Below are 48,047 nucleotides of genomic sequence, written 5' to 3'. Positions count from 1 at the left end.
GCGATAAGTAAGAGTGCTTATGACTTGAGCGAGTTTAAAGACTACGTGTTGTATATAGCTCCCAAAGTTGAAGTCACAAAGCAGGGGTTGTAGCCTGTTCCTATTGACAATAGGGTGTTCACATCAGGAGCCGTGTGCTGGGAAACTCGCATGCACGGTTTTGAATTGGAGTTGGGGAAGGTGACTTCCCTTTCGACCATAACAGGATTGGCAAAGAGGAGCTGCGGACAAACGGTCATGGATACGAGTCCATATGGGGTAGCGCCAATTACCCCATATAACCCACGCCAATTGGCGGTATTCCAAGCTGATGAGGCGCACAAAGCGGCAATAAAATCAGGGGGAGATGCTGTAGGGGCGGGTTCCGCAGTCAGCCATAATTCCCACAAGTCAGCTTTAAAAACCCGCCCCCGATTTCCAAAAGATAATTGGAAAAAGGGGACATTTTATCCGACACAGACCCAGGGATTAAGGTTCAAGGCAAGTGAGCCAATTATCGACAAGATGCACTCGCGACACCTTGGTACTAGATAGAGGGCGCTGGTTTATCTGTTACGTCATAGATGCGCCTATGCGCCAACCACTTTACACGCACGCAGAGCATCGCCCTTGACCCAGGGGTAAGGACATTTATAACTGGGTTTTACGGGCAAGAAATTTGGGAAATTGGCAAGTCGGACCTATGACGTATTTATCGACTGGCTACCCACCTCGATAGGTTAATGTCTCGAATCGGTCTATCCAAGGGACGCCAATTGAAGTGGCTACGGCACTGTCTGCGAAAAGCTGCACAAAAGATTCGGGTGAAAATTCGTGACCTGGTTTCGGAGCTGCACAAGAAAGCAGCTAACTATCTATGCAGCAAGTACAAAGTCATATTTTTGCCTACATTTGAGGTCAAAAATATGGTCAAACGAGGCAAGCGACGGCTGTCAACTAAGACAGCACGGAAAATGGTTACATGGTCTCATTACCGTTTTAAGCAAACATTGAAGCATCAAGCGGCTAAATATGGCTGTGTGTAGGGGCGGGTTCTGCGATCAGCCCCCACTAAGAAGAATCAGCTTTGTAAACCCGCCCCCGGATGTGACGGAAGAGTACACCAGTAAAACCTGCTCCAAGTGTGGCCACATTCACACAAAGCTAAGAGGCAACAAACAATTTGTTTGTCCCGACTGCAGTCACGCTATTGGGCGTGATGTCAATGGCGCTTTCAACATTTTGCCCTTGGCTTTGAGAGATACCTCCGCCAATGGCGCGATAACTTCATTCCAGATTGTGCCATACTCAGAAACTTCCAGCAATTGCTAGATTTTTCCGGGTTAAATGTATCTGTTTCAAGATAGTTGATATGATAAAACTTGTCCTACGGTGGCAGCTTCTGACTAACTTCGGAACTTTAATTTAATGTTTAACATCGAAAACCTGCGAGTAGCTTATCCCAGTCAGAATAAATCACCCTCTTGGGTCGTAGATGATGTTTCCCTAACCCTCAAACCGGGGGAACGTCTGGGACTTGTCGGTGAGTCTGGCTGTGGTAAGTCTACTTTGGGACGCGCTGCTATGCGTCTACTTCCAGAGTCTAGTCTTATTCAAGGTCGAGTCACATTTGGCGGAAAATCGGTTTTTGACCTTAACGAGAAGGAATTGCGACAGTTTCGGGGGGAGGCGATCGCCTTAGTGTTTCAAGACCCCATGACCCGCCTTGATCCACTGATGACTATTGGGGAACATTGCATTGAAACCCTAAAAGCTCATGAGCCACAATTGTCCAGGTCTCAGGCGAAAGAAAGGGCGATCGCTACTTTAGCAGCCGTCCAAATTCAACCGGAACGCTGGTCTCAATACCCTCACGAGTTTAGTGGTGGAATGCGTCAACGGGTGGCGATCGCATTAGCCCTATTGTTAAACCCAAAGTTAATTGTAGCTGATGAACCTACCACCAGTTTAGATGTGACAGTATCAGCGCAAATTTTGCAGGAACTCACCCGGCTATGTCGTGAACGCGGAACTGCTATCCTATTAATTTCCCATGATTTAGCCATGGTGGGAGAGTATTGCGATCGCATTGCGGTTATGTATCAAGGTAAAATTGTCGAACTCGGAGATAGCCGCACCGTTCTACAATACCCCCAACATCAATATACGCGATCGCTCCTAGAATCTGCTCTCCACGTTCATGGAACTTCCCAACAGCCACCAGAACCCAATACTCCCCAAGAACAGACACAGACTAACCCACCACCACCACTTCTCCAAATTGAAAATCTCCAACAGCATTATAGTTTAGAATCCGGCATAATTCAGCAAATATTCACCAAACAAAAGCAATTAATCAAAGCCGTTGATGGCGTGAGTTTCGAGTTATCTCCTGGTGAAATTTTCGGGTTGGTAGGAGAGTCTGGCTGCGGTAAAAGTACCCTTTCCCGCACCATTTTACAGTTAGTTCGCGCCACCGCTGGTACAGTGAAATTTGAGGGTCAAGATTTAACGGCTATGTCAGTGCGACAAGTGCGCTCACAGCGTCGCGATATCCAAATGATATTTCAAGATCCTAACGCTTGTTTAAATCCCATGATGACCATTGGTCGAGCTATTGCTGACCCCCTATTAATTCATAAAATGGCAAAACTACCCCAGGCGAAACGTTGGGTATTAGAAATGCTCGATCGCGTGGGTTTGACTCCGGTAGAGGACTATTATAACCGCTATCCCAAACAACTCTCAGGAGGACAACAGCAACGGGTAGCCATTGCTCGTGCTTTAATTACTCGCCCTAAATTGGTAATCTGTGATGAGCCTGTTAGTATGCTTGATGCTAGTGTTCAGGCTCAAGTATTACAGTTAATGTTAGACCTCAAGCGAGACTTTAATCTTACCTATTTATTTATTACCCACGATTTATGGGTGGCTAGATTTTTGTGCGATCGCATTGCGGTTATGAACGCTGGTAAAATTGTGGAAATAGGAAACACTGAGCAGATTTTTAAACATCCTCAGCATCCCTACACCCAAACCCTTCTCAGCGCCGCCCCTTTGCTCACCAAAATGGTAATTTAGCTACAATACTAAACATCTACTTGACTATCTTTTCCGCTGCGTCTAACTCTTCCGAAATTAGCTTTAATGCTGTCATGGGGTTATTCGCTTCAGTAATAGGTCGTCCAATTACTAAATAATTAGCACCCGCTTTCAATGCTTCCGAAGGAGTGAGCGATCGCTTTTGATCACCTTTAGATGCCCAACTCGGACGCACCCCAGGACACACCAACAGAAAATCATCCCCGCAAGTCCGCCGTAGTTGTGCCACTTCCTGCGGCGAACACACCGCCCCCGCTAAACCGCACTCTTGCCCTAATAATGCCATCTGTAAGGCATACTCTGGCAGTTCCAGGGGAATTTTGAGGTCAAAGGCTAATTCCCTGGCGTTAAGGCTCGTTAACAGGCTAATGGCGATTAATTTAGGTACGGGTACACCCGCCTCATTCGCTCCCATTTCCGCCGCCGACTGAGCAGCTTTTAGGGCGACTTTTCCAGCGGTGGCGTGAATAGTAATTAAGTCTACACCATAGCGAGCGGCGGCGCGACAGGCTCCGGCTACGGTATTGGGTATATCATGGAATTTCAGATCCAAAAATATCCGCTTATTGCGCTGTTTTAGTTGTTTTAAAATTTGCGGACCACAACTGACAAACAGTTCTAAACCCACTTTCCAAAATGTGACTTGTGGCAGGGTTTCAATCAATGCGATCGCATCAGCTTGACTGGAAACATCTAGGGGAACAATAACTTTATCTATGGTCATGGTTGGTATATTTTCCAATTTTTACAGTCAATATAAGCCGGGTAAAACCGGAAATTTATTGATGATAAATTATCCCGATTACACCCCAAGTTAATCAATGATAGGCAACCCATTTACACTAGCCGGATAAATTTCTTTTTCCCAACTTGTAAAACTCGCCCTTTCAGTTCTTCAGCAGAAGCCACAACTAAATTAGGATCCTCAATGCGATCGCCATCTATTTTCACAGCACCTCCCGCAATTTGTCGCCTCGCCTCGCTGCCACTTTTACACAGTCCACTAGCCGAAAGAATATAGAATAACTTAGCCGGAAACTCCACCTCTGACAGAGAAAATTCCGGTACAGCCTCAGCCCTAGTTGCATCTCCTTGCACCAAATTTACAGCCGCTTTTTGCGCCGCCAAAGCCGCCGCTTCTCCGTGGTATTGAGTGACTATATCCAAGGCGAGTAACTTTTGGCGATCGCGAGGATTTTCCGGCAATTCTGCCAATGGGTAATCAGTGAGCAACTCAAAATATTGTGCAATCAAACCATCAGGAACCTTCTCCAATTTGGAGTACATAGTCAAAGGGTCTTCCGACAGTCCCACATAATTACCCAGGGACTTAGACATTTTCTGCACCCCATCAGTACCAATCAAAATAGGCATTAGTAAACCGAACTGTGGTGTTTGTCCAAAATAGCGCTGTAAATCTCTTCCCACAGCCAGATTAAACTTTTGATCCGTTCCTCCCAACTCCACATCAGCCTCAACTGCCACCGAATCATAACCCTGCATTAACGGATAGAGAAACTCATGCAAATATATTGGATTTTCCTGTTCAAACCTCAGCGAAAACCCTTCCTTAGCCAACATTTGTCCCACCGTCATCCGCGACAGCAAATCCAAAGTTTTAGCCAGATCCAACTTAGATAACCATTCCGAGTTACGACGAATTTCCAAACGTCCCGGGGTATCAAAATCTAAAATCGGGCGCAGTTGTTCGAGATAAGTTTGGGCATTTTGTTCTACTTGCTCAGGAGTTAGCTGACGACGAACCTCCGATTTGCCAGTAGGATCACCAATGCGGGCAGTAAAATCGCCAATAATGAGAACCGCCGTATGTCCTGCGTCCTGGAAAGCCCGCAACTTCCGAAAAATGATACTATGTCCTAGGTGAATATCCGAGCCAGTCGGGTCGATACCTAACTTAATCCTAAGAGGGCGGGTACTGAGAGCCAACCGCTGACCCAAATTTTCCTCTGGGTTTTCAGAATTAGGCAATTCCGGGAAAATATCAGTAACCCCCCGGCGCAGTCTCGGAAAATTTTGTAAAGAAACTCCCGCAGAAGTCTCTAGGGCTGGTTGACTCACAATCATAAAAAATCGAAACTTGAGCAAATGTTAGGTTAGGATACCTCAGATCATCCTATCATTTCCCTGTGCCGTTCAAACAAAAATCAACAATCATGTTAGGGGCAGGTTCTACTGTCAATTCTCGATTCCCAGGGATTCCCAGGGGCGATCGCACCGACGAGCCATAACCCCACCAGAAAATCAATTTCCCTCTGTTCTCAACTGCAACTGCGGTTAACCCTGTGCCACAATTAGCAACAGATATCAGCTAAGGGACACTCACCTCATGGCTCATTCAACTCAGTCACCATCTCCCGAAAATCTCCCCCCCAAGCCCACAGTTCCGGTGCGCGCGAGACAACGACAATCGACCAATGTTTCCCCCAGTAACTCCATTAAAGATATGGTTAAGGATGCCTTTGTTAAAAAAGCCTCCGATATTCATATTCGAGTCGGACATACTACCCGATATAGGATACAGGGGGAAATGGTTAGAATTAAAGACCAAGTAAAAGTCACCCCAGAAATATTTGAGCAGTATCTCAGTGAGATTCTCGCCCCACACCAAAGGCAACAATTTGCCGAAATGAAAGAACTCGACACCGCCATTTTTTATCCTGGTATAGTCCGATGTCGGGTTAATTGCTTTGAATCTCTGACCGGGGGAGCCATGGTGCTGCGACTAATTAACTTAAAAATTCCTAGTATCGATGAATTGAGATTACCAGAAGTTCTCAAAAACATTATTAGCTATCCCCATGGGTTAATTTTAGTCACAGGTCCAACGGGTTCAGGTAAATCTACCACCCTCGCTGCCATGTTACGTTATCTCAATGAAAACGCTCGCAAGCACATTGTCACCATTGAAGACCCCATTGAATTTGTCCATGCTTCCCGACAATGCTTAATCTCTCAAAGGGAAGTCGGATTACATACCCTAGAATTTCATCATGCCCTCCGTGCCGTTTTGCGGGAAGACCCAGATGTTATTCTAATTGGGGAAATGCGCGATCGCACCACAGTTAATACTGCCCTCCAAGCATCCCAAACCGGGCACCTAGTCTTGGGAACCGTCCACACTCACAACGCCATTAACTCAGTCAACCGACTGTTAAACCTCTACAACGTAGACGAACAGGCAGCCGTCAGGATTCAGATCTGTGATTCCCTAGTCGCCGTAATTGCTCAATTATTAATCCCCACAGTCGATAACAAAAGGGCTGCAGTTCACGATATCCTAGTTAATACCCCAGCCATGAAAGACTATCTACTCAAAGGCGACGAGGAAAGTGCAACTCACCTCATGGAAAATGACACCTATGAAGGAATGCAACTGATTAACCAGGCGATTTTTGAACAAGTTACCCTAGGACGCATTACCATGGAAGAAGCCGAAAAGTCCTCCCCCGATGCGGCCGATTTAGATCGCCGATTCCGTATGGCTGGGCTTGACTCTTCCGGGGTAGCCCGGGAATTCCGTAAGGGAAAAAGTTTGTTTTAACCATCAAACAGTTTAAGGTAATCTCTGGTAAGACTTCAAGATAACCATAATCTATTGTGATTGCTATATATCCAGGCAGTTTTGACCCAGTTACCTTTGGACATATTGATATAATTGAGCGAGGTTCCCATCTATTTGAATGGGTGATTGTGGCCGTCCTACGCAACCCTAGCAAGACTCCCCTGTTTACAGTCGAACAACGCCTGATTCAAATTCGGCAATCTATCTCCCATTTGGATAATGTCGAGGTTGCCAGTTTTGAGGGTCTCACCGTAGACTATGCCAAACTGAGAAAGGCACAAGTGCTATTGCGCGGCTTGCGAGTCCTGTCTGATTTTGAGATGGAACTGCAAATGGCTCACACTAATAAAACCCTGTCTGATACAATCGAGACAGTTTTCTTGGCAACCTCCAACGAATATAGCTTTTTATCAAGCAGTGTCGTTAAGGAGATCGCCAAGTTTGGCGGTTCAGTCGATCATCTTGTTCCCAACCACGTCGCTATAGATATTAATAGATGTTACGCCAGGAATTAACCCCCAGAATTGAATCTAATCCTAATGGACTTGTCACTAACGGCGAACCGACTCCTACCGCTTCGCCTAGTATAGATATTCAGCGGGAACTTAACCGACTTGAAGAAATGATTCTTGACAGTCCTCGCATTCCCCTGACTCGACGCACTCTTGTGGACGAGGAACAGTTGCTAGATCAACTAGACCTGATCCGCTTAAATCTTCCGAGTGCTTTTCAGGAGGCTGATATTATTGTTCGTCATAAAGATGAAATTCTCCAGGAAGCTGAAGAATATGCAGCCTCTATCCTACAGAATGCTGAACAAAGAGCTACTCAACTTTTTAATGAAACTGGTATTGTCCAACGAGCGACCGAAGAAGCCGATCGCCTTAGACAACAAGTCCAGATAGAGTGTGAAGCCTTACAGCAACAAACTCTCGCCGAGGTTGAACAAATTCGCTATCAGGCTCAACAGGAACTTGATGCTATGCGAAATCGGATCTTAAATGAGTGTAATGAGATCCAAACCGGAGCCGATGAGTATGCTGATCATGTTCTAGCTAAAATTGAGCATGAACTGAGCGACATGGTAAGGATTATCCGCAATGGTCGCGAACAGTTGCAAATTAACGAGTCTCAGCGTCCCCCTCTTTACTAATGAAAAAACTTAAAGAGCTTAATTTAATCGCAGATTAGTTGAACCAATTAGGGCGATGCGCTACCATACCAAGTATGGTGCGGGACCTTCGGGTATGAAATAGAGCTGAAATGAGCCAAATAACTACCCGGTGAGGACTTAAACCCCTTGGTTGATTGGGTCGCATCCCTGACCATCCCATAACACAGCCTAATTTTTGGGCTCATCTTCGAGACTTCCAACATGGCTAGCTAGGTGAAGGGAAAAATCAGGTCTAAGACTACCAAGCTAAACAGTGCTTTGGGATCATCTTTCTAAAAGCTTTGCGGGATACCGCCTCCATTACCTTAATAGGTAATGGTGCTATCGTTGCATTATCCGGAGCCGGAAAAATGTCGCGTAAATGTATCAGGCAACAAATCACACGAAAATAGCCCCTGACCCTAGAGACAAGTTATACCTTGGATAAGGCCCCACTTGTCTCTACACTCTTTTTTCCGCTTCCCTACTCCTCCCCTCATTTGCTGCTTTTTTGAAACAGAGACAGTTGAGAATGTGGCATAAACTATTCTACCAAAATCTGAACATCAAGACAAACTGAACCTATCTGACATAGGCTTTCAATCGATGATTTCAGAAAAGTTTCGTCGCCAATTGCGACAGGAAGCTCGACTATGGAAAGCAGAAGGCTTGGTTAATGATGAACTTTATCAACAATTAGCCGATCGCTATCAGTTTAATAGCCTCGAAACCGCCGCCAGCAATCGCTTTGTCATGATTCTCATGGTAGGTGGTGGCATCCTCTTGGGATTGGGTGTGATTACCTTTGTGGCAGCTAACTGGCAACAATGGCCCCGATATATGCGGGTTTTGCTACTCCTATCCGTCCTCATTGGATTTAATACAGGTGGGTTTTACCTGTGGCAACATCCTACATCAGAATCTAAACAACGCCTCGGACAGGGACTGCTAATGGCTGGCGCATTGTCTTTGGGAGCAAATATAGCACTGCTGGCCCAGATGTTTCATATAGGCGGTTCCCCATACGGATTATATGTCGTTTGGGGGCTAGGTGTCCTGATTATGGCTTATAGCTTAAAATTGCGCTCTCTATCGGTTTTAGCCATAATTCTGTTGGGCTTAGGATACTTTCAGGGCATCAATATAGCCCTATCAGCCAGGGATTTATCTGCTATTGATATTTTGCTCCAATATATGCCGATCGCATCTGCTATTTTATTTATACCCCTAGCCTATTGGTGTCAATCCCGTGTGGTTTTTATCATGGCGCTGTTGGCGATCGCTATCCCATTATTAGTCATTATGGGAAGATTGATTTCCTTCCAGCCCATAAGCGGAATTGAGGTTGTGATCAGCTTAATTTTAATCCCCACTTGGTTATGGTCCTATCGAGATAGTCAATGGCCCTATGTCCATGGTCAGCCTTTTCAAGCGATCGCTCACCGTTTAGCCATTTTGTACTTAGGATTTTTATGCTTCCTCTTTTCATTTTTTCAGGTTTGGAAAAACTTGGACTTCTGGACTTATCGCTCTAACCCAGAAAATCCCAATGTAATGCTAATTAATATCCTGGCTTTTGTGGTCATATCCCTCTGGCAATGGTTCCAGATAATTAAGCCTCATGGTAGCCAAAGATATTGGGGTGTAGATGCCTATACCACCGCTATTAGTGCCTTGATTATCATCACTGGTATAGTCACTTTTTGGCATATCTCAATAGCGGAAATTCCCACCACCGCCACTTTAATTTTCAATGTGCAAATGTTTCTGTTGGGCGCATTCACCGTTCGCTTAGGACTCTTAAAAGGCAATCGGAGTGCTTTTTGGTACGGTATGGTGCTATTAGTCCTCCAAATTATCAGCCGAATGTTTGAATACGAAACCGAACTACTCCTGAAAGCCTTAGTTTTAGTCCTGTGTGGAATTGCTGTAATTATCGCCGGTTTATGGTTTGAAAAAAACTTGTCTCGTCCGACTCTCCCTAATTCCAAGTCCTAATTCATAATTTCATCTTTCATGGTGAGGTAACAGTATGGTTAACACTAACAAAATCCCATCCGCAAAACCCTCAGTTATCCTTCCGGGTTCAGTAAATAGCCGTCAACGTCGCTTACCCAATTGGCGACTTCTGGCTCCCCTATTGTGTCAGGTAGCATTGGTAATATCAATTCCGGCTCAGGCTTTTTACACATATATTACTGGAACAACTGTTGTATTACAAACAGCCCCCGTTGACCCCTATGATTTCTTGCGGGGTTATTATCAAATTCTCAGTTATGAAATTTCTCAACCTAGTACCCTCAGAAATCTTCCCGGTTCCGGTACCATGTCACACAGAAATTCTATCCGAGATGGTGATACAGTTTATGTGATCCTAGAAAAACCCCAAGAACAACCAGAAGGCGATCGCCCCCTTCCTTGGCAACCCGTAGCAGTTAGCAACCAGCGTCCTGATAATTTACCAGAAAATCAGATCGCCATTCGAGGTACAGGTGATGGCTGGGGTCTAAAATACGGTCTGGAAACCTACTATATGCCGGAAAATAAGCGCTTAGAGGTTAACGAGAACATTAGCCGCGCTCAAAGTCGCGATCCTGAGTCTTTTGTGGTTGAAGTCAAAGTGGACTCCCAGGGGAATGCAATTCCACTACGTTTGTGGGTAAGCGATCGCAGCTATCAGTTTTAACCCGGGTGAATAGTGCCATCTGGTAAAATTGCCCCAGCCAAATTAGCCCCGGTTAGTTTCACCATTAAGCGATCGCTATATCCCACTTTCGCCCCGATTAAATTAGCCCCCCGCAAATCTGCACCACTTAAATCCGCACCAATTAGGTTAGCCTCCTGAAGGTTAGCGTAACTGAGATTAGCCTGCAAAAAATTAGCCCGGAATAAATTAGCCCGATGTAAACAAGCCCCACTCAAGTTAACTCTATGTAAAAAACAATCCGTCATATCAGCATAACTCAGATCTGCCCCACTCAAATTCCGTCCCGACAAATCTCTTTCCTTCAGGTTCGCCCCCCGAAAATCAGCGTTAGTCAAATCAGAATAGGATGGACGCTGATAAGCTGGTGGTGACTGATACTCCTGTTTGGGGGGACGGTGGGGTGGAGTGGCCGCGCGGTAAGTATAATATGAGTTGGTGTTGTGGCTGGTCTGGGTCTGACGTTTAGCCCCAGCATACTCAGGTCTGGGGGTCGGTTTCGATGGTTTCGTTTTATTAGACCTCAACAGCGATCGCAACTTATCGCGCGCCTGGTTAATTTCCTTGAGTTTATCTTCTGCTAACTGTCGCAGCCGTTGGTTATCTTCTGGAATGCGATCGGGATGCCAGATAAATGCTAAATCTTTATAAGCCCTATCTACAACCTCCAGGGATGCACCGGGTTGCAATTCAAGGACCCTATAACAGTGGTTCAACTCACTTGGTGTCATGGTCAAGGTTTACCCCCCCTAGAAGGTTGTCCCCTGGAAATGGGCGATCGCCATTTCCGGCTTAAATTATTCTAGCTCATGCGATCGCCTAACAGATATTGAGGAAAGTTGAAGGTTTTTTAGTCCCCAAACGGAAATAACCCATTTATTCTGGCGATTGGGATGAAGCCTGTTTTTTGGCTTGCAGATTCCTAAACCATCGCGATCGCTTCATATTTTGAAACACCATTGTTAACCCCGTGATCAGCATCCACAGTAAACCTAAGCCATTTAATAGCACATACACAGGTTCTAAGGTTTGCCCTAAATATTCCCCTTCATGAATCACCATTAAAAAATGTACCTGGTCTCTTGATAAACCAAACCAACTTTTCCCCAATCGGTAAGCTACCCCCGTAAATACCGTCACAAATAGTGGTAGCATCACAATCGGAGCCATCGTGCTATGCAGTTTCCTAAAGTTCCCCAGATTCACAATATTGATGACCCACTCCCTATTAATAATCTATACTAAGCCCCATTCGGCATTATTTACCCACAGATACGCACCTTACAGCCTGTTCAGAAATCATCTGATCACCTCTCAAAGTCCCTCTCCCTCTCTGGGAGCCATATTTAGGGTGAGGGCAATGTATTAAGCGACTGGTGAACAAGCTGTAATGTTACCACAATATTTCTATATCACACTCATATACATATAATATCGATTTTGTCAATACCCTGTTGGTCCTTTCTTGAAAGGCCTGTAATAATTAACTTTTCAGAGTTCCCATGAATATGTCAAACTGTTGTGGTCTAAGATTTGATCAAAAGAACTATGCCCACTCTCGGTGTAAATATTGACCACATTGCCACAATTAGACAAGCCCGGCGGACAGTGGAACCGGATCCAGTAGCAGCGGCGGCGATCGCAGAACTAGCGGGAGCAGACGGGATTACAGTACATTTGCGCGAAGATCGCCGTCATATCCAAGATAGAGATGTGCGACTGTTACGGGAAACCGTGAGAACTCACCTAAACCTGGAAATGGCCGCCACAGATGAAATGGTAGCGATCGCCCTAGATATTAAACCCGACTACATAACCTTAGTACCCGAACGCCGGGAAGAAGTCACCACCGAAGGAGGATTAGATATCCTGGGTCAACTACAGCGGATGTCAGAAGTAGTCAGCACCCTGCAAAATGCAGGAATCCCCGTAAGTTTATTTATCGATCCTAACCCCGCCCAAATCGAAGCCTCAGCCACAGTTAAAGCCCAATTCATCGAACTACATACAGGTTGTTACTGCGAAGCCAAGGGAGTCCAACAGCAAAAGGAACTCGAGATTTTAGCCCAAGGATGTAAATTAGCCCTAGAAGCCGGACTGCGAGTTAATGCGGGTCACGGCTTGACTTATTGGAATGTGCAACCTGTAGCCCGCTTAGAAGGTATGGAAGAACTCAACATTGGTCATACAATAATAAGTCGGGCAGTTCTTGTCGGTTTAGATAAAGCCGTGCGGGAAATGAAACAGGCTATCCTGGGTTAACGGGAAAGTTACAGTCAGCCCAGTTGTTCTTTAGTTAATTGTAGGTGACAAACAAATGGCAACTTATTATTATCTCCTAGCTAGTAAAGACTTTGTGATCGAGGAACCTATTGAGGAAGTGCTCAAGGAACGTCGGCGCAATTATCAAGAACAGGAGAAAGAGATCGATTTTTGGTTAGTAATTGAGCCAGGATTTTTGGAAGCGCCCGAAATGGCCGAAGTGAAAGCTAAATGTCCTAAACCAGCGGCGGCGTTGGTTTCTACTAACCCTCAGTTTATTACTTGGCTGAAATTGCGACTTGAGCACGTGATTACCGGACAATTTGAAGCGCCTTCAGCTACTATCCCTGATGCGATCGCGTCTCTGGCTACTGCTGGCTAAAAATCCTGATTACCTGTGGTCGCTCAATATACTACTATTTCAGGCTATAGGGGCGGGTTCTCAGATCATGTGGTTGAAATCAGGATTGTCTAAAGAAACCGCCCCTACGCTCAGAAAATCTCAATTCGGGTACAATAGCTGCAAAATCGATCGCAAAAGTTGTTATAGCTATGGTTAAACTTAGGTTGAGGCGATGGTTAACTAGGATTAGTTCTGTAGGGGTGGTTCTGCTTACCATAGGTTTCAGTGCTAAACCCAGCTTTGGTCAAGCCTCCTGTGTTCCCCCTCGACCCGGTGAGTATTTGCTGTTAATCACCAGCAACACCCCCGAGACACAAGCACTAGCGCGTCAAGTCCTACCTAGCAACATAGAAAGCCAGGTGTGTCGCTATCTCAATGATATTGTCACCAGAGTTGGCGGTTTTGATGACGTCCTAATTGCCGAAGACTGGGCGGCTTATTTCAAGGAAACAGCCGGTTTATCCACCCATGTGGTTAAATCTGATGCAGCAGTAACTCCTAGACCCGAACCACGTCCCCCTGTCGGTCCTTCTGGTCCTAGCAGTGATTTGGGTGGTCAACCCCTAGGCATGGGTTATGCGATCATGGTAGACTATTTCAACCAGCCAGAAATTGCGGCTAGACTTGAGGCAACTATGGGGAGAAGAATTCCCATAGTTTCCTATAATCGGCGCTTCTATTTACTGGTAGAACATACCGCCGAGCCGAATAGTGCCATGGAAGTTTTCCGCCGTCTCAATGATCAGGGATTTTGGTCGCTCATGGTTGATAGCAGTCGGGTGAAAATTGAGCGACCTAACCTAGCTACTGGCGATTAAATTCCGAATATCGTAGCTAATAGGTAAGTTCTGCTAAAGCTGCGATCGCTATTCCCAAACTCAAGCCCACAATCACCTGAAAGGGGGTATGTCCGAGTAATTCCTTGAGGCGGTCCTCATTAAATTGGGGATGCTCTTGGAATAACTCGTCCATAATCTGATTAAGAATGCGAGCCTGTTTCCCTGCTGCTTGTCGGACACCCGCCGCATCATACATAACAATAATAGCAAATACCACAGCGATCGCAAACTCCGGGCTACCCCACCCGATCACCTGACCAACACTGGCGGCTAAAGCACCCACAAAGGCTGAGTGAGAACTAGGCATTCCCCCAGTAGTCACCAGAACCCGCAGATTAATTTTTCCATGCTGTATCAATTCGATCGCCAGTTTAGACGCTTGGGCGAACAGACAAGCAAACAGTGCCACTAACAGCACCCGGTTGTCCAATATGTGACCAAATTCTTGCATGGGGTTGAACACCTCGCTTTAAAAGTTAGTGACTGCGATAGGTAATAAAATCAGCGATCGCCGCCAGAGCGCAACCACCGTTTCCAAAAGCCTGTAATTCAGCCTTAGCCTCCTCCACCAGTTGTTGAGCTTTCGCCCGTGACTTTTCCAAGCCCCATAAACTAGGATAGGTAGCCTTTTGAGCTTCCAGATCCTTGCCTGCGGTTTTACCCAACTCCGACGAGGGTACGGTAATATCGAGAATATCATCGACAATTTGAAACGCCAAGCCAATATTTTTAGCATAGCGAGAGAGTCTCTCCAGGTCAGTTTCATTAGCACCCGCCAAAATCGCACCACAGACCACACAGGCTTCTAATAAAGCCCCAGTTTTGTGGGTATGGATAAAAGTTAGAGTTTCCTCAGATATATCTGATAAACCCTCCGATGCTAAATCTACCACCTGACCGCCCACCAATCCAGTCGCCCCCACCGCACGACCCAGGCGACCGATTACCTGTAGGACTCTTTCCGGGGGTACACCTTGAGTTTGGGTAGCCACGAACTCAAAAGCATAACTTAGCAATCCATCTCCCGCTAAAATAGCAATATCCTCGCCATAGACCTTGTGGTTAGTCAATTTCCCACGCCGATAATCATCATTATCCATTGCTGGTAGATCATCGTGAATTAAAGACATCGTATGAATCATCTCTAGGGCGCAGGCTGTCGGCATTGCCATTTCCACTGTACCCCCAAGCAGTTCACAGGTAGCTAAACATAAAATAGGTCGCAGCCGTTTTCCCCCAGCCATGAGGGAATAGCGCATCGACTCATAAATTTTTTCGGGGTAGGTGACAGCAATAGCAGCATCTAGCGCCGCTTCCACTAATTCCTTTTTTTGGCTAAGATAAGTCGATAGGTCAAATGGTCTGTCTGACCCGGATAAATCCATGTTTTCTGTGACTACCATACCGTCGGTGTTGATATCTGTCATAATTAGGGGCAAACCCCACAGCCCAACCAGCCAAAGTCTGATAGCGGTTTATAGGGACAAGTAGGGCAGTAATCGGTGAACATCAGTTTTTATTGTACGGGTCTTTTGACACCATGCGCGATCGCGAATCCCGTTAATCACATCATCGAGTCGATCAGATGCGTTTTTGATAACTTTCCACCGTATTCTGTAACAGCATAGCCACAGTCATCGGACCGATACCACCCGGTACAGGGGTAATATATCCTGCTATGGGTTCAGCCGCCTGGAAGTCTACATCTCCTACTAACCGCGATTTTCCGTTAGCATCTTCTAAGCGGTTAATTCCCACATCAATCACTACCGCCCCCGGTTTGATACAATTCGCTCCCACCATCTCGGGACGACCTACCGCCGCGATCAGAATATCAGCTTCCGATGCGATCGCTTCTAGGTTTTCCGTCCGAGAGTGGGCTACAGTTACTGTACAATTAGCCTCTAGTAACATCAAAGCCATGGGTTTCCCCACTAAGATACTCCGTCCTAGCACTACCGCTCGTTTTCCCGCTAATGGGATTTGATATTCTTCTAATAGACGCATTACCCCCGCTGGAGTACAACTGCGTAACCCCTTTTCCCCTCTTACTAATCCCCCTAAGTTCATGGGGTGCAACCCGTCTGCGTCTTTGTGCGGCGCTATCTCATACAGCAAACTCACAGCGTCTAGGTGTTCTGGTAACGGCAGTTGTACTAGAATACCATCAACCCGATCATCTTCGTTTAAATTGGCGATCGCCTCTTTAAGTTCTTCCTGGCTTGTATCAGCCGGGAAATGTTGACCAAACGATGCTATTCCTACCCGTTCACAGGATTTCTCTTTGTTGCGGACATAAACGGCGCTGGCGGGGTTATCTCCTACCATTAACACTGCTAAACCTGGAGGTCGTCCCCTTTGCGGTTCTAGGGTTTTAATTTTTTCCCTCAATTGCGATTGAATTTTTTGGGCTGTTGTCTTACCGTCTAATAAATTAGCCATCACAATATATCCAACAATTCCAAGCCAGTATATCTTCCCAGAAATTTGTCCCCTTTTTATACAAAATGACTACATTCGCCATTGTCCTACCCCCACGCTTTGCTAACCGCTTCCATATTCTCTTGATTCTACTATCCCTAACACCAGGGATGATTGGCTGTCGCCAAATTATTGAGTCTACCACTCAATTTACTCGCCAAACTACTAAAATTGAGGCGATCGCACAACAGCGCAAAGTTGGGTCTAAAATCTACATAGAGGGGACTGTCGCTAACCTGGCTCCCTTTGTCGGCGCTGGTGCGTATCAGCTTCAAGACTCCACCGCCACTATCTGGGTTTTTACTACCCAACCTCTACCTTCTGTCGGTGAACAAATGTTAATCCGGGGTCAGGTTAATTATGAACAAATTACTGTCGAAGGACTCCCCGGTTTAGATATTGGTGATTTCTATATTCAAGAATTGGAAAGAATCACCGACAATCAATAATCCACCATCAAACTCCCTTATGTTAACTTTTGTAACGAACAGTTAAGAATTGTTACAAAAATCGACCTCATTGGTGAGGGTGTAGCTTTTTTGCCCGGCTCATGATATTATTTTAAATAATGGGAATATACGCATTTTTGAAATTTGTGGATATATTTCCATTATTTAGCAATATGTCAATATAATACCATCAATTCCCGGAACTTGTCAACCCCCTCGGTTGTTCTGGGGGGACATTTTTTAAAAATTGACTAAAAAATCAACTTAGTAGAAATGGAGAACCCCCCGTCAAAGGTAGGTTATAGGTTATAGGTCAACGGGGGGGAATCAGTTAAGGAACAACTAAGACAGGACAGGGAGAGAGATTAATCACACGGTTAGTGATACTGTCAGCAACACCTTCTTCTGTAAGTCCAGTGCCGCGACTACCCATCACAATCAGATCAGCATCAATCTCATCAGCCACATCACAGATAGTAAAAGCAGGTTTACCTTCACGTTCAATGAGTTTGGCATCAATCCCTAGCTTAGAGAAGATACCATGAGCCTCCTGTAAAAGTTGGCTCACCGTATCAGGGGAAGTCATCGGTTCAGAATGGGGAGGTTCCCCGTCTGGTTCTTTTGGTTCAACAACAGCGAGAAGATAGAGGTTAGACTGATAGGTTTGGACAATATTAATGACCCTTTCAGCCGCCTCGCGGGCTTCCCGACTTTGATCTATAGCAAATAAAACGGTCTTAAACATATCTCGCATCTCCAAGACGCGGACTTAGGTAGAATGTTTACAGTGAACGATTTGATGGCTGGTAGGCCAGCGGGTTGGTAACAACCTAGGGGCCATTTAACCAATAACCCTCACCGTTCCCATTTAATTTCGATTAAACCAGAATAAACGATCAACGAGGTTAATCCTGTGGCTAAAAAAACTGTAGCAAATCTGTCAGCATCAGAACTATCCGGTAAGAAAGTGCTGGTGCGTGCTGACTTTAACGTACCCCTTGATAATGGCTCTATTAGTGATGATACCAGGATTCGGGCGGCTCTGCCTACCATTCAAGATCTGACCTCTAAAGGGGCTAAAGTGATTCTGAGCAGCCACTTTGGCCGTCCCCAAGGTCAAGTAGTTGAATCAATGCGCTTAACTCCTGTGGCGGCGCGTTTGTCGGAACTTTTGGGCAAAACCGTTAAGAAATGTGACGATTGCATTGGAGAGGAAGTCGCCGTAGCAGTGGGGGCCATGAGTGATGGCGATGTGCTGTTACTGGAAAATGTTCGCTTCCATGCAGCCGAAGAGAAAAATGATCCGGAATTTGCCAAGCAGTTGGCTTCGGTAGCGGATCTGTATGTAAATGATGCTTTTGGTACTGCACACCGCGCCCATGCTTCCACTGAAGGGGTGACTAAATATCTGAGTCCCTGTGTGGCGGGTTATTTGATTGAGAAGGAATTGCAGTTCCTCCAAGGGGCGATTGAAAGCCCTCAACGTCCCCTAGCAGCGATTATTGGTGGTTCTAAGGTATCTAGCAAAATTGGTGTCATTGAAGCGTTACTTGACAAATGCGACAAGTTGTTGCTGGGTGGCGGCATGATTTTCACATTCTACAAAGCCAGGGGGCTGAGTGTGGGTAATTCCCTGGTGGAAGAAGATAAGCTGGAGTTGGCTAAGTCCCTGGAAGCGAAGGCGAAAGAAAAAGGGGTAACTATGTTGTTACCTACAGATGTGGTTTTGGCTGATAAGTTTGCGGCTGATGCTGATTCTCAAACTGTTAGCGTTGAAGCAATTCCTGATGGTTGGATGGGATTGGATATTGGCCCTGATTCGGTTAAGGTTTTCCAAGAAGCCTTGGGAGACTGCAAAACTGTCCTCTGGAATGGTCCTATGGGAGTGTTTGAGTTTGAGAAGTTTGCGGCGGGTACTCGGGCGATCGCTCAAACTTTGGCAGAACTAACCAGCACCGGTACTACTACAATTATCGGTGGCGGCGACTCGGTGGCGGCTGTGGAACAATTGAATTTGGGTGAAAAGATGAGCCACATTTCTACAGGTGGTGGGGCTAGTCTGGAACTCCTCGAAGGGAAGCAACTTCCCGGTATTGTGGCTTTAGATGATGCCTAATTGCCGTTGGTAAAAGGATTTTGGGGTAAGTCTGTAAGTGCGATCGCTTACCCCAACACACCTATTTAGAACTGACCCACCGCGTTGAAAATGCTTGTGGAGTCGGTAGTCGCGGGAGTTTCAAGAGTCCGATCATGGTCAATCAATGTTCGGGAATGTTCAGCTTAAATGAATCAGTAATTGAGTGCTATAGTAAAGTTGAAATAAGCAAGAATCCCCCGTTAGATGGCTCTAGCAATTAACGGCGGAAGTATCAAACTATAAAATATCCCATTACTTCGACGAGGTGGGAAGTGGGTGTCTAATGGTCTAGCTTGGTTCGCTTACTCGGTGGATGAACTCAAAAGTAGGAAGCCAGAGACAGCGGTGGTGAGTTTGTGCAACTTGTCTTCAGATTCTAGGAAGTTTGAGGAAGTACCCCAAGGAAGTCGCAAGACTTAGCGCCGGGTAGCTTAATACTGAGGATAATTTCTTTGAGTGTGGGGGAGAAGCAACGGAGGGCAGCAAAATGCTTCAGTTCCATAACATCCTCAGATCTAAACTGGGACGCTACCTAACTATCAATATGGTTGCGCTTCTGGTCTATCTGGGGCTAATCTGGATCACCATTGAGACTTTAATGCTCAATGCCATGGAAGCCATATTATGGCCAGCGGCGGGATGGTCTTTAGTGGTTTTAATCTGGTGGGGGGGTAAATGTTGGCCGGGAATTGTTCTCGGTGCTTTGTTTTCTAACTATTGGCTGACGGGTCACTACGGTTATCTGGGATTCATTAGGACTCTGGGAACCCTCCTAGAAGCTGGCGCGGGTTGGTGGATGTTAAAAAGGATCGGTTTCTCTCCGGCTTTAGCCCGCCTCAAGGATGTACTGGGACTAGCTATTCTAGCTGGAGCCCTCTCGAGTCTGATTAATTCTACTATTACTCCGATCGCATTATTAATCGCTGGAGAAATTAAACCCGATACATTAATCGATATTTGGGTAACATGGTGGCTGGGAGATACCATTGGCGTTCTGCTATTAGCCCCGGTACTTCTGACTTGGGCTCATCGATTTCGGATTAAATATCAACAGACCAGAGACTTGCAGGAGTCAACTGGCAATTATTGGAGTTGGCTATTACCAGAAAGCTGGGAAATTCTCAAAAACCCCAAGCAACAGCTATGGCTGCCTAAATTATTCAGCTATCTGGAAATAACCATCTGGTTCCTACTATTTTCGGCTTTGAATTGGTTTGTATTCTGTTCCAGAACCCGGGTTCTCACTATTCACTACCCCCTAGAGTACCTGCCATTTCCACTATTAGTCTGGGCTTCCCTGCGTTTTGGTCAGCGAGGAACTGCGATCGCTCACTTATTAACGGCAACATTTGCCGTCTGGGGTGTCCTACGGGGTAGTGGTCCTTTTATGAACAACCTTAACGAAAATCCCCAAGTCTTTTCTCTACAAGCCTTTATTTTGGTGATGACTGTCACCGGTTTATTTTTGGCGGGTGCGGTGGAAGAACGACAAACTGTAGAAGCCTCTCTACGTTCGGGGGAAGCTAGTTTAGCTACCGCTCAACGTATTGCTAAGTTAGGACACTGGGAATTAGATATCCCACAACTAACCTGTACTTGGTCTGATCAGTTGTACCGCATTTTTGGCGTTAATCCTCAGCAAGTGACTCCCAGCATTGATAGCTTGATGCAATATATCCATCATCAGGATCGCCCACGGGTGGAAAATGCTATTTCTCAAGCTATCTCAGAGCAAATTCCCTATTCTATAGATTATCGGATTGCACGCCCTGACGGTCAAGAACGATTTGTGGTTGAACAGGCGATCGTTACTCCTACCCATATTACTAGCACTGTTCAGGATATCACGGAACGCAAACGAGCCGAAATTGCTTTAAGAGCTAGTGAGGAAAGGTTTTCGCGGGTGTTTAAGGCTAGTCCCATTGGTATTAGTATTACTACTGTTGAAGAAGGCCGATTTGTGGATGTCAATGATAGTTTTCTTCAGCAATTGGGGTGGAGTCGAGAACAGGTCATTGACCGCACTTTTGAGGATTTGGAAATGTGGGATGCTGAACAGATTAACCCCATTTTACAAAGGATTACTAATGGCGATCGCCTCAGTAATTTAACCGTTCAAGTTCGCCATAAATCAGGAGCAATTCGAGATTGGTTAATCGCCATTGAACCTATCCAATTAGAAAATACTCCCTGTTTGCTTATTCTGGCTAGTGATATCACTGAACATAAGCAGGCTGAGGAACTCCGTAGAGCTAAAGAAGCTGCTGAACAGGCTAACCAAGCTAAAAGCCTATTTTTAGCTAACATGAGTCATGAACTTCGCACTCCCTTAAATGCTATTCTTGGCTACAGTGAATTACTACAAGAAGACGCTGAAGACCTCGGACAGGATGATTGGGTGGCAGACTTGAAAAATATCCACGTGGCTGGTCAACATCTCCTCACCTTAATTAGTGATATTCTCGATTTTTCTAAGATTGAAGCTGGCCGCATGAATTTTCACTTGGAAAAATGTCAAATTAATACCTTGCTTTGGGAAGTGGAAACTACTATAGCACCCTTGGCAGACAAAAATCATAATCAATTTACCCTAGAGGTTGCGCCCGGTCTTGACTTGATGTATACTGATTTAACCAAGGTGAGACAGTCACTGCTTAATCTGTTAAGTAATGCCTGTAAATTTACCGAACAAGGACAGGTGACTTTACGAGTATGGAAACAGTTAATTCCCGCCACAGATTTACCGGATTTACCCGTTTATCACTCCCTAGAATCTCCCGAAGAAGAACTCTCAGAAATTCCCTTTATCTTTTTTCAAGTTCAGGATCACGGAATTGGTATGAATGAGCGACAAATCGCCACGGTTTTTAGCCCCTTTACCCAAGCTGATGAAAGTACAACCCGTAAATATGGGGGGACTGGTTTAGGACTTTCTATCACCCATAAATTATGTCAGATGATGGGTGGTGACCTCTGGGTGGAAAGTGAGTTAAACAAAGGGTCAACCTTCACCATGCGATTACCTCAATATATGTATCAGGGACAAAATCAAACTTGAACATTTCACTTAACTATTAATCCACTATTAACTATTTTCCCAGATTATGACAATTCAATGGTATCCCGGTCATATTGCTAAAGCTGAACGCACCCTCACAGAACAACTTAAACGAGTTGATGTTGTCCTGGAAGTTCGCGATGCTCGTATTCCCTTGGCTACTCACCATCCTAAAGTATCTCAATGGGTATCCCAAAAGCCACGATTATTGATTATTAATCGCCAAGATATGATTCCTCCCCATATACAACAACAATGGCAACAGTGGTTTGAGGAACACCAGGAAATCCCCTATTTTACCAATGCTCAACAGGGAGATGGGGTCGATGCAGTAGTACGCGCTACTAAACAGGCTGGGGAACAGTTGAATCAAAAACGTCAGCAACGGGGAATGTTGCCCCGACCTGTCCGGGCTGTGGTGATTGGATTTCCCAATGTCGGTAAGTCGGCTTTGATTAATCGACTTTTGGGGCGGCGAGTGGTAGAAAGCGCTCGACGGGCTGGGGTGACTCGAAAGTTACAGTGGGTCAGGATTTCTAAGCAAATTGAATTGTTGGATGCGCCAGGGGTCATTCCTAGCCGTATTGAAAATCAACAGGATGCTCTCAAGTTGGCGATTTGTGAGGATATTGGTGAGGCGGGTTATGATAACCAACGGGTGGCCGCGGGTATGGTCGATTTGTTTCAAGATCTCCAAATTCACCATAAACTGACCGATCGCTATTCTCTGGCGATCGCTTCGGAAAATGGAGAGTCTTATCTACAAGCCTTGGCTGATCAACGCTTTCAAGGAGATTTGGAACGCACCGCACGACAACTACTTAATGATTTTCGCAAGGGCTTATTAGGCGCGATCGCTTTGGAAATTCCACCATCTTGATTTTACTCAGTTTGACAGCACATACCATAAATCACTGTTTTTGTCAAGTCGCCGATTTTCGATCGCTCCGAATTTCCCCAAAACTCGTGCATCGCTAAACTTGAAATTCCTACTGCGATCGTCTAAAGCTCACCATATAATCGTCTTTTGGGGCTATATTTTGCTTAGTTCACGTAAAACTCCTGGGAGGGTTGGAAGCTCCGTGATTGATCGCGGAGAGGAAAACCGACTCAAGCGGCTGACCGCCGCCAGCACCCCCTTGCGGGGTGGAGGGGTATGGTTGCCCCTCCATGGAGCTATGGTTGGCTCCGACTCCCTTGCGGGGTAATGTTTGCTTCGCTAATGTTCAGAGTCGGTACTTTCCAAATCGCACTGTCTTAACCCCTTAGGACTGTTTAACGATTTGGTTCTAGTGCCTGGAACTAGCACGCATTCCAGGGTAGGAACTTTAACTCTTGCTCTGAACGTAGCCAGTTAAGGCTTAAGCTGGTCAGCTACCTGAAAGCGGGGGGCAGGAAGCCCCCGTGCTTCAGCCGGGGGTGCTGACATAAACCCCAGTGGATTTTTATTTACATAAATCTACCACAACCCCCATTCTGTCGTCAACTATTTGATAATCACTAGCAATAAAAATGTCATAAATATTTACAATCTTTTAAATATTAAAACTATTTGCAAATTTTAAATTAGCAAAACTTATCGCCGCCCGGCTTTTTGGGGAAGGGGGGTTGACAATTTGGGGGAAAATCGGATATACTTTTATTATAATGGTAATCTGTCTTCCAAAAAAATATATATAAATATTACAATTATGGTATATATAACCTATAATATCAGAAAATAGAGGATAATGTCAACCCCTTTTGAATAGAAAAATCGGGTTATTATGGATGATAGTGTATGATGAGTACAATTTGCCCTAGTCGATAATTTGAGTGTGGTGTGATGAAACCGATTTACATTTTAGGTGCAGGTCCAGCGGGGTTAGCTGCGGCTTATACTCTCACCAGTCAGGGAATTCCTGTAGTAGTAGTAGAAAGAGATAAGCGGGTGGGGGGACTAGCGAAAAGTATCGAGTATGAAGGGTTTATTCTCGATTTCGGACCCCATCGATTTTTCACCAAATTATCGCCTGTGGTGAAACTATGGAATCAAGTATTAGGAAAAGACCAGGTAACAGTTAATCGACTTACCCGCATTTATTACGGGGGAAAATACTTTAGTTATCCTCTCCAAGCCAAACAGGTGCTTTCCGCGTTGGGGTTATTAGAGACAGTTAAAATACTTTCGTCTTATGTGAAAGTGCGTTTATTTCCTAAACCCCAGCCCGATAATTTTTCCGAGTGGGTGATTGGTAAATTTGGGAGACGGCTGTTTGAGATTTTCTTTGAAAGTTACACCGAGAAACTTTGGGGAATTCCTTGTACAGAAATTAGCGCCGACTGGGCGGCACAAAGAATTAAGGGTTTGTCCTTATATAAAGCGGTGGTTAATGCCTTATTGGGAAATGATGGTAAAGTCAAAACCTTGATTGACCAATTCCAATTTCCTCGGTTGGGTTCTGGTCAACTTTATGATAAAATAGCTGATTATTTAAATCAGCATCAGCAGCCTTTATTACTGAATACCGAAGTGATTGAGGTACATCATAATGATGGTGAGGCTACCCATGTGACTGTCCGCAACCGTGAGACTAAAGAAGTGCAAACTTTTCCCTGTGGGGGGGTGATTTCTTCTATTCCGTTAACTTTATTGGTGGAAGAGTTGAAAACAGCACCGCCTCAGCCAGTGATAGAATCAGCGCGATCGCTTAAATTTCGGAATACCATTTTAGTCTATTTAATTATTGATGATGGTCATTTATTCCCCGATAACTGGCTATATATTAATGACCCCAGGGTGAAATTAGGAAGGGTGACAAATTTTGCCAATTGGTCGCCGGAAATGTTACCCAATAATCATCAAACTCCCCTCTGTTGTGAGTATTGGTGCAATTTTGATGATCAGTTATGGAATTGTCCAGAGGAGGACCTGCGACGCATGGCGCAAGCCGACCTGATGAAAATTGGATTACTCCAAAAGCAGCAGGTTTCTGGGGGGTTTGTTGTGCGTTTACCTCGGACTTATCCGATATATGCCGGAAATTATAAAGCCTCTTTAGCAACCATTGAGGAGTATTTTAAAGGCTTCCAGAATTTGCAGTTGGTCGGTCGATATGGTGCATTTAAGTATAATAATCAAGACCATAGCCTCTTGATGGGAATTTTGGCGGCGGAAAATGTCATGACCCCCGGAAAACATAACCTCTGGAATGTCAATAGTGATAGTGAATATGTCGAGGAAGCCGAAGCCGACACCCCCACCACTGTGGCGGCGGTTTCCCGAAAGTCTCGCCGTCGTCAGGCGATCGCTACTTTGCGACAGTTTGGCGGTTATTTACTCACCGGGGGAAGTGCGACAGTTGTAGATGTTTTGGTGTTTTCTCTTCTTACCCAGGCGGGAATTTGGTATGTTTACGCCTTGGGAATTAGTTACTTTTTGGGATTAAGTACCAATTTCTGGTTAAGTCGTCGGTTTGTGTTTGGTATTTACTGGCGTAATTGGTTGATGCAATATGGGGTGTTTGCGACAGTCGCCTTAAATAGTTTATTGGCGAATTTGGGGTTATTACAATTGTTGATTAATGAATTGGGATGGTCTCCGACCCCAGCTAGACTCGTAAGCGCCGCCTGTGTAGCCTTAATTAGTTTTACCGGACATAAGCTATATTCCTTTTCGTCTGGCGATCGCGTTTCCAGTTGGGAGTCTTAGGTAAAAATGAGCGATCGCAAATTTACCCCGTCACCAAGTTTAGCTGTAGTCCTGATCATTACCCTTACCAGTTGGATGATTTTTGTTCCCCTGGTCAACCCCATTGCTATCCCTCTCGGAAACAATACCACCGGGGTAATTTCCCAAGCCAGCATTGAAAATATCAGTCCCTATACAGATTATCTCAAATATCTGATTTTGCTATTTACTCCCCCCCTGCTAACTCTGATAGTTTGGAAATTTGGGAAAATATCGCTGGGAGAATATCTCCATTCTGTCATTAACATTACCGCCAAAACTCTCAGCCAAAATTGGTTTTTAGCAACCGTTACTGGAATTTTACTCTTAGCTTGGGTCATTAATATTCCTTTCAATCAGTTTCCAATTACCTCCCTTTTGCGGGACTCCTTCCACGAGGGAGAATTTTTAGGATTTTGGCCGAATTTCTCCCAACTGGAAAAGCCATTTATTAATACCGTCTTAATTCATGGCTATGGTATGGATGTTTTCCCCACAGAAGTAGCCATGAGGTTGATTAGCAATGATAATGGAATTGCATTGACTCGGCTATTTGTTAATCTCCAAAATGCACTCACTGCTGTAGGCTATTTTTGGATTTTGTGGGAAATCACTGGGTTAGTAGGATTAAAAAAGTCAAAATTACCCATTTTTTTACTCTTCTGTTTATTCGCGTGTGTTTTTGATGGCATTTTCTTCAAGTTTGACGGAAGGCGAGGGACTTGGTTTGTCTTTCAACTCGCCATCACTCTCCGTTATTTTCGCCTATTTATACCCTGGGAAAAGCCAGAAGACTTAAAATCTAATCATGTCCAAGATAACCGCCATTTTCATAGCCGACAAGCCATAATTTTATCCCTGTTGGTGGGGTTGTCTATTCCTGGGGGTTTTTTATATGTGTATGACCGCGCCATATATTTCCTAGCCGTTTATTTGATTACCTGTATCATCAGCCTATTTTTACCTTCCCCAATTCGCAAGACTTGGTTAACTGTAACTTCCACCGGGGTAGTAGTTTCCTTCACGGCGATCGCCATTTTTTTAGGACTAGATCAAGTCAATGCGATCGCCTCTCAAATCGCCTACTGGGGAAAATATGGTCGCTACATTTCCTTCATTCCCCTTCCCCCCTTCCAAATGACCTTTATCTCTCAAAAATTCTGGCTATCTATTCTCATTCAAGCCGGAGTTTTAACCTATCTCACCTGGGACTTAATCAACCATAAATTCCAACTAAAACCCTTTGTCCGCAAACATTTATTTACCCTAATTCTCCTATCCGCCGCCGGGGTTTATATGAGAATAACCTTAGACCGCAGTGATTTAGGTCATGCTTATCACGGCGCAATGATGACAGCATTGTTAAGTGTATATTTATTACTCTTGGCTTATCGGCGATATCTGGAAAATCCCCTACATAAATTAACCCTAACTTTGCCGCAAAAGCTGAGTATAGGCGTGTTATTGATATTTATTCTGACCTCAGAATCTGGTTTTAATGTCCTGGAAGCATCCCAGAAACTCTCGCGCCTCCCAGCCGCTATCTCTATCCCTGATGCTGAATTACTCAAACCCGATTATTTAGAAGCCAAAAATGTCATGTCAGCCGAAATAGCCAATCAATCCTGTTTTTTTAATGTTACATCAGAGGGATTGTGGTATTATCTATATAATAAGCCATCCTGTTCTAAATATAGCTATGTTCTGTATGCCAAACCTACCGTCGCCCAAAAGCGGGTAATTGAAGACTTGGAAACGACCCAACCGCCCATAATTTTATTAACTAATGATGGCTGGTTTCAAAACCCCTGGGATGAAGTCTTAAAAGCCGATTCAGCCTCTCTAATTTATCAATACATTTTACAACAATATCGCCCTCACAAATTCGTCCAATCCCATTGGTTTTGGCGACGGAGTGATATGCCCCCAACTTTCGCCACTACCGACCAATTTAATGGCGCAATTGATGTCATTCCAGAATCACCAATTCGGGTAGGTCAACCCTCAGTTTTAACCGGGTGGGGAGTAATTCCCGAAACCCGAAAACCTGCTGATGCTGTTTATCTCAGTGTCGGGGAGAATAACCAGTTAATTGCTGTGGGAGAGGTAAATATTCCTCGCTGGGATGTTGCTAGTGTTTTAGGAATTCGTGAATATGCACAATCTGGCTGGAGGCTAAGGATTCCCACCGCTAGTTTACCCTCTGGCGAAATATCTTTAAAGGTTTGGGCTTATAATTCCGAAAACCACCAGCTAACCCAAATTGGAGAAGCCATTGATATCATTAAACTGAGTCAGGATGGGGCTAGGACCTGATGAGTCCGGTCAATTACCCCATATCTATGGAAGATTCAGCCAATCAATTGACAACAACTCCACATCTGGGGTTATAGTATAAATCCCCTAAATCCCAATTGATTGTATAGGCAGTGTGGGGTGTGCCTAATTTCCTGGAGATATCGTGAATCATCTGATAGAATGGAACGCAAGCTGCGTTGACCCAGAGCTAACTCAATTAAATGTTATTCCCCTAGAAGGCGATCGCCCTTTAGATTATCTGCTGTATGCCGACAACCTACCCAGACGCAATGGTGGTCGAGTATGCGATCGCATTCTTAAACGCTATAGTCATGTTAACCAAGGGGGCTGGTGGTGTTCAGGTGTCGATATCTTAACCGGAAACGAGGATCTGTGGGGATGCTTCAAACCCGCCAAACCTCGCCTTAGCAGTCACAGCAATAAACCCATAAAATACGAACATCCTCCCCAAACCGCCACCGGAATTTTTGCCTTGCGAGTCTCCCAATCAATTTGGGAAGCGATCGCCCATCGTCACAGTTTAACCATTTCCCCCGAAGCCATACAACCAGACCGCGCCGATTTAGGATTTTGGGAGTGGGTCATTGATCATCACGAAATTCCCATCTGTATCACCGAAGGCGCAAAAAAAGCCGGATCACTACTTACTGCTGGATACCCAGCCATAGCCCTTCCCGGTATTAACGGCGGCTATCGAGTCCCGCGAGACCAATGGGGAAACCGCATCGGAAAATCTCAGTTAATTCCAGAATTACAAAAACTAGCCAGCCAAGGTCGCCAAATCTATATTGTCTTTGATAGCGATACCAAACCTAACACCATCAAAGCCGTAGACGCAGCTATCCGCCAAATGGGATATCTTCTCAGCCGCAGAGGTTGCCATACTAAAGTCATTACCTGGAAACCCCAATTAGGGAAAGGTGTTGATGATCTCATTGCGACCCAAGGAGTAGAAGCCCTACATCAAGCCTATCAAGCCGCTACACCCCTGGAAACCTGGCGCGCCATCTCCCACTCACGCTTGACCTATTCCGCCGATTTAAACCTCAATTGTCCCTATCTCCCAGAGGATTTAGCTATCCCTCAAGCCTCCCAATTGGTGGCGATTAAATCCCCCAAAGGTAGCGGGAAAACTAGACTCCTAGAAAATCTCGTTAAACAAGCCAGTGATAAAGGTCAGTCTGTCCTGGTTATCGGTCATCGTATCCGCTTAGTAGAATCTCTCTGTCAGCGGTTTGGTTTAAACTATATGAAAGCCGGAATGGGGACGGTTATCAGTCGTCCTGGGGAGGGTTATGGATTATGTATTGATTCCCTGCATCCCTCTTCCTCCCTGGGTTTTAACCCCAATAATTGGTCTAATACTTTGGTGATTTTTGATGAAGTTGAACAGATAATTTGGCATGGTCTAAATTCCGACACCTGTCGCCAATATCGAGTCGCTATATTGCGATCGCTAAAAGTTTTATTGCAAAATGTCTTCATGTCCAATGGTCGGGTAGTTATCGCTGATGCTGACCTCAGTGATACTACTATTGATTATCTCAAAGCCTTATCGGGAATTCCCCTAACTCCCTTTATTATCGAAAACCATTTTCGACCTGCTGCTGATCAGGCTTGGAATGTTTATCACTATGGCGGTCATACTCCTAAACAATTAGTTAAAGACCTAGAAAATCATCTCGCTAATGGCGGTCGTCCCTTTGTGTGTTTGTCCGCCCAAAAGTTAGCTAGTAAGTGGGGGACTTCCACCTTAGAAGCCTATTTTAAAGCGCAATTTCCTCAACTGAAAATCCTCCGTATTGATTCCCAGTCTTTGGCTGACCCTCATCATCCCGCCTACGGTTGCATCAACCGACTTAATCATATTTTAGCAGATTATGATCTGGTTTTGGCTTCCCCTGCTATTGAAACTGGGGTGAGTATTGATTTAAAAGGTCATTTTACCTCAGTATGGGGTATCGCCCAAGGGGTTCAATCTGAAAATTCTGTGCGTCAGGCTTTGGCTAGAATTCGCGAAAATATCCCTCGACATCTGTGGATAGCTTCCCACGGTTTAAATAGGTTGGGAAATGGCGCTTTATCTATGGCTTCCCTGCTGAGTTGTAGCCATCGCTTAACTCAGTTAAACATTCGTTTATTACAACAGTCCGATTTTGATGATTTAGATGATTTGGAAATGGGGTTTCAAGCTGAGTCTTTAATGTGTTGGGCTAAAATTGCCGTCCGGTTTAATGCTACTATGACCCGCTATCGGGAATCTGTATTGGCTGGCTTGGAAGCTGAAGGTCATCAATTATCACCCGTTTCTCCCCCTTGCGAAACTTCTGATTCTGATTTGGTGGCTGACCATCACCTTAAACCTAGTTTAACTGATTTGATTGACGCTGTGCGCGATCGCAATTATCAGACCGAATGCTGGGCTATATCTAACGCTACAGATTTAAGTGATTTGGCATATCATGTTTTGCAAAAAAAAGTGTTTAAAACTCCTGCTGAAAGTCAATCTTTACGCAAACATCAGTTAAAATTGCGCTATGGTATTCCCGTTAATCCTGAATTGATAACTAAGGATGACCAGGGATGGTATGAAAAATTAAAATTGCATTATTTCTTAACTGTGGGTCGCCCTTTCCTGTCCGCGAGAGATGCGCGAATAGCACAGGATTTGGGACAACGAGGAAAAGGTAGTTTATTTGGTCCTGATTTTAACCGATCGCAATTAGGCGCGGTCGTCGCTACTCTGGAATTATTACGCTTTCCTACTTTATTACAACAGGAAAATCGGGAGTTTAAAAATACTGATCCTGATTTACAGCAAATGGCGAAGCTGGCTTTAGGCGATCGCACTGCTATTAAGTCTATTATCGGAATAGGGTTAGCACCACGATCTACCCCCATTATGGTATTAAGTCGCTTTCTTGATCAAATTGGCTATGGCTTAAAATGCGATCGTCTCGAAACTTATGCCAAAAAACGACATCGGGTCTATCAATTACTTATCCCTGATGATGACAGAAATCTTGTCTTTCAACAATGGTTGAATCATTCTGGGGGTTGACAACTGTTGTCGAGTCGTGATAGGCTATTGACATATAGTTTATAGCATAATGGATAATTGACCCAAAAAATAAAATTGCTAATATTCCCATTATGTAACATAGTACCACGAGCCACCTACAAAATCAACCCCCCCAGTGCCAAAAAGCCGTTTTTTCTAACACTTCTTAATTTTTTGTTACATAAATTAACACAATAGCCGATATAGAGACAGGGGGTGGTTTGTGTATGGGGTGAGATCAACCGCCAATTCCCAAGCGACTGGCTAAGGTAGGGGTAAGGGGAAAGAGGGTAATAATCATCATAAAGATAGCCAGGAGTCCCAAAGCGGCGCGGGTGTCGTCGGGTTCAGTGAGTTCATTAAGGCTAGGACGTTCGAGGTTACGCTGTAAAATCAGGATAACCGCCGCCCAATACAAAGCCAGGGGATTGACCAAAGAAGCGATCGCCAAAACAATAAAAGTAGCAAAAGTAGACCTTCCAGCGACTTTGCGCCCAAAGATAGACTGGATAATGCGACCACCATCTAACTGTCCGGCTGGCATTAAATTAATAGCAGTAATCACCAAGCCTAGCCAACCAATAATAGTCAAGGGATGAACATCGACAATACTTTGTTTGAGGGCGTTTCCGAGAATCAATTTGGAAAGTAGCCCGACCAAAACAGAACCCTGGAAAAAGCTAGTGGGAACTTGAAACAAACTACCTTGGTGGGAAAGTATCAATCCAGCCAATAGCATAAGTAGTGATAACAAACCCCCGGCGGCGGGTCCAGCTAGGGCGACATCAAATAAAACCTTCCGGTTGGGAAGTAGAGACTCAAATCGGTTAAAAGCGCCAAAGGTGCCGATTTGTACAGTAGGAATGAAAAAGGGGAGACTAAATTTAACCTGGTGGCGGTTGGCGATAACTTGATGGGCGATTTCATGGGCGGCGAGAACCGATCCTATACCGATCGCAATAGGTAAGACTTCCCCATAACGATTATGTTCACCAAAGAAGTCGAAGCCCAAAAGTAGACCCCCGGCTTGAAAAATAGTGGCGACTGTAATCACCAGTAAAACCAGGGCGAGGATTTTTTGTCCATCTGTAGCGGGTTGGGGGTCTTTGCTACTGGGAAGGACAATGACAACGGGTTTACCGTCAGGATTTTCGATTAAAAATAAACGGAAGCGATCGCCCATTTTTTCTTGAAGGCTGCGGCTGAGACGACCATGGACCTCTTCCGGGTCACTGCGAAGGTTCCCCTTAAAAATCACTCCCTCTTGATAGGGGAAAGTTTCCGTGGCGAAAAAGGTATCAATGCCAAAAATACCTTGGATAACTTTTAGGTCTTCTGGGTTGATAGCTGTAGTTTCAGTTTGGGGAGTCCCTGGTGTTTCCCGGCTGGTGTCGCTGAGGTTAACAGCTTCTGGGGTAGGAGTTTCCCCCTCTTGAGGAATCTGTGGGTTGTTGTCATCTAATTCTTCAGCCAGCGATCGCAGTTTTCGCCCCAAGTAAATGTAAATACCCGTGGCGGCGACGAATAACAGCAGAATGCTGACAAAGTTAATATAGATGCCAAAGGCAGTTAGCCCAAAAAATAATAGCCAGGGTCCCATCAGAGATACTGACTGTAGCCATGAGAGAATGCCAGCTTTTCCATAAGGTCTAGCGCGGTAGTACCCCCAAGTCAGAATCCCTAGGGAAATTAGTAAGATAAAAATTGTAGTGTTGTCCGATGCAATAAACATTCTCTTCCTTTTTGTCGAGTCCCAAAAATCAGGCGATCGCGTCTTTTAGTTCCTTTTAATACAATAACCGTTCTGAGAAACAAGACGAGAACCCACAACAGTCTAATTTGCTTCCGAGTCAGCCTCCGGCGAAGGTTCACCAGCATTTTTTTCGGTAAGTTCCCTCCCTTGTACCATATCGCGCCGGGTGGCTTCCCGTAGTTGTTCCCGCAGGGCTGGCATTACCGCTAACGCCCTAGTCCAGTCAGGAATTTGCGCCCCCGCTGGGTTGCGGAAATATTCGTCCCCGGCTTCTGCGATCACCTGTTCAAAGATTTCTACAGTCATTTCTTCCTGGTGGCGATCGTAGTGTAGGTTATTAAATCGGGCATCAAGAAAATATTGTCTCGTGTAGTCTTGTGCTTCTCGCCGAAATTTTACCCGCAAAGTATGGATTTGTTCCCGGCTAATGGTAACTCTTTCCATTTCTACTAGGGTTCTGAGAATTGAACGGAAAATATCCCGGCACATCTTCCGCAGGCCTTCATTGCTGGATCTTCCTAGGCTTTGATGTTTATGGTCGAAAATCCCTAAGTCGATTTGGGCGATACGTTTATCGGCAACATTGCGGTAGACTTCTGCTAATAACCCGATTTCTAACCCCCAGTTACCCGGAATGCGAGTATTCAGGGCCAGGTCATCGGTCAGGGCAAATTCTCCCGACAGGGGGTAACGATAGGCGCTAAGATACCGGAGGTAATTGTTATAGCCAAATACATCCATCATTGCTGTCAGTAACGGTGTCACAAACAGACGCACTACCCGACCATGAAAACCTAGGGGTTCCCCTCCTATGCGCGCGTAGTAGGCTTTATTGAAGGCCAAGCCTAAGTCCTTCTCCACTAGGGGAAATAACAATTTGAGCGGATAGGATTTATCATAGGTGGTAATATCTGCATCATGGAGAGCGATCGCTTCCGCTTGCAGGGATGCTAAACCTAGTCCTAACCATACCGCTTGACCTTTACCTTTAAAACTCAATAGATCTAGCCCCTTTTCCCTTAATTTGTTCAAAAGTTGAGTCACGCGGGGTCCGTTTTCCCAAATTACTAGGGTCGGTTGGGGCATGATTTCAAAAAATTGAACCGTGCTGGCATATTGTTCTAAGGTGGTTGCTCGCACACATATTACAACAGTTCTGACAAATTCACAGTCTTTTAAGCAATCGCGAATTTGAGTCAGCGCCGGTCTTTCTAGTTCTTCATACAACGCCGGAATTAGGACGGCTGTTGGGGAAATTTCACTGAGTTGGGTTAAGCGACCTTCTAATAATTCTAGGTCACAGCCAAAATCGTGGATTGTGGTAATTAATTCTTGTTTATAATCCATAAAAAAAGCCCAACTCTCAAACCATTAGATGCTACAATTGTAGAATAGATGGTAACATTTTTATCTCGATATGGCTAGAATTGAACGAGACATTTTGCCGATCGCATAATCATTAAATATTGTTTAAGTTGACACTGCAAATTCTTCCGGGTCAATCCCCCAGTTCACCCACTTAATCGCCGCCCTAGCTGAGGTCATATCTGGGGGAACCCGCAGGACATGAATTGATTTGGTACTCCCACAGGTCATTTTTAATAATAAAATTGGCTCGTTTTCCTGATAGTTATCAATTTTTAATAAATTATATTCCCGCCAATTATCTAATTCTACCGAATCGAGTTCTTGGCAAATTCTGCCATAACCTATCCCCTCAATTAACACCCTTATTCGTTCCGCATTTGGTTCCGTTAATAACCATTGTGATTGCCATGGATTTGGGTGCAGTTTGCCGTATTTTTCCGGTAACCTTACCCCCTGGACGTGACAGCAAAATCCATCGGAAAATTCGATGGCGGCTTCCCCTTCGGCGTGGAGGCGATCGCTTTCATCCACACTATGACGGATTAACTCAACCCCCCATAGATAATCTTCTCGGAAAATCCAGCCATGATGGGCGTAGACCTGATAACCGTCCTCAAATACCATAGCGGGTTTGGCGATCGCGTGCAAGCGAGACCTGTTATCTGTTAACCTCGTGAAATCATGAGGCTGATTAGCTTTTTCCTTGGCTGATTTAATCAGACATCTCATCACTTCCATGTCCCATTGATTTAATTGGTTTCATATTCCCAGCTATCAGGTCAGCCATAGCGCATAACCACTACAAAAACTGTAATCAATTTTACCAAATTTGAGGATAGTTGCTAAGTGATCAACCAGAAATCGCAGATTTTGTTCAAATCAGACTTGCCAAAAAATTCGATTTGTAGTATGGCTTGGTGGAATGGCATAATCGTCCATTATATCAGTTTTCGGGAAAAATACAAATAAATAGTTAAGAATTATTGACCGGGAAAATCATCTGGAAAAAAAATATAAAAATGTCATTTTTATCTTACAATTTTAGGCTAGAAGAAATATGATAATGAATCAAATGGTGTGATCGATTGGTGGTTCAACGTCGCCATAGCTTGTCATTTATACCAAAAAGGTTTGATAATTTTTGATGGTAGAAATAACCGGATAGTTGAGGGAATCAGGCGAGGAATCAGCCAATTGATCCAAAAAAGGGAAATAGTCAATACAGATGCTACCAACAACGGAGGGAAACCGTTAGCCAGCTAAAGCGATCGCATCTGTGTGGGACCAGAGAAGCCGTCAACACTCATCAAATAACTTTGGAGGTATAAAGCCATGATTGCTGTTAGTCGCACCAAAAGCAAAGGATCTAGACTAAGCCTAACGACTACAGAAGAGACATTTCCCGTCAGTTACTCAACCCTAGCCTGTGATGCTTTACTTTCCAAGGTACTGCCTAAGTATAGACTCGAAGCAGTCCAGAGTTGTGAATTTTGGCATCGAGGCTTGAGTGATATATATGTAATCGAAACATCGATCAGATCCTACATTCTCAGAGTGTCCCATCATCATTGGCGGTCCAGGTCAGAAACCCAATTCGAGTTAGACCTGTTGGACTTTCTGCGGAAACGAGATATTCCCGTTTCGCACCCGTTAAGGACTTGGGAGAATCAACTGTTAGTAGAAATTAATGCACCGGAGGGGAAACGATATGCAGCCCTGTTCACCTACGCATCAGGACAAATCCCCCTAGGAGACTTAAACTCTAGCCAAAGTCGCCAACTAGGTCAAACTGTCGCCCGTCTTCATCAGGTTTCTCGTCACTTCCATACAGACCATTACCGATCGCCACTAACCCTAGAATACCTCTTAGATCGTTCCGTAGAAGCGATCGCCCCCTTCCTACAATTGCGATCGTCTGACCTATCAGACTTACATAATACAGCAGAGAGAATCCGGGCTCAACTAGCTGATTTCCCCAAAAACGCTGACCTATGGGGAATTTGTTGGGGAGACCCCCACAGTGGAAACGCCCATTTTACCAATTCAGGAGATATCACCCTATTCGACTTTGATCAATGTGGCTATGGTTGGCGCATTTTTGACATCGCCAAATTTTTACAAGTTTCCCTACAAGCCGGGTTAGGACGTAGTAGCCGAGACGCTTTTATACAAGGATATCAAGATATTTACCCCCTCACTGATTGGGAAAAATATACCTTACCCGCCTTCACCCAAGTTGCCCAAATTTGGTCCTGGGCGATTAGCTTACAAAGCGCCAAAATGTACGACTACAGCCGCTTAAATCATGGTTATTTTTCTCGTTACCTACAACAGCTCAAACGCTTAGAATCCAAAGATTGGCAGCCTGGTTTTTAATTAGCTAGTTCATCCAGAACACTCAGCAGTTTAGGGACTGTCGCATTGGGTTCAAGAAACGAAAATAAATGGCGATATTGTAAGATTCCCTCACGGTCTAAAACAAATTGAGCCGGAAGAGGTGCGCCCAAGGCTTGACCTACACGATAAAGTCGGAAAATACCACAGCTAGAATCACTTAACAACGGCATTTTTAGACCTAAATCTTTAACCACGGTCTGGCTTTGTGCTGTGTCTGTACTGGTAATCATCAATATTTCAGCGCCACGCTCCACAAAAGCTGCATAATTTTCATTGAGAGCTTTTATGTGGGGGTAGCATAGGGGACAATACTGCTTTTCCGTAAAAATTCGCGTAAACGCCAGAATAACAGGCGTATTACCTCGGTATTCAGACAGACGCACTTTCCCATTATTCGTGATGTCTGGTAATTCAAAGTCTGGGGTCTTTTTCCCTAAGTGTAAAGTCCCAGTCGCCGGAATGGGTAAAAAGTTTCGGAAAAATCTTTGATTCAGTAACCCACTAAAGTCATTGGAAGTTAGCATCATCTCAATCTCATATCTACTCTGCTTGATTAGCTATCAATGTAATTCATAATTATGTTAACTTCTGTAAAGAAATGTAAAGAAATGTTACGAAAATTTTTTTTCTGGGGGGGTTCCTTGCTTTTTTGGGAAACCTGGGCTATACTTTTAGATAATGGGAATATTGCTAATTTTTTTTAAAGGATACATATCTCAATTGTGAAACTGTACATAGATATAGTATCATGGCTTGGCAGCACCTGTCAAGCCTAGCGGCACAAGAATTCCCAGACAGCAGCAGAAGGTTAATCCGGTGGAATCAAAAATCCCAGAAAACCATGACCCCAGACATCAGATTTCTAGGCGGTTTCTGGTAGAATCAGTCCATGAGTTAGACGGAGCAGGATATGGCGGTCAGAAAGACCCTCTATCGGCTGGGAGTATTTGGAGCCTGCTATGTTGCAACCTGCACATTCCCCCCAGCCTTGGGTGTCGTGGGGTTACTCTCGAACCCAGAGGCTCAAGAGTTTTTGGGAGAAACTTGCAAGGCTATTGGCTCAGTTATAGCCGGAAATGTGGCGAATGAGTTAGGGGATGCCACCACCGGACATCCTGGGGTTTCTTTGAAAAACCACGATTTAATACAAGCCGTTGGCAAAGCGATCGCCGCCATTATTACCGATAAAGCCGTCCCTAAGTTTAAGCATGATAGAAAGACTCGTCACCATCTTCTGAAGATTGCCGAAATCACCCCCGACAAATGGGTAGATTTATGGAGTCGTTGGCTAAATGAAGAGACAGGAGAATCGGAAAGATACCCAGAACTTGGTGAGGGTAAACTCCCAGATATCCTGATTCCAAAGGGTGATGAAATCCTGGAACTGGAAGATTGGCAAGATATTTTTAGACGGCTGAATATGGAAGCCTGTCCGGGTGGAGGATTTCAGTTTCCTGATGGAGTTTCTGCCACAGTCTCCGAATTGCTTTATGATGAGTTCCCCCAAGCCTTCCGTCAAACCCTCAAGGAAGATTTTGCCGAAGATGGTAAGGCTTTCGCGGGTTTAATGTTGGATTTACTGACCAGGTTGCGGATTGACTTGGCTGGGCTAAATGAACAGCAAAATACTCAGTTTGGAAGTGTTTTCAGCCAATTACTGCAACTCAAAAATGACGGCGAAGCGAGTCAAGCCTATCAGATTCTAGAGTTTGCCAAAATCCAACAACATTTTGATGACTTACAGCGTCAACTTGAGGGAAGCGAAGAACAACAACGGCAAACCCTGCGAGAGATTTCCGCAAGGCTTGAGTCGAGTTATGGCAGTATTCGAGATATTTTAGGAACCATTCCCCGGCAGCTTGAAGAAATTCACGCAGGGGTTGACCAAGCGAATCAAGGAATTGAGGAAATCAAAACTCTAATCAAATCATCGATTATCCTCCCCATTCCTGGAATTTTTGAAGATAGAAAACCCATGAATTTAGAAGGGATATCGCAACAAGTTCTTCAAATATTGCAGCGTATTGGTTATGATAAAGATGTCATAGAGTTTGCCCATACTGAATTACCAGATGATGCTATTTTAGAGGATAAATTTTCACCTTCTGAACTCAGCAGCTTGACCCAGATTTTGCGGTATCAATGCTTAGATAAATTCTTAAACTTATTGGAAAATCAGACATCCCAGAAAGAAGCCGATAATTTACCCCATCCCTTAGAGTCTTATGTGCTGGTTACTGTGGAGTCCCAGAAAAAGTCTGAGCAATTCATCGTCAAGGCTTGGCTAGTGAAGGATAATTCCTTAATCCAAAATGACCCCAATACCGCGTTTAAGCCGCTGTTAGATGAACCTGGGGAATATGGGTTAAGTTGTACTCAGGCGGAGATTCAGAGTGTGTTAAATCAATGTCTCAGAAAAGCCTTAAAGTTGCTGAGAGGAAAGCGGTATCATTTAACTATTGAAGTGTTTTTGCCCCAAGAGTTTCTCAGTACCGAAGTTGACCAATGGCAATTAGAATTTGACCGGATTGCTCCTGAAACTTGTTGGGGGATGAGGTACGGACTGCGAGTGCGATCGCTTGAACGATTAAATCTCGATTATCTTGACAATTACCTCAATCAGTGGTATGAAAACTGGGGGAAAGTCAGCCAGATTTTAGACCAATATCCCCCGTTAGAAAGTTTTGAGAGCCTAGAAGACCTCCACAGCTTCAACTCTCGGCAACTGCCCCACCAATTAACCCAGAAAATAGGCTTAAAGTTGACTTGTCCCACCGCCTCTGAGCAGTTCCAGGTTTTAGTCAAAGCCATGTTACAAGCCGCAACACCGATCGCCCTTTGGCCCCGATGCCCTGATGCCAATTCCAACTATGCTGAGAGTATCAATCAACTGCTCACCTGTCGCCCTTTGCGTCAGTTAACCGAGTCAGTCCAAGAACTGCGATCGCAATCCCGAGGAAATGGACCCGATCATCTCGGATGTCATTTAGGCTTTCTCTGGGAAGACCCTTATCGTCTCACCCCTGAGATGATGATTGAACTCATGCAACCCGGAGAATAACCCACCTAACCCTATGAACACCTGGAAAATCTTTCAAGGAAATCATGACCCCCATGATGGGATTGAGAAATTGCCGCCGCCTCCGAGTTGGCGACAGTTTACGGGAGTAGAAGAGAGTTTGGTGGCAGAAATTGCCAGCCGCTGGAACGATTTTTTACAGACTTTGGACTCGGAAACTCGCGACCAGAAACGGGGGAAAAGTTTTCGGATTCATAGCCCTGAGACCCAGGAGCAAAATCGGGTGGTGAATATGGTTAATGCTGCCTTATATCTGAGGCGACCCCTGTTAGTAACCGGGAAACCGGGAACCGGGAAAACCTCCTTAGCCTATGCGGTGGCTTACGAATTGAAACTGGGTCCGGTGTTGCCGTGGTATATTACGGCTCGTTCCACCTTGCAAGATGGACTCTATCGCTATGATGCGATCGCCCGTCTCCAGGACGTTCAAATGGGGGATAAAAGTAAAGATATCGGTCGTTACATCACCCTCGGTCCATTAGGAACCGCCCTCTTACCCGCTCATCGTCCCAGAGTTCTACTCATCGACGAAATTGATAAAAGTGACATCAACCTCCCCAACGACCTCCTCAACCTATTTGAAGAGGGGGAATTCCCCATTCCCGAACTCGCCCGCATTAGCCCAGAGCAAAATCAAGTCGAAGTCACCACCGCTGATGGAATTTCAGTTCCCGTCCAAAATGGGAAAATTCGCTGCTCTAACTTTCCCTTGATTATCCTCACCAACAATAAAGAACGGGATTTTCCCCCAGCTTTTCTCCGGCGTTGTTTAAGACTATCCATGCCCTATCAACCCAATTCTACCGCCTTAAAAGAAATTGTCGAAGCCCATTTAGGGGAAGATAGCCTCACCCAAAACCCCGCAAAAATTAATCAACTCATCGACCAGTTTATCAAGCGTCGCAGCCAGGGAGACCTCGCCACCGACCAACTCTTAAATGCCATTTATATGGTGACGCGAGACTTAAAACCGGAAGTCAGCGACGAGCAAGATTTGGTAACAATCTTAATGAAGTATCTGAACAGTTCAGAAGACTAATGAATCCCGACTTGGTTCAAGCCTTACAACAGGAATTTCAACTCTCCGCCAAAGACATTGCGGATATCTTTTGGCTGGCTTGCCACATTGACCAATATTCTGAATCTGTAACCCCCCCAGAGGAAGCCAGTGCTTCTCCTGGGGCTGAACCCCCCACCGACAGCAGCAGTTCATCCCAACCGCCCACAGAACCAGCCCCTCAACCCCCTACCCCAGAGGATTCCGCCACAACCCCTCCAGAGAATCTCCCAGAAAACCAACCTCCTGCCCCTGCTGCCTCAGCAACCCCCCAACCGCCCCAAGGGGAAATTGTCCCCAAACCGGAACCCAGTCAAACCGCTGCTGGTGGAGGGGGTTTACCGATTCGAGTTTCCGATGCCCCTTCACTCCGGGAACCTCTGACCTTAGCCAGAGCCTTAAAACCCCTGATGCGTCGAGTTTCTGGGGGGCGAGATTGGGTGATTGATGAAGTCGCCACTAGCGAACAAATTGCCAGCCAAGGGATTTGGATTCCCGTTTTAAGACCTCGCCTAGAACCTTGGTTAGACTTAGATTTAGTGATTGAGGATTCCTTCTCGATGTTGCTGTGGCGGCATACCCTGCGAGACTTAGAAAAACTCCTCAAGAACTATGGAATTTTCCGAGATGTCCGAGTTTGGAGTTTGCTCACCGATAACCCGGAAGCGTTCAAAATTCGGCGGGGAATAGGGGCAACGGCGAAACATCAAGCCCCTCGCAGTCCCAAGGAATTAATCGACCCCACTGGGCGACGGTTAGTGATTGTGGTGAGTGATTGTGTGTCGAAGGTGTGGCGAGAGGGGAAAATGACTCCCATTTTAGACCTGTGGGGGAAACGGGGGTTGATGGCTATTTTGCAGATGCTGCCTGAATGGATGTGGAAAAGAAGCGGTTTAGGTTGGGAAGCGTTGGTGAGGTTACAGGGACTTAATCCCGGAGATTGGAATCAGAATTTAAAGGTTGATGAATTCCCGTTGTGGTGGGATGAGGAAGTCACTCATCAGGTGGTGAAGGTGCCGATTTTTACCTTAGAATCGGAATCCGTAGGGAGTTGGGCGCGATTAGTGGCGGGGAAAGGTAAAGTTTGGGCAGCGGGATATCTATTTAAGTATGCAGAACATCAAAGACGGAGGCAAAGACCCAATTCTGGCGGCGAATTAACGGCAGAAAAGCGGGTAAACGGGTTTCGGGCGACGGCTTCTCGGGTAGGGCGAAAATTAGCGGGGTTGTTGGCGGCAGCCCCTGTGATTACTTTACCTGTGGTGCGCTTGATTCAGGAAACTTTGTTGAAAGAGTCTTTGCCAGTCCACGTGGCAGAGGTGTTTTTGGGTGGGTTATTGAAGCCGATATCGGAGATTGATATCGATACTGACCCGGAGTTGGTGCAATATGATTTTATGCCGGGAGTCCGGGAGTTATTGTTAGAGTCGGTGCCGGTGGATGAGACGGTGAGGGTGATTGATGAGATTTCTGGTTATGTGGCGAGGAATTTGGGCTTTGCGGTAGAAGATTTTGGGGCGATTTTGAGAAATCCGCAACAGTTAGGGGAAGGGGAAGTTCAGGGGAATGCGATCGCTTTTGCGCGGGTAACGGCTCAGGTTTTAAGGTCATTGGGAGGAGCATATATAGAGTATGCGGAACAGTTGGAATCCTCCTCTGTAGTTGAGGAACCGCCCCCACCTACCGAAGAGCCAGAGCCGGGGGATTTCATTGAATCTGATGGTGAAACCCCTGAAGCTCAAGTCTCTAAAAAGTTGTTGCGCGAAGATCTTGAAAGTGTCTTAGATACATTAAGCCCCAGTGAACGGGATATCCTGCGACTTCGTTACGGGCTCGATGATGGGCGGATGAAAACTCTTGAAGAAATCGGCAAAATTTTTAATGTGACTCGCGAACGCATTCGCCAAATTGAGGCTAAAGCGTTGCGTAAACTCCGCCATTCCGATCGCAATAGTATTCTTAAAAAGTACATTCGCTAGTTTGCGCAGATATGGCTTCCTGTGGGTCATGGTGATCAATAGTAGGCTGGGTCATGATGCAGGGACGTTTCAGACAGACTACAGATCAGGGCGATCACATTTTTGAAGACAAGGAAAAAGCTGGGGTTTCTTGGTTGGAACTCCCAGTTTTTTTCAGAGGTTGCTAGAGGTTTGGATGGAAAGGTTTGAGATCCCACATTTTGAGGCCATAACAGGCTCAACACTGCTGCCACCATTAGAGGAAGCCCCACAATTCGTTAGCGCAACCCCAACTGGCGATAGTATTTCAATTGCTCGTGAACCACAGGTCTCAACAAGTCGCTCAGGTGGGCTTTAATCGCGTCGCTACTTGGCCCTGGCATATTGTGGCGGCGAGTATGATCTGGGTTGTTTTTGCGAGGACGACTCATTCCATCAAACTGCTGTCGAAAGTAGCTTGACAATTACACTCTAGCCTTAAGTTGTCACCAATCCCCTAGAACAAATCATCACCCAACTGAACCTGAGCAACTGCCGCCTTGTAACCCTTTCCGCCTCTGAAACTGGACAAGTCGCCGTTGACCAAACCGATGAATATATCAGTTTAGCCAGTGGATTTCTTTTGGCGGGTTCTGCTAATGTGGTCTGCTCCCTGTGGAGTGTACATGATTTATCCACTGCCATCTTAATGATTCGCTTTTATGAAATTCTCCACCAGCAGCCTAATTCATCAGTGGCTCCGGCGTTGCAGCAGACTCAGAAATGGCTGCGAGAAGCCACAGTGCAAAATTTGTTAGACTGGATTGATAGTTGTCCGGCGATTGCACCGAAATGGCAGGAGCAGATGAAATTTACCTTGCAATGGGGCAAAAAATCCGAGAGTCAACCTTTTTCATCTCCTTACTACTGGGCTGCGTTTGTGGCGATCGGGGGTTGATCGGGATAATTATAGCCCTGGGCGTTGGGGTAGTTACGGGTTATCAACTCCCCAGTGCCAAAATCCTGCTGCGTGTGCGAATACATTGGGGGCAATTTTCGCCTCCACCTCCCCGTTAATGTTTGCAGAAGCGATCGCTTTTCCCTGGGAAGCTAATCCGGGGGATAATTGGCCTATGGCATAGGGGTTATGGGATAGGGGTTATGGGTTATGGCCTATGGCATAGGGGTTATGGGATAGGGCGATCGCAGTTGTGCTGAGTTGCCCTTGTCTGATGAATAGTTAGATATCCCCCCTCTACCTGATTGGGAAACTGGTTAAGATTGACAAGCCAAGCGCGTCTGTACTATCATAATAACCACGGTTCATATACCTGGATGAACCCTACTATATAAGATGGTATGACTAGGTAACAACAGAGGAGCAGCATGGAGTTATTCAGTATCGGTCACTCTAATCATGAGATAGATGCTTTTATCTCCCTGCTCCAAAAGCATCAAGTAACCGCTGTTGCTGATGTACGTTCACATCCCTACAGCCGATTCTTGTCACATTTCAATCGCTCATCCCTACAAGAGTTTCTCGCTAAAGAGGGAATTCAATATGTTTTTCTGGGACGGGAACTGGGTGCAAGACCTAGTAACCCCGACTGCTATATCAATGGTAAAGCCGTATATGAAAGAATTGCCCTCACAGATGCGTTTCACCAAGGAATTAAGCGACTTCAGAAAGGTTTGAAAAAACATAAGATTTCGCTGATGTGTGCTGAAAAAGATCCATTAACCTGTCACAGAGCCATCTTGGTCTGTCAGCACTTACGGGATTTGGATATCCCTATAAATCACATCCTCAAGAATGGTGATTTAGAATCTCATGAGCATTTGGAAGATAGAATGCTTGTCAAGCATGGTTTTAGGGATTTTGGCGATTCACAAGAAGTTCAGCTTTCCCTATTTTCCCCCCAAATTTTACCGACAAGAGAAGAATGCTTGAGCCAAGCTTATCGACTTCAGGGGGATGAGATTGCTTATGTCGAACCGGATAATAGCCATGAAAAATAAGGTTGATTTATTCACCATAGGTTTCACTAAAAAGAGCGCACAAAATTTCTTTGAAACTCTTAAAAAAGCAGGTGTTAAGACAGTTATAGACACTCGCCTAAATAACGTATCTCAATTGGCGGGATTCGCTAAAAGAGCCGACTTAGAGTATTTCTTGAAAACTATCAACGATATTGATTATGTGCATATTTTAGACTTGGCTCCCACCAAAGATATTCTTGATGAGTACAAAAAGAAAAAAGGAGATTGGTCGATATACGAGCAGAAATTTTTAACGCTGATGGAGGAGCGTCAAATCGAAAAAAAACTGTCCCCAGATTTAGCTCATGGAGCCTGTTTGCTTTGCAGTGAGGCTAAACCTCATAACTGTCATCGTCGCTTAGTTGCTGAATACTTAAACCAAAAATGGGGAAATATAAACATTCATCACCTATAAGTCGTAAGGATGATGGCAAAATTAATTTGTCTTGCTAATTCTCGGAAGCACAATGACCGTTGTATTGCTGGGATAGAAATATCTACAGGTAAATGGGTTCGTCCTGTGACTAGATTGGATGATGGTCGCATTCCGGTAAATATGTCTCAGATTAATGGAAGGCTTATCCAACCTCTGGATATCGTTGATATACCTCTAAGTGATACAGGAAATGGATATGAATACGAGAATAGACTGATTTTAAGGGGTTCCTGGAAGCACATTGGCAGAGTTAGCCCTATGGACGTAGTTTGTTATTGTGATGATGAAATTATTCATAGTCATTGTCATGATTGGCTGAATGCTATCCCCTATTCATACATATCTTCATTGCCTCGCCATCAAAGACGTACATTACAAATAGTCAAGGTTGACGGGTTTAAAACTTGGTGCAATAATTACGGGAAGTGGAAAGGGGAAATTCCTTTAGAGGGCGGTAACAGCTTGGTCTTAAACGTGACTGATCCAGAGCTTTGTACTAAACTAGACAATGACTATATTTTAAGTCCTGAATGTCTGGTGGTTCTTAGCCTTTCTCAACCTTGGAAAAAGCGGAATTCTGATGATCAGCTTCTATGTTACAGGCTAGTGGTTGCTGTTCTGGAACTGTAAATAAACCCGCCCCGGCAAAAACCAACTTTTTCCTCGCAGACAACATAGCCCAAGTCCGATGGACTCAGGCTATGCTTTGATCATATAGGCCAGCGATTTTATAAAAGGGGTGCTGGCGGTTTACTAAAGTAGTTAATTCTCATCAAACCATGAGATTGTGAAGATCTTGTGGAGGAAATCAAGAAATTTTCACCAAAATTTTGGCTATGGATCTGACGAAAATCACACGGGATGCCCGCAAGCCCTCGTCTTTCAAGGGAGGGTTAGGGCGACTCGCGGGTTTTAACCCGCGTTTATTTTTTAGGCTATAATGGCTGATACCAGCGCGTACAGTGTCAAAATGTTGGTGATCGAATACAAAGTCCAACCCAAGCCACATCAAGTCGAAGCCATTGATGAAGCAATACGGACAGCACAGTTTGTCGGCAATAAGGTGCTTCGTTATTGGATGGACAATCGTGGCATAGGTAAGGTTGACTTATTTCGATGCAACACAGCACTGCGGAAGGTGTTTGATTTGGTCAAGGATTTAAACTATCATGCTTGTCAAACGACAGTTGAAAGGGTTCTCGGTGCCATTACTCGTTTTTACGAGAATTGCCAAAACCAGGTCAAGGGGAAGAAGGGGTATCCAAGATTCAAAAAACATTCTCGTTCGGTAGAATATAAAGTCTCTGGATGGAAACTATCAGACAATAAACGGCAGATCACTTTTACCGACCAAAAAGGTATTGGTAAGCTCAAGCTGATCGGCTCTAGGGATATTAATTACTATCAGCCTGAACAGATTAAGCGAGTGAGGATTATTAGACAAGCAGATGGATATTATGTTCAATTCTCCATAAAATTAGATCCTAGAGATACCATAACCCCTTTAACTCCTTAGGCCAAAAAACATTTAAGAGTAAGCAGACAGCGAGAAGAGTTTGTCAAAAGCGTGGCACTCCGTTTAGTCCAATCTAACGGTTTGGTAGTTTGTGAAGACTTGAATGTTCGAGGTATGGTTATAAATCATCGTTTAGCCAAGTCGATAACCGATGCAGGATGGGCTACTTTTAAACGATGGCGAGGGTATTTTGGGGATAAGTATGGCAAATTGGTTATTGCTGTTCCACCCCATAATACTTCTCAGAATTGTTCTAATTGTGACCAAAGGGTAGAAAAGTCGTTATCTACTCGCACTCATGTCTGCCCTCATTGCAGATATACAGACTTCCGTGATAGAAACGCTGCTTTAAACATATTGCCAAAAGGATTAAGTATGGTGGGGCGCACCAAATCTCAAGCTTCAGAGATTTGCCCTCTAGTTTGGTTGGAGAAATCCTGCTAAATTATGGCAAGTCTATGAATGAAGAATCCCCGTCTATTTAGAGCGGGGAGCGTCAAAACAAGGGTAGTTGCTCAGGGAATTTTTGGGTAAGATTTGTTTGGGTTATGCCTAAACCCGCTGTGGGGACTGCGGATAAGTCATCATACCGGACGATTGATTCTGTGGGTTGCACCACGGCTACTGCTGGAAGTTTTAAGATCTCAACACGCTGAAAGCTCGGTGGCTTGGTAGCCCCGTCTCTTTAACGGGGAGGAAAAGCGACAGGCGTGCTTACGCCGGCGGGTGCTATGGTATCATATAACTGCCTTCTCTAAGACCCGAATGAAAGGGGCTTAACATCCCGTGAGGGCAGACTTGCATAATGCAGAAATGTCGGTAGCAAAGTGGTTTCATCGGCGAGAGGCAAAAGGGACATCGAAAAAAAGTAAAGGGAAGCCTTATGGCTACCTATAGGGGCGCTTTGACTACGCCTGTGAGAACTTTTGGTTCATTCCCGAATCTCCGTTGCTTTAGCGTGGAGAGAGCATGATTTAATCACAAATTCGGTTAATATTTTAGGGCAATACGGTATAATAAGCGAGAAGGGTTGAGGATAAACCTATTGCCAGATATGTCAAACCCAAGGAAGCGGCCCAAATCCTTGGAGTCCATGAAAGAACACTCCGCAGATGGGACGACAATGGCTCAATCGAGACCATCAGAACCCCCGCTGGGCAACGACGATAAAACGTTGAGTGATATACTGCTGCCAAATCAGGCAGTGACAAACGCAAAGTCGTTA

Annotated in this window: 43 protein-coding genes and 2 pseudogenes; 31 read left to right on the top strand and 14 right to left on the bottom strand. The window is 45.0% G+C overall.

What is annotated here, in order from left to right; all coding sequences use genetic code 11:
- Positions 1-237: 237 nt before the first annotated feature.
- From P5683_RS04490 to P5683_RS04480, 3 genes are all read left to right on the top strand, one after another.
- On the top strand, positions 238-534 hold the full coding sequence (locus P5683_RS04490; protein WP_315641882.1) for a hypothetical protein: 297 nt from the start codon (positions 238-240) through the stop codon (positions 532-534).
- A gap of 477 nt (positions 535-1,011) precedes the next feature.
- Positions 1,012-1,311: a zinc ribbon domain-containing protein gene (locus P5683_RS04485; protein WP_215905440.1), complete on the top strand. Its 300-nt coding sequence runs from the start codon at positions 1,012-1,014 to the stop codon at positions 1,309-1,311.
- A gap of 96 nt (positions 1,312-1,407) precedes the next feature.
- A complete protein-coding gene (locus P5683_RS04480; RefSeq protein ID WP_006626262.1) occupies positions 1,408-3,060 on the top strand; it encodes an ABC transporter ATP-binding protein in 1,653 nt (550 codons plus the stop codon).
- 16 nt (positions 3,061-3,076) lie between these two features.
- On the opposite strand, the gene pyrF is transcribed toward P5683_RS04480, so the two are convergent.
- A complete protein-coding gene (gene pyrF, locus P5683_RS04475; RefSeq protein ID WP_006626261.1) occupies positions 3,077-3,805 on the bottom strand; it encodes an orotidine-5'-phosphate decarboxylase in 729 nt (242 codons plus the stop codon).
- A 113-nt stretch (positions 3,806-3,918) separates the two neighbouring features.
- Positions 3,919-5,166 carry a tyrosine--tRNA ligase gene (gene tyrS, locus P5683_RS04470; RefSeq protein ID WP_006670075.1) on the bottom strand — a complete coding sequence of 416 codons (1,248 nt, stop codon included), beginning with the start codon at positions 5,164-5,166 and terminating at the stop codon, positions 3,919-3,921.
- A gap of 262 nt (positions 5,167-5,428) precedes the next feature.
- Between tyrS and P5683_RS04465 the strand changes: the two genes are divergently transcribed.
- The 5 genes from P5683_RS04465 (at position 5,429) to P5683_RS04445 (ending at position 10,503) form a co-directional block, all read left to right on the top strand.
- The gene (locus P5683_RS04465; protein ID WP_008050048.1) at positions 5,429-6,643 is read left to right on the top strand and encodes a type IV pilus twitching motility protein PilT; all 1,215 of its coding nucleotides are present in this window, start codon (positions 5,429-5,431) and stop codon (positions 6,641-6,643) included.
- Between the two features lie 56 nt (positions 6,644-6,699).
- Complete coding sequence (gene coaD / locus P5683_RS04460) at positions 6,700-7,179, top strand: pantetheine-phosphate adenylyltransferase (protein WP_006626258.1); 480 nt, start codon at positions 6,700-6,702, stop codon at positions 7,177-7,179.
- Positions 7,161-7,817, top strand: coding sequence for a hypothetical protein (locus P5683_RS04455; protein WP_006626257.1), 657 nt, complete (start codon positions 7,161-7,163; stop codon positions 7,815-7,817). Before coaD ends, P5683_RS04455 begins: the two co-directional genes overlap by 19 nt.
- Positions 7,818-8,423: 606 nt before the next feature.
- Positions 8,424-9,815 (top strand): DUF2157 domain-containing protein, encoded by a 1,392-nt coding sequence (locus tag P5683_RS04450; RefSeq protein WP_006626256.1) that lies wholly within the window; start codon positions 8,424-8,426, stop codon positions 9,813-9,815.
- Positions 9,816-9,849: 34 nt separating this feature from the next.
- The gene (locus P5683_RS04445; protein ID WP_006626255.1) at positions 9,850-10,503 is read left to right on the top strand and encodes a GDYXXLXY domain-containing protein; all 654 of its coding nucleotides are present in this window, start codon (positions 9,850-9,852) and stop codon (positions 10,501-10,503) included.
- On the opposite strand, the gene P5683_RS04440 is transcribed toward P5683_RS04445, so the two are convergent.
- Complete coding sequence (locus tag P5683_RS04440; protein ID WP_006670071.1) at positions 10,500-11,252, bottom strand: pentapeptide repeat-containing protein; 753 nt, start codon at positions 11,250-11,252, stop codon at positions 10,500-10,502. The genes P5683_RS04445 and P5683_RS04440 overlap by 4 nt on opposite strands.
- Before the next feature lie 145 nt (positions 11,253-11,397).
- A complete protein-coding gene (locus tag P5683_RS04435) occupies positions 11,398-11,691 on the bottom strand; it encodes a hypothetical protein (protein WP_006626252.1) in 294 nt (97 codons plus the stop codon).
- Positions 11,692-12,069: 378 nt separating this feature from the next.
- Between P5683_RS04435 and P5683_RS04430 the strand changes: the two genes are divergently transcribed.
- From P5683_RS04430 to P5683_RS04420, 3 genes are all read left to right on the top strand, one after another.
- On the top strand, positions 12,070-12,783 hold the full coding sequence (locus P5683_RS04430; protein WP_006626251.1) for a pyridoxine 5'-phosphate synthase: 714 nt from the start codon (positions 12,070-12,072) through the stop codon (positions 12,781-12,783).
- 55 nt (positions 12,784-12,838) lie between these two features.
- Entirely contained in the window at positions 12,839-13,165 is a 327-nt protein-coding gene (locus P5683_RS04425; RefSeq protein WP_006626250.1) for an MgPME-cyclase complex family protein, read from the top strand.
- Positions 13,166-13,335: 170 nt separating this feature from the next.
- Positions 13,336-14,004 (top strand): hypothetical protein, encoded by a 669-nt coding sequence (locus P5683_RS04420; protein ID WP_187757987.1) that lies wholly within the window; start codon positions 13,336-13,338, stop codon positions 14,002-14,004.
- Between the two features lie 16 nt (positions 14,005-14,020).
- Here the strand turns inward: P5683_RS04420 and P5683_RS04415 are convergent, their stop codons facing one another.
- From P5683_RS04415 to folD, 3 genes are all read right to left on the bottom strand, one after another.
- Positions 14,021-14,476 (bottom strand): divergent PAP2 family protein, encoded by a 456-nt coding sequence (locus tag P5683_RS04415; RefSeq protein WP_006619999.1) that lies wholly within the window; start codon positions 14,474-14,476, stop codon positions 14,021-14,023.
- Between the two features lie 25 nt (positions 14,477-14,501).
- Positions 14,502-15,452: a geranylgeranyl diphosphate synthase CrtE gene (crtE, locus tag P5683_RS04410; protein WP_006626248.1), complete on the bottom strand. Its 951-nt coding sequence runs from the start codon at positions 15,450-15,452 to the stop codon at positions 14,502-14,504.
- A gap of 154 nt (positions 15,453-15,606) precedes the next feature.
- Complete coding sequence (folD, locus tag P5683_RS04405) at positions 15,607-16,467, bottom strand: bifunctional methylenetetrahydrofolate dehydrogenase/methenyltetrahydrofolate cyclohydrolase FolD (protein ID WP_006626247.1); 861 nt, start codon at positions 16,465-16,467, stop codon at positions 15,607-15,609.
- A 65-nt stretch (positions 16,468-16,532) separates the two neighbouring features.
- Between folD and P5683_RS04400 the strand changes: the two genes are divergently transcribed.
- Complete coding sequence (locus tag P5683_RS04400) at positions 16,533-16,955, top strand: hypothetical protein (RefSeq protein ID WP_006626246.1); 423 nt, start codon at positions 16,533-16,535, stop codon at positions 16,953-16,955.
- 331 nt (positions 16,956-17,286) lie between these two features.
- On the opposite strand, the gene P5683_RS04395 is transcribed toward P5683_RS04400, so the two are convergent.
- Positions 17,287-17,700, bottom strand: a complete 414-nt coding sequence (locus tag P5683_RS04395) for a universal stress protein (protein ID WP_006626245.1) — start codon at positions 17,698-17,700, stop codon at positions 17,287-17,289.
- A 168-nt stretch (positions 17,701-17,868) separates the two neighbouring features.
- On the opposite strand from P5683_RS04395, the gene P5683_RS04390 reads away from it, so the two are divergent.
- A complete protein-coding gene (locus P5683_RS04390; RefSeq protein ID WP_006626244.1) occupies positions 17,869-19,071 on the top strand; it encodes a phosphoglycerate kinase in 1,203 nt (400 codons plus the stop codon).
- Between the two features lie 397 nt (positions 19,072-19,468).
- Here the strand turns inward: P5683_RS04390 and P5683_RS04385 are convergent, their stop codons facing one another.
- Positions 19,469-19,594, bottom strand: a complete 126-nt coding sequence (locus P5683_RS04385) for a hypothetical protein (protein ID WP_281061072.1) — start codon at positions 19,592-19,594, stop codon at positions 19,469-19,471.
- Between P5683_RS04385 and P5683_RS04380 the strand changes: the two genes are divergently transcribed.
- The 6 genes from P5683_RS04380 (at position 19,580) to P5683_RS04355 (ending at position 31,239) form a co-directional block, all read left to right on the top strand.
- Positions 19,580-22,150: an MASE1 domain-containing protein gene (locus P5683_RS04380; RefSeq protein WP_006670070.1), complete on the top strand. Its 2,571-nt coding sequence runs from the start codon at positions 19,580-19,582 to the stop codon at positions 22,148-22,150. The genes P5683_RS04385 and P5683_RS04380 overlap by 15 nt on opposite strands.
- 46 nt (positions 22,151-22,196) lie before the next feature.
- Positions 22,197-23,030: a ribosome biogenesis GTPase YlqF gene (gene ylqF, locus P5683_RS04375; protein ID WP_006626242.1), complete on the top strand. Its 834-nt coding sequence runs from the start codon at positions 22,197-22,199 to the stop codon at positions 23,028-23,030.
- A 139-nt stretch (positions 23,031-23,169) separates the two neighbouring features.
- On the top strand, positions 23,170-23,358 hold the full coding sequence (locus tag P5683_RS04370) for a hypothetical protein (RefSeq protein WP_071776849.1): 189 nt from the start codon (positions 23,170-23,172) through the stop codon (positions 23,356-23,358).
- 617 nt (positions 23,359-23,975) lie between these two features.
- Complete coding sequence (locus tag P5683_RS04365; RefSeq protein ID WP_006670069.1) at positions 23,976-25,841, top strand: GtrA family protein; 1,866 nt, start codon at positions 23,976-23,978, stop codon at positions 25,839-25,841.
- A 6-nt stretch (positions 25,842-25,847) separates the two neighbouring features.
- Positions 25,848-28,175, top strand: coding sequence for a hypothetical protein (locus P5683_RS04360; protein WP_315639251.1), 2,328 nt, complete (start codon positions 25,848-25,850; stop codon positions 28,173-28,175).
- 145 nt (positions 28,176-28,320) lie between these two features.
- Positions 28,321-31,239 (top strand): plasmid replication protein, CyRepA1 family, encoded by a 2,919-nt coding sequence (locus P5683_RS04355; RefSeq protein ID WP_315639249.1) that lies wholly within the window; start codon positions 28,321-28,323, stop codon positions 31,237-31,239.
- Between the two features lie 238 nt (positions 31,240-31,477).
- Here P5683_RS04355 and P5683_RS04350 read toward each other — a convergent pair whose 3' ends face one another.
- The 3 genes from P5683_RS04350 to P5683_RS04340 form a co-directional block, all read right to left on the bottom strand.
- A complete protein-coding gene (locus tag P5683_RS04350; RefSeq protein WP_006670066.1) occupies positions 31,478-32,971 on the bottom strand; it encodes a site-2 protease family protein in 1,494 nt (497 codons plus the stop codon).
- Between the two features lie 102 nt (positions 32,972-33,073).
- Positions 33,074-34,339 carry a hypothetical protein gene (locus P5683_RS04345; RefSeq protein ID WP_006626235.1) on the bottom strand — a complete coding sequence of 422 codons (1,266 nt, stop codon included), beginning with the start codon at positions 34,337-34,339 and terminating at the stop codon, positions 33,074-33,076.
- Between the two features lie 123 nt (positions 34,340-34,462).
- On the bottom strand, positions 34,463-35,089 hold the full coding sequence (locus tag P5683_RS04340) for a DUF6745 domain-containing protein (RefSeq protein WP_006626234.1): 627 nt from the start codon (positions 35,087-35,089) through the stop codon (positions 34,463-34,465).
- Between the two features lie 603 nt (positions 35,090-35,692).
- Between P5683_RS04340 and P5683_RS04335 the strand changes: the two genes are divergently transcribed.
- Positions 35,693-36,736, top strand: coding sequence for a phosphotransferase (locus tag P5683_RS04335; protein ID WP_187757986.1), 1,044 nt, complete (start codon positions 35,693-35,695; stop codon positions 36,734-36,736).
- Here the strand turns inward: P5683_RS04335 and P5683_RS04330 are convergent.
- Entirely contained in the window at positions 36,733-37,284 is a 552-nt protein-coding gene (locus P5683_RS04330; protein ID WP_396442932.1) for a peroxiredoxin family protein, read from the bottom strand. The two genes, P5683_RS04335 and P5683_RS04330, sit on opposite strands and share 4 nt — an antisense overlap.
- Positions 37,285-37,667: 383 nt before the next feature.
- Here P5683_RS04330 and P5683_RS04325 point away from each other — a divergent pair, with 383 nt between their 5' ends.
- The 4 genes and pseudogenes from P5683_RS04325 to P5683_RS04310 all read left to right on the top strand — a co-directional run bounded on the left by P5683_RS04325 (position 37,668) and on the right by P5683_RS04310 (position 42,872).
- Complete coding sequence (locus P5683_RS04325) at positions 37,668-39,818, top strand: hypothetical protein (protein WP_315639244.1); 2,151 nt, start codon at positions 37,668-37,670, stop codon at positions 39,816-39,818.
- 13 nt (positions 39,819-39,831) lie between these two features.
- A complete protein-coding gene (locus P5683_RS04320; protein ID WP_315639242.1) occupies positions 39,832-40,875 on the top strand; it encodes a MoxR family ATPase in 1,044 nt (347 codons plus the stop codon).
- A pseudogene (locus tag P5683_RS04315) lies at positions 40,875-42,377 on the top strand (SAV_2336 N-terminal domain-related protein); the annotation flags it as partial. The gene P5683_RS04320 and the pseudogene P5683_RS04315, both read left to right, overlap by 1 nt.
- On the top strand, positions 42,372-42,872 hold the full coding sequence (locus tag P5683_RS04310) for a sigma-70 family RNA polymerase sigma factor (RefSeq protein ID WP_315639275.1): 501 nt from the start codon (positions 42,372-42,374) through the stop codon (positions 42,870-42,872). The pseudogene P5683_RS04315 and the gene P5683_RS04310, both read left to right, overlap by 6 nt.
- A 257-nt stretch (positions 42,873-43,129) precedes the next feature.
- Here P5683_RS04310 and P5683_RS04305 read toward each other — a convergent pair whose 3' ends face one another.
- Positions 43,130-43,315 (bottom strand): hypothetical protein, encoded by a 186-nt coding sequence (locus P5683_RS04305; protein ID WP_193520214.1) that lies wholly within the window; start codon positions 43,313-43,315, stop codon positions 43,130-43,132.
- A gap of 41 nt (positions 43,316-43,356) precedes the next feature.
- Between P5683_RS04305 and P5683_RS04300 the strand changes: the two genes are divergently transcribed.
- The 7 genes and pseudogenes from P5683_RS04300 to P5683_RS04270 all read left to right on the top strand — a co-directional run.
- Positions 43,357-43,788: a CHAT domain-containing protein gene (locus tag P5683_RS04300; RefSeq protein WP_315639274.1), complete on the top strand. Its 432-nt coding sequence runs from the start codon at positions 43,357-43,359 to the stop codon at positions 43,786-43,788.
- Between the two features lie 428 nt (positions 43,789-44,216).
- The gene (locus P5683_RS04295) at positions 44,217-44,849 is read left to right on the top strand and encodes a DUF488 family protein (RefSeq protein ID WP_006626224.1); all 633 of its coding nucleotides are present in this window, start codon (positions 44,217-44,219) and stop codon (positions 44,847-44,849) included.
- On the top strand, positions 44,839-45,285 hold the full coding sequence (locus P5683_RS04290) for a DUF488 family protein (RefSeq protein ID WP_006626223.1): 447 nt from the start codon (positions 44,839-44,841) through the stop codon (positions 45,283-45,285). Before P5683_RS04295 ends, P5683_RS04290 begins: the two co-directional genes overlap by 11 nt.
- Positions 45,286-45,294: 9 nt before the next feature.
- On the top strand, positions 45,295-45,936 hold the full coding sequence (locus tag P5683_RS04285; protein WP_315639238.1) for a dual OB domain-containing protein: 642 nt from the start codon (positions 45,295-45,297) through the stop codon (positions 45,934-45,936).
- 310 nt (positions 45,937-46,246) lie between these two features.
- On the top strand, positions 46,247-46,822 hold the full coding sequence (locus tag P5683_RS04280) for a transposase (protein ID WP_006626220.1): 576 nt from the start codon (positions 46,247-46,249) through the stop codon (positions 46,820-46,822).
- 51 nt (positions 46,823-46,873) lie between these two features.
- Positions 46,874-47,266 (top strand): transposase, encoded by a 393-nt coding sequence (locus P5683_RS04275; RefSeq protein WP_315639236.1) that lies wholly within the window; start codon positions 46,874-46,876, stop codon positions 47,264-47,266.
- A 600-nt stretch (positions 47,267-47,866) separates the two neighbouring features.
- A pseudogene (locus tag P5683_RS04270) lies at positions 47,867-47,989 on the top strand (MerR family DNA-binding transcriptional regulator); the annotation flags it as partial.
- Positions 47,990-48,047: the final 58 nt, after the last annotated feature.

Origin of the sequence: Limnospira sp. PMC 1279.21 (assembly GCF_032349615.1) — a bacterium.
Classification (GTDB): domain Bacteria; phylum Cyanobacteriota; class Cyanobacteriia; order Cyanobacteriales; family Microcoleaceae; genus Limnospira; species Limnospira fusiformis.
Note: the sequence above shows the minus strand (reverse complement) of the source record. Positions and strands in the feature narration are given on the sequence as shown.

What these genes read in the sequence shown, in the direction of transcription:
- crtE (WP_006626248.1), bottom strand. Translation starts at nt 15,452, where the DNA reads ATGACAGATATCAACACCGACGGTATGGTAGTCACAGAAAACATGGAT.
- P5683_RS04480 (WP_006626262.1), top strand. Translation starts at nt 1,408, where the DNA reads ATGTTTAACATCGAAAACCTGCGAGTAGCTTATCCCAGTCAGAATAAA.
- P5683_RS04365 (WP_006670069.1), top strand. Translation starts at nt 23,976, where the DNA reads ATGAAACCGATTTACATTTTAGGTGCAGGTCCAGCGGGGTTAGCTGCG.
- P5683_RS04420 (WP_187757987.1), top strand. Translation starts at nt 13,336, where the DNA reads ATGGTTAAACTTAGGTTGAGGCGATGGTTAACTAGGATTAGTTCTGTA.
- ylqF (WP_006626242.1), top strand. Translation starts at nt 22,197, where the DNA reads ATGACAATTCAATGGTATCCCGGTCATATTGCTAAAGCTGAACGCACC.
- P5683_RS04360 (WP_315639251.1), top strand. Translation starts at nt 25,848, where the DNA reads ATGAGCGATCGCAAATTTACCCCGTCACCAAGTTTAGCTGTAGTCCTG.
- P5683_RS04435 (WP_006626252.1), bottom strand. Translation starts at nt 11,691, where the DNA reads ATGGCTCCGATTGTGATGCTACCACTATTTGTGACGGTATTTACGGGG.
- P5683_RS04440 (WP_006670071.1), bottom strand. Translation starts at nt 11,252, where the DNA reads ATGACACCAAGTGAGTTGAACCACTGTTATAGGGTCCTTGAATTGCAA.
- P5683_RS04380 (WP_006670070.1), top strand. Translation starts at nt 19,580, where the DNA reads ATGCTTCAGTTCCATAACATCCTCAGATCTAAACTGGGACGCTACCTA.
- P5683_RS04425 (WP_006626250.1), top strand. Translation starts at nt 12,839, where the DNA reads ATGGCAACTTATTATTATCTCCTAGCTAGTAAAGACTTTGTGATCGAG.
- P5683_RS04285 (WP_315639238.1), top strand. Translation starts at nt 45,295, where the DNA reads ATGATGGCAAAATTAATTTGTCTTGCTAATTCTCGGAAGCACAATGAC.
- P5683_RS04345 (WP_006626235.1), bottom strand. Translation starts at nt 34,339, where the DNA reads ATGGATTATAAACAAGAATTAATTACCACAATCCACGATTTTGGCTGT.
- P5683_RS04395 (WP_006626245.1), bottom strand. Translation starts at nt 17,700, where the DNA reads ATGTTTAAGACCGTTTTATTTGCTATAGATCAAAGTCGGGAAGCCCGC.
- P5683_RS04290 (WP_006626223.1), top strand. Translation starts at nt 44,839, where the DNA reads ATGAAAAATAAGGTTGATTTATTCACCATAGGTTTCACTAAAAAGAGC.
- P5683_RS04340 (WP_006626234.1), bottom strand. Translation starts at nt 35,089, where the DNA reads ATGAGATGTCTGATTAAATCAGCCAAGGAAAAAGCTAATCAGCCTCAT.
- P5683_RS04490 (WP_315641882.1), top strand. Translation starts at nt 238, where the DNA reads ATGGATACGAGTCCATATGGGGTAGCGCCAATTACCCCATATAACCCA.
- tyrS (WP_006670075.1), bottom strand. Translation starts at nt 5,166, where the DNA reads ATGATTGTGAGTCAACCAGCCCTAGAGACTTCTGCGGGAGTTTCTTTA.
- P5683_RS04325 (WP_315639244.1), top strand. Translation starts at nt 37,668, where the DNA reads ATGGCGGTCAGAAAGACCCTCTATCGGCTGGGAGTATTTGGAGCCTGC.
- P5683_RS04455 (WP_006626257.1), top strand. Translation starts at nt 7,161, where the DNA reads ATGTTACGCCAGGAATTAACCCCCAGAATTGAATCTAATCCTAATGGA.
- P5683_RS04485 (WP_215905440.1), top strand. Translation starts at nt 1,012, where the DNA reads ATGGCTGTGTGTAGGGGCGGGTTCTGCGATCAGCCCCCACTAAGAAGA.
- P5683_RS04330 (WP_396442932.1), bottom strand. Translation starts at nt 37,284, where the DNA reads ATGATGCTAACTTCCAATGACTTTAGTGGGTTACTGAATCAAAGATTT.
- P5683_RS04295 (WP_006626224.1), top strand. Translation starts at nt 44,217, where the DNA reads ATGGAGTTATTCAGTATCGGTCACTCTAATCATGAGATAGATGCTTTT.
- P5683_RS04445 (WP_006626255.1), top strand. Translation starts at nt 9,850, where the DNA reads ATGGTTAACACTAACAAAATCCCATCCGCAAAACCCTCAGTTATCCTT.
- P5683_RS04430 (WP_006626251.1), top strand. Translation starts at nt 12,070, where the DNA reads ATGCCCACTCTCGGTGTAAATATTGACCACATTGCCACAATTAGACAA.
- P5683_RS04320 (WP_315639242.1), top strand. Translation starts at nt 39,832, where the DNA reads ATGAACACCTGGAAAATCTTTCAAGGAAATCATGACCCCCATGATGGG.
- P5683_RS04415 (WP_006619999.1), bottom strand. Translation starts at nt 14,476, where the DNA reads ATGCAAGAATTTGGTCACATATTGGACAACCGGGTGCTGTTAGTGGCA.
- P5683_RS04385 (WP_281061072.1), bottom strand. Translation starts at nt 19,594, where the DNA reads ATGGAACTGAAGCATTTTGCTGCCCTCCGTTGCTTCTCCCCCACACTC.
- P5683_RS04335 (WP_187757986.1), top strand. Translation starts at nt 35,693, where the DNA reads ATGATTGCTGTTAGTCGCACCAAAAGCAAAGGATCTAGACTAAGCCTA.
- P5683_RS04400 (WP_006626246.1), top strand. Translation starts at nt 16,533, where the DNA reads ATGACTACATTCGCCATTGTCCTACCCCCACGCTTTGCTAACCGCTTC.
- pyrF (WP_006626261.1), bottom strand. Translation starts at nt 3,805, where the DNA reads ATGACCATAGATAAAGTTATTGTTCCCCTAGATGTTTCCAGTCAAGCT.
- folD (WP_006626247.1), bottom strand. Translation starts at nt 16,467, where the DNA reads ATGGCTAATTTATTAGACGGTAAGACAACAGCCCAAAAAATTCAATCG.
- P5683_RS04450 (WP_006626256.1), top strand. Translation starts at nt 8,424, where the DNA reads ATGATTTCAGAAAAGTTTCGTCGCCAATTGCGACAGGAAGCTCGACTA.
- P5683_RS04280 (WP_006626220.1), top strand. Translation starts at nt 46,247, where the DNA reads ATGGCTGATACCAGCGCGTACAGTGTCAAAATGTTGGTGATCGAATAC.
- P5683_RS04465 (WP_008050048.1), top strand. Translation starts at nt 5,429, where the DNA reads ATGGCTCATTCAACTCAGTCACCATCTCCCGAAAATCTCCCCCCCAAG.
- P5683_RS04350 (WP_006670066.1), bottom strand. Translation starts at nt 32,971, where the DNA reads ATGTTTATTGCATCGGACAACACTACAATTTTTATCTTACTAATTTCC.